The sequence below is a fragment of the Spirosoma flavum genome (assembly GCF_042686045.1).
In the GTDB taxonomy this organism is placed as follows: Bacteria; Bacteroidota; Bacteroidia; order Cytophagales; family Spirosomataceae; genus Spirosoma; species Spirosoma flavum.
On record NZ_JBHUOM010000022.1, the window covers coordinates 1 to 46,062 of the forward strand.

Annotated in this window: 34 protein-coding genes; 11 read left to right on the forward strand and 23 right to left on the reverse strand. The window is 45.9% G+C overall.

Features of this window, described 5'->3' with window-relative positions; genetic code table 11:
* The first annotated feature begins 143 nt into the window (after window positions 1-143).
* Window positions 144-572, forward strand: coding sequence for a hypothetical protein (locus ACFS25_RS20300; protein WP_381504674.1), 429 nt, complete (start codon window positions 144-146; stop codon window positions 570-572).
* Between the two features lie 143 nt (window positions 573-715).
* Here the strand turns inward: ACFS25_RS20300 and ACFS25_RS20305 are convergent, their stop codons facing one another.
* The 9 genes from ACFS25_RS20305 to ACFS25_RS20345 form a co-directional block, all read right to left on the reverse strand.
* Window positions 716-1,357 (reverse strand): hypothetical protein, encoded by a 642-nt coding sequence (locus ACFS25_RS20305; protein WP_381504676.1) that lies wholly within the window; start codon window positions 1,355-1,357, stop codon window positions 716-718.
* A 240-nt stretch (window positions 1,358-1,597) separates the two neighbouring features.
* On the reverse strand, window positions 1,598-2,170 hold the full coding sequence (locus ACFS25_RS20310; protein WP_381504678.1) for a uracil-DNA glycosylase family protein: 573 nt from the start codon (window positions 2,168-2,170) through the stop codon (window positions 1,598-1,600).
* Between the two features lie 239 nt (window positions 2,171-2,409).
* On the reverse strand, window positions 2,410-4,446 hold the full coding sequence (gene brxL / locus ACFS25_RS20315) for a BREX system Lon protease-like protein BrxL (RefSeq protein WP_381504680.1): 2,037 nt from the start codon (window positions 4,444-4,446) through the stop codon (window positions 2,410-2,412).
* 20 nt (window positions 4,447-4,466) lie between these two features.
* A complete protein-coding gene (pglZ, locus tag ACFS25_RS20320; RefSeq protein ID WP_381504682.1) occupies window positions 4,467-6,953 on the reverse strand; it encodes a BREX-1 system phosphatase PglZ type A in 2,487 nt (828 codons plus the stop codon).
* A gap of 27 nt (window positions 6,954-6,980) precedes the next feature.
* On the reverse strand, window positions 6,981-7,715 hold the full coding sequence (locus ACFS25_RS20325; protein WP_381504684.1) for a hypothetical protein: 735 nt from the start codon (window positions 7,713-7,715) through the stop codon (window positions 6,981-6,983).
* Window positions 7,702-8,385 (reverse strand): hypothetical protein, encoded by a 684-nt coding sequence (locus ACFS25_RS20330; RefSeq protein WP_381504686.1) that lies wholly within the window; start codon window positions 8,383-8,385, stop codon window positions 7,702-7,704. Before ACFS25_RS20330 ends, ACFS25_RS20325 begins: the two co-directional genes overlap by 14 nt.
* A 260-nt stretch (window positions 8,386-8,645) precedes the next feature.
* Window positions 8,646-8,936 carry a hypothetical protein gene (locus ACFS25_RS20335; RefSeq protein ID WP_381504687.1) on the reverse strand — a complete coding sequence of 97 codons (291 nt, stop codon included), beginning with the start codon at window positions 8,934-8,936 and terminating at the stop codon, window positions 8,646-8,648.
* A gap of 20 nt (window positions 8,937-8,956) precedes the next feature.
* Entirely contained in the window at window positions 8,957-9,724 is a 768-nt protein-coding gene (locus tag ACFS25_RS20340; RefSeq protein ID WP_381504689.1) for a hypothetical protein, read from the reverse strand.
* The gene (locus tag ACFS25_RS20345; RefSeq protein WP_381504691.1) at window positions 9,724-11,907 is read right to left on the reverse strand and encodes a hypothetical protein; all 2,184 of its coding nucleotides are present in this window, start codon (window positions 11,905-11,907) and stop codon (window positions 9,724-9,726) included. Before ACFS25_RS20345 ends, ACFS25_RS20340 begins: the two co-directional genes overlap by 1 nt.
* Before the next feature lie 116 nt (window positions 11,908-12,023).
* Here ACFS25_RS20345 and ACFS25_RS20350 point away from each other — a divergent pair, with 116 nt between their 5' ends.
* On the forward strand, window positions 12,024-12,179 hold the full coding sequence (locus tag ACFS25_RS20350) for a hypothetical protein (RefSeq protein ID WP_381504693.1): 156 nt from the start codon (window positions 12,024-12,026) through the stop codon (window positions 12,177-12,179).
* On the opposite strand, the gene pglX is transcribed toward ACFS25_RS20350, so the two are convergent.
* The 7 genes from pglX to ACFS25_RS20385 all read right to left on the reverse strand — a co-directional run bounded on the left by pglX (window position 12,144) and on the right by ACFS25_RS20385 (window position 25,949).
* On the reverse strand, window positions 12,144-15,701 hold the full coding sequence (gene pglX, locus ACFS25_RS20355; protein WP_381504695.1) for a BREX-1 system adenine-specific DNA-methyltransferase PglX: 3,558 nt from the start codon (window positions 15,699-15,701) through the stop codon (window positions 12,144-12,146). The two genes, ACFS25_RS20350 and pglX, sit on opposite strands and share 36 nt — an antisense overlap.
* A gap of 170 nt (window positions 15,702-15,871) precedes the next feature.
* On the reverse strand, window positions 15,872-19,507 hold the full coding sequence (gene brxC, locus ACFS25_RS20360; protein WP_381504697.1) for a BREX system P-loop protein BrxC: 3,636 nt from the start codon (window positions 19,505-19,507) through the stop codon (window positions 15,872-15,874).
* Between the two features lie 2 nt (window positions 19,508-19,509).
* Window positions 19,510-20,097, reverse strand: coding sequence for a DUF1788 domain-containing protein (locus tag ACFS25_RS20365; RefSeq protein WP_381504699.1), 588 nt, complete (start codon window positions 20,095-20,097; stop codon window positions 19,510-19,512).
* A complete protein-coding gene (locus tag ACFS25_RS20370; protein ID WP_381504702.1) occupies window positions 20,094-20,687 on the reverse strand; it encodes a DUF1819 family protein in 594 nt (197 codons plus the stop codon). The genes ACFS25_RS20365 and ACFS25_RS20370 overlap by 4 nt, the downstream gene beginning before the upstream one ends.
* Window positions 20,688-20,788: 101 nt before the next feature.
* Window positions 20,789-21,451 (reverse strand): hypothetical protein, encoded by a 663-nt coding sequence (locus ACFS25_RS20375; protein ID WP_381504704.1) that lies wholly within the window; start codon window positions 21,449-21,451, stop codon window positions 20,789-20,791.
* 273 nt (window positions 21,452-21,724) lie between these two features.
* Window positions 21,725-24,604: a hypothetical protein gene (locus ACFS25_RS20380; protein ID WP_381504705.1), complete on the reverse strand. Its 2,880-nt coding sequence runs from the start codon at window positions 24,602-24,604 to the stop codon at window positions 21,725-21,727.
* 115 nt (window positions 24,605-24,719) lie between these two features.
* Window positions 24,720-25,949 (reverse strand): DUF2130 domain-containing protein, encoded by a 1,230-nt coding sequence (locus ACFS25_RS20385; protein ID WP_381504707.1) that lies wholly within the window; start codon window positions 25,947-25,949, stop codon window positions 24,720-24,722.
* A gap of 211 nt (window positions 25,950-26,160) precedes the next feature.
* Between ACFS25_RS20385 and ACFS25_RS20390 the strand changes: the two genes are divergently transcribed.
* The 3 genes from ACFS25_RS20390 to ACFS25_RS20400 all read left to right on the forward strand — a co-directional run bounded on the left by ACFS25_RS20390 (window position 26,161) and on the right by ACFS25_RS20400 (window position 29,710).
* Complete coding sequence (locus ACFS25_RS20390) at window positions 26,161-27,615, forward strand: sigma 54-interacting transcriptional regulator (protein ID WP_381504709.1); 1,455 nt, start codon at window positions 26,161-26,163, stop codon at window positions 27,613-27,615.
* A 400-nt stretch (window positions 27,616-28,015) separates the two neighbouring features.
* Window positions 28,016-28,330 carry a hypothetical protein gene (locus ACFS25_RS20395; RefSeq protein ID WP_381504711.1) on the forward strand — a complete coding sequence of 105 codons (315 nt, stop codon included), beginning with the start codon at window positions 28,016-28,018 and terminating at the stop codon, window positions 28,328-28,330.
* A gap of 414 nt (window positions 28,331-28,744) precedes the next feature.
* Window positions 28,745-29,710, forward strand: a complete 966-nt coding sequence (locus tag ACFS25_RS20400) for a DUF932 domain-containing protein (protein WP_381504713.1) — start codon at window positions 28,745-28,747, stop codon at window positions 29,708-29,710.
* A gap of 252 nt (window positions 29,711-29,962) precedes the next feature.
* Here ACFS25_RS20400 and ACFS25_RS20405 read toward each other — a convergent pair whose 3' ends face one another.
* The 5 genes from ACFS25_RS20405 to ACFS25_RS20425 form a co-directional block, all read right to left on the reverse strand.
* Window positions 29,963-31,684: a hypothetical protein gene (locus tag ACFS25_RS20405; RefSeq protein WP_381504714.1), complete on the reverse strand. Its 1,722-nt coding sequence runs from the start codon at window positions 31,682-31,684 to the stop codon at window positions 29,963-29,965.
* Window positions 31,653-32,372 carry a hypothetical protein gene (locus ACFS25_RS20410; RefSeq protein WP_381504716.1) on the reverse strand — a complete coding sequence of 240 codons (720 nt, stop codon included), beginning with the start codon at window positions 32,370-32,372 and terminating at the stop codon, window positions 31,653-31,655. The genes ACFS25_RS20405 and ACFS25_RS20410 overlap by 32 nt, the downstream gene beginning before the upstream one ends.
* The gene (locus ACFS25_RS20415) at window positions 32,369-33,415 is read right to left on the reverse strand and encodes a hypothetical protein (protein WP_381504718.1); all 1,047 of its coding nucleotides are present in this window, start codon (window positions 33,413-33,415) and stop codon (window positions 32,369-32,371) included. Before ACFS25_RS20415 ends, ACFS25_RS20410 begins: the two co-directional genes overlap by 4 nt.
* Window positions 33,357-34,667, reverse strand: a complete 1,311-nt coding sequence (locus ACFS25_RS20420; protein ID WP_381504720.1) for a reverse transcriptase domain-containing protein — start codon at window positions 34,665-34,667, stop codon at window positions 33,357-33,359. Before ACFS25_RS20420 ends, ACFS25_RS20415 begins: the two co-directional genes overlap by 59 nt.
* A 261-nt stretch (window positions 34,668-34,928) precedes the next feature.
* Entirely contained in the window at window positions 34,929-36,281 is a 1,353-nt protein-coding gene (locus ACFS25_RS20425) for an ATP-dependent DNA helicase (protein WP_381504721.1), read from the reverse strand.
* 84 nt (window positions 36,282-36,365) lie between these two features.
* Here ACFS25_RS20425 and ACFS25_RS20430 point away from each other — a divergent pair, with 84 nt between their 5' ends.
* Window positions 36,366-37,358 (forward strand): helix-turn-helix transcriptional regulator, encoded by a 993-nt coding sequence (locus ACFS25_RS20430; protein ID WP_381504723.1) that lies wholly within the window; start codon window positions 36,366-36,368, stop codon window positions 37,356-37,358.
* A 480-nt stretch (window positions 37,359-37,838) separates the two neighbouring features.
* On the opposite strand, the gene ACFS25_RS20435 is transcribed toward ACFS25_RS20430, so the two are convergent.
* Window positions 37,839-38,720: a hypothetical protein gene (locus tag ACFS25_RS20435; RefSeq protein WP_381504725.1), complete on the reverse strand. Its 882-nt coding sequence runs from the start codon at window positions 38,718-38,720 to the stop codon at window positions 37,839-37,841.
* 552 nt (window positions 38,721-39,272) lie between these two features.
* On the opposite strand from ACFS25_RS20435, the gene ACFS25_RS20440 reads away from it, so the two are divergent.
* The 4 genes from ACFS25_RS20440 to ACFS25_RS20455 all read left to right on the forward strand — a co-directional run bounded on the left by ACFS25_RS20440 (window position 39,273) and on the right by ACFS25_RS20455 (window position 42,040).
* Complete coding sequence (locus tag ACFS25_RS20440) at window positions 39,273-39,692, forward strand: hypothetical protein (protein WP_381504728.1); 420 nt, start codon at window positions 39,273-39,275, stop codon at window positions 39,690-39,692.
* Complete coding sequence (locus tag ACFS25_RS20445; protein WP_381504729.1) at window positions 39,689-40,606, forward strand: IS3 family transposase; 918 nt, start codon at window positions 39,689-39,691, stop codon at window positions 40,604-40,606. Before ACFS25_RS20440 ends, ACFS25_RS20445 begins: the two co-directional genes overlap by 4 nt.
* A 518-nt stretch (window positions 40,607-41,124) precedes the next feature.
* Complete coding sequence (locus ACFS25_RS20450; protein WP_381504730.1) at window positions 41,125-41,799, forward strand: AAA family ATPase; 675 nt, start codon at window positions 41,125-41,127, stop codon at window positions 41,797-41,799.
* Window positions 41,756-42,040 carry a hypothetical protein gene (locus ACFS25_RS20455; RefSeq protein WP_381504731.1) on the forward strand — a complete coding sequence of 95 codons (285 nt, stop codon included), beginning with the start codon at window positions 41,756-41,758 and terminating at the stop codon, window positions 42,038-42,040. The genes ACFS25_RS20450 and ACFS25_RS20455 overlap by 44 nt, the downstream gene beginning before the upstream one ends.
* A gap of 402 nt (window positions 42,041-42,442) precedes the next feature.
* Here the strand turns inward: ACFS25_RS20455 and ACFS25_RS20460 are convergent, their stop codons facing one another.
* Window positions 42,443-43,525: a replication initiation protein gene (locus ACFS25_RS20460; protein ID WP_381504732.1), complete on the reverse strand. Its 1,083-nt coding sequence runs from the start codon at window positions 43,523-43,525 to the stop codon at window positions 42,443-42,445.
* 670 nt (window positions 43,526-44,195) lie between these two features.
* On the opposite strand from ACFS25_RS20460, the gene ACFS25_RS20465 reads away from it, so the two are divergent.
* Window positions 44,196-45,008: a hypothetical protein gene (locus ACFS25_RS20465; RefSeq protein WP_381504734.1), complete on the forward strand. Its 813-nt coding sequence runs from the start codon at window positions 44,196-44,198 to the stop codon at window positions 45,006-45,008.
* Window positions 45,009-46,062: the final 1,054 nt, after the last annotated feature.

Here is a 46,062-nt window from a genome sequence, read left to right on the forward strand (position 1 = left end):
TTTGTAAGTTGCCATTTGCACCAAAGAACAAATCTTTACAAGCCTACTCACTGATCAATAAGGTGTTTCATATTTTTGTCCGTAAATAATTATCATCAACACAGTTCAGCCATTACCAGACAATTCATATAATAAGATAAAACATGAGAGAGCCAAAATACTATAGCTTGGACGACATACTTGATTTTGGAGAAGATTATAAAGGAAGACGCATCAAAGATATTCTTTCTGAAAACAGAAACCGCATAGACTTTTATTTTAAAGAGGTGGACTGGTTTCTAATGGCTGATGATCTTTTGATTGCCTTTGCAGGAAATTTTTCTGATGTGATGATTCCAGAGAAAGGTTCTTTAACAGGAAAAGCTATGAAATATAAAGATTACTTACCGATATTTAATGAAGAGAAACTCAAGAGATTTTATGAAAAATATCCGGATTTCTTGAAAAATAAAAAAGGTCTTTGGCGTCCAGGAGATAGAAATACTTTCAGTAGAAATTATCTAAGCCAGCTTAATAAAGATGCTTTTTCAGACGGTGATGGTACAGAAGAATGGTCCTTTTCTGAAGAATAAATTACGTTTATTGTGCATAAAATAGAAAATGTATTTTTATTTAAACAATAAGCTATAAAATACACAAGGATTTTATTTAAAGTATATAGAGCCTGACGATTTATGGTAAGGCTTTATATAGGTTTTGGTTGAATTTTTTTATATCAATGTGCTGTACTTATTGTATGCATGTATAGAAAATTACCGTTCTTATCTCTAACCGGAGTTTCAGGATTGTTTTTATGTAAATCTTCATGGCAATCTTTGCATAAAACAGTAAACGAGTTATTAGGTTGGTTCCATATTTGAGTATTTTGTATATAATATTCATGGTGAACATTGATACCTTTTATATAATGCCATGTGATATCTTTGTTTCCAAAATCCTTTAAACTCTTGAAATATGAGTCTTGAAACTCTGGGTTATTTAATGAAGCTTCCTTATCTACATTTTGATTAAATACAAATACAGCAAAGATTTCAAATGAGTCATTATCATTTTTTTTGTAACATAGCATACCCTTTTTTGAGTACTCTCTACTTAATCTTTTAGGAATATTACTAATGGCATTATAAACTGATGATACAGCAGAAATAGGTATCTTATCTTGATCGCCGACAAGTAAAGTGGCATAACTGTAACTTGGTCGAGGTGTTGAACGCATGGAGAAAGGCTTTACGAGTGGAAATACCTGAATATACCTCTGATTTGAGCAGTCTCTACAAATCCATTCACGTTCTTGTAATATCTCTAGCCTTTTCTTTTTCCATTCTGGTGACTCAAGCTGTTGCTGGTAAGAAGCCATATTCATAGTTGTTATTAATTAGCCGTTTATAAAAGTTATATTCTTTACGTTCGTTTTGAAGAGCACTTAACTTTGTATACCCTTAGTTATGTTCATTGACCGTTAAATGAACTCATTTTAGGTAGTTAATAATCTTGTATCATATTTGTTTTATGAAATGATTCATGAGAAGTAAATATTTTTATGAAAAAGGTTTTTAGGAGCATTTCTCCTTGTTGCCAGATGTAAAAAATTAAACTATCAACGTTTTTTTATTTTTTGATTCCAGTCAGCAACCATATAGTCAAATTTTTTATTTCCTACAGGAACCTTCGCAACCATACTTGGAGAGACCAATTGAACGATACTGGCTTTGTTGTCAATTCGTTGGACTTCAGCTTTCCATTCTTTAAGACTTGGCCCTTTACCCCAGGTAGAATATACTTTGACGTCTTTGTTAGCATTGATGATGCTAAGAATCCTGTCCGTATTGTAATCTCTAATAACTGATTTATTAATTATTTTACTGTCGTTATAGCCCTTCCCTAAAATTTTGTCGACTCTTTCTTCAGGAGCCCTGACGGTGTGGATTAAGTCCATACAAGCAATGCCCGTTTTTTCAAGCAGTCGTTTGAGCTGATCAATATCAGATACGTTAAATTGTTCAATGAACAGCTTGCTTAAGATTTTCCAGGTTTGATTACTTTTTCGTCCATAGTAATAGTTGACTGGCTTGCCACCCATTGGGTTAAACGTACCTAAAAAAAGGTACTTCACCTTCCAGGTCGGTTCGTAAAAATCTCTTTGTTGGAACTGATGATGAATTGTTCTCATGATTTTTATTTAGGTCAATATGACTTAGTTACTTGTGCATATGTTCATCCAGGAAGTTAAATGCCTAGATCGACTAGGCATGTCTATCTTTTCAACTGTTTACTAGATTGGTCAAGTGCCGTCGCTATTCGAAATGGCTAAAGTTTCCCGATAAATACGCTGACAAAATCGAAGTGTAGTCAGCAAACTTCAAACAGGGCGTTGGCTCAATTCAGCAATCACTTCCGGTTGAGAGTACATCACACTTTATTGATTTGCAAATAACTGATCTCACAAGCTCGGCATAAACGCTTTTCCGGCACAAATTCCGCAATATCATAGCGACCGCTTGTCTTTTGATAAATATCCAGACCCCGTCCCAAAATGATCTTCCAGCCATTGTTAAGCGAAATCGAACGGTCATGAAGGGTAGCATTGAATTCGAACTTAAAGTCAATGCCAAGTGGTACTAATGAATCCGCTAATTCAAGCAGTGATTTACGGGATTCCTCCACATAGTCCGGAGTATTGTTTGTCACCAGATAAAACGTTATTTCCCCGTCAGCTTCTTTAGTTTGGGTAACCGTTCGAATGAATTCCAGCAAATTGCGAAATTGGTGTGGGTGACGAATAAACGGGTCGCAGAGAATGATCTCGGTAGCCCCCCGCAGGTACTCACCAAACAGGCTATCGAATGAGACCCCGGATTGATTATCGCGAATAACAAACTGACCAGGTAAATGACTTGTCTTCAATGAGTGATTGTTTCTCTCAGATACGTCAGTCAGCGGTTTATCATCCGGACTAGCCTCTTGCGGCATAGCCGTAGCGGGCGGTGTAGTCTGTGGAAGCGTTTCCAGCGTATCAACTGTTATAACTAGACCGGTTGAGCGCACTTGATAACTGAAGTCAACGGTTTCAAAGGTCTCATCTAGTTTTACTAATTGTTCTTTGACCCGTTTTCGGCATTCAATCGCGAACTCCATTAACTCCTGTGCTTCCGCTTCCGTGCATTGCCCGTTCGGGTAGATGACCTTCATTAACCCGGAAAAGGTCTTACTGATGCCATCCTTATCCCGCGTAGTGATACTGTTCGATAAATCGAAGTAGGGTTTATAGGTATGGGTAAAGTCTTCTCTACGAAGTTCTTTCAGTACCTCCGCTAAATAATCGACATTAAAGCCGTAATCAGCCGTAAACATTTCGTTTCGGAGTTTATTCACTTCCCAGCCAGGCAGGTAGGCGTGCATCCGATCCAGGAACGCCGGGTCGTAGTAATCGCGTGGCAGGGCTTCAAACAAATCACTGTGCTTCAACATGTACGGGACCGAGTGATCCGTATTGCCCACAAACACCATGGAGGCCGCAGCGCCATAGACATCCGTGCCCCGCGAAAATGATTTATTGGCCATGTAGTTCTTCAATATGTCAACCAGTCCTTTATCGGTCCGCTTATCACGACCGGCAAATTCATCGTAGGTGACCACATCCCAATACCCGACCAGACCAATATCACCGGAACTATTGTTGACAAACAGCTTCGCTTTACTCACCTCACCGCCTGAAATGAGAATGCCGTGGGGCGACATTTCCGAGTAGATATGCGATTTGCCGGTTCCTTTGGGCCCTAATTCAACCAGGTTGTAATTGTTCTCCGCAAACGGAATGAGCCGGGCTAGCTGAATCAACTTGGAGCGGAATGAAAATTCATCGGGATTCAATCCCACGGATTGCATCAGCACATCCACCCATTCGTCTTTGGTAAAGGCAGCCCGAGCTTCTTTATAGCCCTCCAGATCGGCATTGGCAATCTGGATGGGCTTCAGGCTTTCAATGACCCAGGGCGTCGCGTTGGGCTCATCGGTAGCGGCTATATACGCCATCGTAACGATGCACCAAACCCCACTCGATAGCAATTTTTTATGCTGCCGGATGAGCTCGTCGCCAATGGGAACGCGGCTCAGGCCCAGATTAATAAACTGCGCTTCGTAGACGTCCCGCTTATCGTTCAGGTGAACCGAGACTTTATCAATGATCCGGTGACTGCCCCGCTCCCGAATTTGCGACTTGATGTACTGGGCTTCATCGCGGTGCACAAAATGCCGGGCAATAATGTCCCTTACGGTCTGTACCCCATTTGTAATGGTATCTTCATCGTCCGTAGCGCAATACTGCCCCAGCAGATACTCCAGTACATAGGTGGGCACAATGGCATTGCCCTTTACCAGTTTGGTCAGGTCTTTCCGAACAATCTTACCCGAAAAATGATGGGTTAACTTCTGGTCTAATGCTTTCATTAATAGGGGGAAGCGTGGCCTTAAAAATTGTCAAAATCATTAGTGAAGGCAATCGTCAGCAGGTAACTGATGGTCTTATAGACCTTCCATTTGCTAGTCGTCTCAATTGGTTCTTCAAGCCGTAGCTGGATGGTCTGGTTATTATAGAGACTACCGGCCTTCTGACTTAACTGAAACCGATGCTTACTCTCCCGCAGCCGTTCGGATGTCTCAATAGAATCGAACCGATACGTGAACAAATCAGATAGCGGGGTGCCATCTTCAGCCGTAAACGACGCCCGGATCTGGCGCGGCTGGATACGGTCGTTGACGGCTTCCTGCTGCCAGAATGAAATAGCGACAATATTGGTCGTGATACGCTCCGAAGAACGGATCACATCAATATCGACCAACTGAAGGGTATTCGCTTTTTTCTTGGTGAATTTCAATAAGGGCACGACCACCTCCTGCAACGAAGCTCCTCCGTGCACGTAGCGGCTCCCCGATCCACTTAGCCGTAAGCGTTGCCCCCCCTTCGGTAACAGGACGTTTACATCGCCTGCCAGGCCGATTTGCCGACCCTCGAACCGATGAAAGCCCTCGCCCCCGGTTAAGGCCTGACCCAGGACATACCGACGCGCTTGTTTCCACACCTGGCCCGACACGGGTGCCGCTAAAAAGTCCGTATCATCCACGGGTTGTTGTTGATAGAGAAACCCATGGTCGGCCGTAACCCAGATGTGAACGCCGTTCATGTTGGCTACCTTGCGGATGATTTCCTGAAGAGTATCCAGTACCAGCTCCGATTCATCCATAACCTGTTGTTCAGTGGCCAGGGTGTCGCCAATGCGGTCAATGCTGTTGTGGTAGATGTAAATGATGGCGTACGGTTTTACCCAATCCCGTCCCTCTTTATTGGCATTAAGGGCCAGAAAATCCTCCGCCTTAATCGCCACTCCTTTCTGTTGAGCCAGTACGCCCGAGCGGTTGTCGGTACCCTGTGTGGGCAGACCATCAGCCAGCACGCTATCGGTTCCGGGCTGAATAGTAAGCTGCGTTTGGGGCAAAAGAGCCGCCATACCTAACTGGGTGTACGAGGGCAGGCCCGTTACCAGGTACGATTGATCTGTGGTGTAGCGGTTTTCGCTTTGCATCCGGTCGGCCAGTTCCCGCCCCCACTCGTAGCGCAACCCATCGGAAATGATCACGAATGTTCTGCCTTTACTGAGCTGGGGCTCGGCATGATACCGAAAGAAGTACCGCTGCGTATGAAGTGGACTAAATGTCCACTCAGGAGCCTGGTCAATAACGCGCTGCCATTGACTGCTCAGGGGCAGTAGCCATTGATTGGTATAAACGGCGTTGATCTGGGTCATGACCTCATCCAGAACCTCATGCTGCTCTGTTTTTCGATAGGCATATAGCAGCCGCCGATAATGGCTATCCACCCGGTACAATCGCTCGGTATACCGCTGGGGTCCCTCCGTCAGCGAGTCAAAGGGTTCGTTGGCCCAGGCAGCGACCAGCGACCGAATCCAGACGGCATTCAGGAGCACATCGTAAAAATGACGATAGTCTTTGTACCAGTATTTGTTTTCGCGTTGCTTTTGAATGGCTTCTACCCGATCGATTGTCGCCAGTTCCGTGGCCACTGCCTGAGCCAGTTCAGCGATAATCCGCTTTTCGACCCCCTCAAACAAATCGTCGTCCAGCAAGGCATCCAGCGTGGTGCGGGGCAGGAGGTTGGGCAGGTTTAGATCGACACTAACCCGCCGGGAAAGCTGCCGGAAGCTCTCCTGGTAACGCATGTTAACGCGCCAGCGATTGATCAGTACCCGGGCATCCGCCCGCAGGGACGTCGATAAAAAGGGAGAATTCGTCTCAAACAGCGCGAGTATAAACTCATAGATAGCGGGGGTGGCGGAGGTATAGCCAAACCGCTGGGCTACCTGCTGCCAAAAGGTATCGGCCAGCCCATACCGGTTCAGTTCTGTTCCCAACCGGTCCTCCGTACCGGTTGCTACGGCATGAGCATAGACCAACAGCATTTCACTCAGACTTAAACTATCCTGGCCAAAGACGACCGCCAGCATACGGTTGCGAAGGCCGGCTTGCGTCTCGCCGGGCGGGATACCCAGCCTGGCCAGCTTTTCCCGTCGGCGGCTGTTCTTGAAAAACTCGATGTGGGTGCTGACAAACTCGTGGTAGTGATCGTCCAGCCCCAATTCCTGCATAAACTGCGCCTGTAGATCCGTGCGAAATACATACCCGGCCAGTTGAACATCCAGCAGCCAATTTTGCTCATGGGGCGGCTGAGCGTACGGAAAGTATAGGAGAAAGGGCGTGGTCGGCTGCTGGCAATGAAGCCGGTATTTAACACTAAACTCGTTGTTATTCAGAGTTACTTTTTCAATGCCTAGTAAATCAAGATTATCGACCTGCTCGGTCATTTCCCGGGTTTCATCGTACCAGAAAATGACTCGGTAGGTATCGAACAATTTCAGTAGGGATGCTTTCAGTTTGTCCAATTCGTAAATGGGTTTGGCCAGATGACTTTACTCGATGGCACAAAATTGAGTTAATAACCCGATAATCCGATGAGCGCGGGCCGTTGCAAATCGGGACGGCAGGTGTGCGTATATACCTTCTGTGATGTCCGGTCGGGCTAAAAGCCGGGCGAAGGTCTCCCGAAGATAGGTTTGTACCCAGGTTGATCCCTCACTTAGCTGAGTTGCTAGGTTCGGGGCATTGTCTAACACAAAAACAATATCTTCAAAATCACTGCTGAGCCGTAAATCGCGCCCGCCCCGTCCCGCCAGGGCTTCCAGTTTAGCCGCCAGAAAATAGGGTAGTGAAAAGATGCGAATGGTTGTTTGCTCGTCCAGTGCGTAGTCAATGGCCCGCTCGTAGCCTTCAATATACCATCGGTTGCTGAATCCTAAAATTTCAGGTTTCGTCGGCATTACATCAACCACGACGTGTTCTATGACATCGATGAGCATGCCCGGCATTCGGTAGCGGCAGATGACCCCGGACATGATATCATTTTGAAACCCTAAGGCCCGTAGTCGTTCATCTAACTGGCTGTAGTTTGTATAGGATGCCAGTTCAATAATAACATCCACATCGTCTGTCGGTCGAATGTCCAGTGTGGCGTTTTCATCGACATAGAGCGAAACCGTAGCCCCGCCAACATACACCACCTGCTCATTCAACGGCCCCAGCTGGTTAGCCACTGCTTTCAACCGGAGACGGTTGAGGGCGTCCGGGTGGTACTCAGGCGACAGCATGGTGTAATAGATGCTCGGAGAGCTTTTGAGTGGCGAGTTGTACCTCACGGACTCGGCCCACGCGTAGCATTTCTACCAATGCCACTAGTTCATACAGCTGTGAATCGATCAGGCAGGCCTGGGGAACGGTAGCATATAAGGGCTCAATTTCATGACCCATGACCGTCCCTTCCGGATCTGCCCAGACATAGGCCATCTGGCTCACGAACTTACCCGCAAGCGTGGGGGCTGAATGGGCAGTCGGTATACCCCGTACCAGCCCGCCGGGCTGTACGGGAAAAACGTAGCGTAAGCCATACCGTAAAAAGTCCAGCAGGTTCTGGCGCATCGGATGTTGTTTAGTAGTATCCAGTAAGCCAGCCACTTGTGAACGGTGCAGCGATTCGCTGACTTCTGAATTACTAATGAATAATGTCTGCGCTAACTCTTTCTGCAACCACGCGGTCTCGTCAAGCGCAATGATCTTGAGCAGCACGATCACATCAATTGGACGCATTCCGTTGTGTTTACGCATGGCATTTCTTGATTTGCAATTTGCGATTTGCAATTTGCGAATTGCAAAAATAAATAATTTATCTAACAATGAACATTCGAAAGCCAGTACTTTCATGCTCGTCAGCGATTGATTAATGCCCTGCGGATCGAGTTGCTCAACCTGTTCGGCCATCACCCGGACTTCATCGTACTAGAGAATGACCCGATGCTTTGTGAACAGGTTGAGCAGTGGTGAGCTGCGTGGATGTTGAGAATTGAGCTGTAGTACTAGTTGGTGCTGGTTTCGACCTATCTGGTTTAGCATTAGCAGAGGTCGATACTGGGCTGGTTTCATGCGTTGGCTTTGTTATAGGAGCCGGATCAGGCACTCATAACAAAAGCAATAAACATGGCGATTTGATTACATTAGATCGCAGTGGAAGAGCCATCTGCTCATTAAACTGGATGATGGCCTTTAGGGCATCCTTTGTCAGAACACCGAGTTATGGTATCTCCAGGAACTGTATCAGATTCACAAGTTATAGTATCACAGTCAGGCCTGATAAACGCTCTAAAAGCAGCTTTACTTGTTGCTACATCTGGATTGTGTTCATGCTTTGACAGAAGTAAGCCATTAAATTTTAGACCAGAATCGCGTAAATCAGGGTTGCTGACAATAATTCGGTTTATATGCTGTATAATCGAAGGCATTTCTTCGTGTAAGGCATCTCTTGTTTTTTTGTTCATGGCTTTTGTATTTAGGAGGATTACTTGATATAAATTCTTGTTGTTGTTGAGGTAGTAATTCCCGTAGTAGCAGTACTGTTATTTGGCGTCGCAATTGTCGTGCTTGCTACTACAGTCGCATACCCCTTCTGCGCGTTGGCACCTGGTGTGTATCGAATAATTGCCTGCCCATTAGCATCCGTTTTTGCCGTTGAGTTGTTATTCAGAAAATCGCCAATTGTCGTACTGGATGGTGATGTACTTTCCGGTTGTCTAACGCTAAACTCCACGGGATGTCCAATACTCGGTTTGCCTCCATTCTCTGTTCGCAGGCTTGCAGTTAATGTTGTTTTATTTACGTACGGAGACGTAACTGCGAATGAGTCAACAGTTACCACAATCTCGCTGGGGTAAGCCCTTTTAAAAGTAACCTTTCGGCTATCAGGAGCTTCTACGGTAAGAATCTTTGCCGTTACTTCGGCTGTTGTAGCAATCAAACTTTTCAATTGGGCAGCTGCTGTAAAGTCTTCCATCGCTGGCACGGCAATTGAATCTCCCTTTCCTCCTACAAAAAAGCCTGAACTTGTTTTAAAAATAACTGTACGCCTTCCGGGTGATGCTTTATCTGAAATACGCACTTTTACTTCAGCCGCATCGACACCATCGGCGACTTTATCATACACATCAGCGGAAATAAAACTTATTTTATCGGTCGAGGAAGGTGGCGTGTCATAATCATCTGGATTGAAACACCCGAAAGCGAGTAAACTGCCTAAAGCAATACCTGCTAGTCTGCGTATATAATTCATTACTTAAAGAGTTTTGCAATGCCGCCAAAAAGATCCTGTAACTCAAAGTCAATCGATAAACCTACGAAGGGTGAGAACCGGGCAGGCTTGTTGGCCGATAATGGATTGGGGTCAACCGCTTTAAACCAAACCAAACCGGTTGTGGCTCGTAGATAATTGCCCATGCGGAACCCAAGACCCGTGATGAGACTGTACTTATCAAAAAAATCTTGTCGCTGATTGTCAATCTTCAGGCTCGTTAACGTAACCCCCGACATGAACGATAGCCGATGCCACAGCGATTTGTGATGAATTAATCGGAAGGGGATGTTTTTATCAATGGGACGGAATCCAAACTGAAAACCCAGGTAAGGCGTGAAGTCCTGAATGGCATAGGTATTATTCCCTTTGAAAAGGGCTACGAAACCAAAATCTGGTGAAATTTGAAATTTGGCCTCGCTTAAAAAATTGAATACAGACGTTGACCCCTTTGCTATTGGCTCGGCAGTTAATAGACCAAAATCAATTGTAAACCTGTTCTGTAGTGTGGCGCGGGCATCAATCTGGCTACCTAGCGCATCTTTTGCCGCAGCTAGCTGACTGCGAATGGCTTGTAAACACGCTAGTAAACTCCTGATCCTTGCGGCCTCAGCACGATGATAGGCCTCTTCTTTACGGGCAAATTCCATTAAATCATCAAGCAGGCCGATACTGGTACTCAGGTTATCCGATCGGACCTGAAATTCTTCGAGCCTAGCAGGGTCAGCCGATGGGTCTTTTAAGCTGTTCAATCCCAATAAACTGTTACTGAGTATGATGGCATCTTTGTCGAAGAGGAGTGAAATGGTTCGCATTAGATCATCTTTCTGCGTCAAGTCCTTAATGCCCTTTTCTACACATGGGCACAAACTGGCTTGTGTTAGCAAAAAGCCTAAAGTAGCCTGAGTAGTGTCTAAGCAGGAGGCTGTTAAAGAAGTGGGCAGTTGGGTAATGGTAATGGAAGTAGATTTAATTGTGGAAAGTAGGGCAAGTGGATTGTATTTGTCCAGCTCGATAAACACATCCGTGCTAGTTTGTAAATCCGGAGTAAACTTATAGGCAAAAGCTGGATCGGCTAGCAATTCAAGCTTTCCTAAATTAATAAGAAAATTTTCAGGAGCGTTTCTTTTCTTACTCCCTACCGTATTGAAAATCTTCGCAAATATGTTTTTTGGAGTATCATAGGTAGCCAATAGCTGGAGGCAATATTTTCCTTCCTTAAAAGGCTCTATTTCATTTCCATCTGTATCTTTTCTGGGTAAATTAATTAAGAATATTTGTGGGATTTTTTTGCCTGTAAATGACGAGCCATTGGAATTAGTACCAGCACTATTTAAATCAAGCAATGGCTTCCCTTCTGGCACAAAAAGTAATTTATAGTAATCAGGTTTTTTAGTGCCGATAGGCAGCAAAGTGCCCAAGTCGAAATTAAGTTTAAACTGGGTAATTCGTCGTTCGTAATCAGGAATGGTACCCCGGGTAATTATTACAGGATTACGTGTTTTTGCCTTTGCTATTGAAAGGGCATTATCTCGTTTAGCCTGATCTATTAAATTTTTAGCGGCAGCAGTTTGGCCTGCAACAGAATCCCGTTTGCTTTCAATGATTGCACTACTAATTTTTAATACCTCATCATACGCTTTATCATCACGACCAATTAATGTGATTTTATACTCACGGCCGGGATCTAAGGGCGTAATATGAAGATAAAGGTCTACCTTCTTTCCTTTAATTACTTTTTTAGTTATTTTAATTGGCCGAACAAAAGGTACCTCATTCAGGCTAGCTACCGTGATCGATTTTTTTTGAGTTTTTCTGTCTTTTTGATCCGGGTAGATACTTCGTAAAAGAATATTACGGTCACGCACTTTAAAGTTATTTTGGCCCTGTTTTCCAAGCGGAGTTAAGGCAAAACGTTCGACACTGGAGGTGGCGGGCAGAGTTACTACCAGAAAAAAACACCGGTCAAATGGTAAGGGTTGATCAGGTACAAATACGATGGTGTCTAACTTGACCGATGGCCCTGTAGGACAAAAAACTTCAAATGATTCCTGACCTTTGGCTGTTGGCACAAAAACCACTAAGCAGATACAGATGAGTAGTACTTGTAGAGAATGATGTATGTTTTTTTGGCCAATAGCAGGAAAACATAAAGAAACGTTCATGGCAGCCGGAAAGGTGATCGAGTGATGTGCCAAAACTAGACAGCCACCCGATCATAAATACCGGGAAAATTCCCCTATTTACGCATTAAAAACACTGAAACAATCGCTCTTTGTCCATGCTGACGATCTGCCTGCGGGTTTCTCTATGGGTATCGTGGGTGGAAACCCGCGAAGCCGTCAGGCTAAATCAGGATGACGTTGTTAGGCTGACGGCTTCGCGGGATAAAGGACCACATTCACTCGTCCTCACTCCCACCGGCCTTGCCAGTTAACCCTTTAGCGGGGGCCAGGGCGGCACCGAAGCGGTTGTAGTTCACCAGTACGCCGTCATCCAGATCCATCGTGATGGGCTCTGTGGCGAGGGGATAGATGATGTCGCGCTCGTATTGGGCCAGCTCGACCAGAACGCGCTCCAGTCGGTCGGCTTCTTTCTGGGCGCGGGTTTTCTCCCCGGCTGTGGCGGTGGCGCTCAGGCTGGTCGAAAGCTGCTGCTGACGCTGGTTGCGCAGTTTCTCCTGATACTCGCGCAGATAGCCGTTGAGCAGCCGCGCTACGGTATCCGGGGCGTATCGGTGCAGGTAGATAAGCGCGCGGAATGATCCCTTTGGCGACTGAAACAGCCAGTAAATGGGCCGACGCCGGTACCGTCGGATGTGATCGTCGTAGAAGTATTTGGTGAACCACTTGCGTAGGTCTATACCGAGGCTGTCTTCAACAAAAGCCAGATTCTGATTGTAATCTCCGTCCCCGAAGCTGGCTCGCAGAAAGGCTTTGAACCGCGCGACGATGTCGTCCGAAAACCAGTCTTCATCCAATACGGGAATAATGTTATCGGCATCGGGACGAAAGGAGTCGGGGGCATGGGGCGCGAGACCGGGAGTAGCGTCCGCAATGAGTTGTTCGTAATCAGCCAGGGTTTGGCCCTGACTGGCCAGAATAAGTCCGGTTTTATCTAGACTGTAGCGACCGAACATGCAGCCGACGGCATAGGACACAAACTGTGCCATGAGTTCTTTGCGGTCGAAGGTCAGCTTGCCTACACTGTCTGGTTTAGCCTCCTGCCCCAAAATGGTAATATCGGTCGGGTCGACCTCAGGTGTTAGCTCGTCCTGTAAGCCGTAAAGGTCAATGAAAATGCGGTTGAGTGCCTCTTCATTCTGATGAAGCTGCATAAACCGGCCCTGCCAGTGGACTTCGTAGGCTTGTACGGCATTGGCTAGTAAACCGTCTGTGCGGTGGCGCAACAACTCACTTGTCTCAAAATCCCACGACGTCTCGCGAGCATCCCAATCACATTTGGCTATCTGAATATTATTCCTAGAGAACTCGTCTATTTTACTAGTATTTTCATCCCTTCTTTCAAAATCAAATGGCAAAGCTCTTATATTCCCTATTTGATAAGACATTGTTGGATTAAGAGCGTATAAAAAAGTAGATGCGACTTTAGAATTTAAAAAAGTAAAGACTTTATTGAAAATATTTTGAGATGGAAATGCTGATGTTCCCTTCACATCATACATGAATCCATGTGGTAGGTATCTGCAAGAAAAGTCATTTGTGCTAACATCCGACCATGTTATCCCAGAACTAAAATAAGGATTACTCTCCTTAAGTACAAAATCTGTGTTTCCCTTTAAATAAGGGTATTTATTATTAACTAAATCTCTTAATACAGCACCTTTATCTTTATAGTGAATCACAGTAGAAATATTGCCATACCATTTTTTATAGCCTCCACCTTTCATATAAGGAAACCACTCAAAAGAAGAATTGAAAGCATCTTGCTTGCTAATAAAGCCAAATCCCACGCGATTAAATGAAATTTCAAACCAAAACCTTAGAAATAATTCGTTGTTAGTAGTGAACATGCCAACACTGGGCTTCATAACGTCTCCAACTTTCTGTCCCGAAAAAAGCCTTACGGCTTCTTTAGAGAGCCAGTAAGCTATAGGCTCACCCGGAATCTTTTTGAAGTTGTTCTGCTGGATATAGTGAGTTAGAACAGTGTTTGTTATACCAGCGGCTTTTTCAAAAGTGTTCTTAAAATCAACTAACCGCACATAGTGTCCAGCGGGAGGTTCGTTGTATGTCTGGTTCTGAAGTGTAAAAGCTACATTCTGTACCACTTCACCCCCAATTTCAGGAAACGTACGTGGCCCAAGGTGAAGTAGTGTATCGATTAATATACCGTCTATCAATTTTTTGCGCAGCCCCTCATAACTGCTCAAAAACATCCAGCTATGCTGGTTAATCATACCCACATAGCCATTTTCCTGACATTGACTCAAGGCACTTTCCATGAAACAGGCCATCAAATCGGCCTTGGAATCAGGGTATCGGCTCTTCACAAAAGTTGAGAGTGAACCATTCATTGCACCGCCACCCATATACGGCGGGTTTGCTGCTACGCAGGTATGCTTTTGGGCGAGTAGTGCGAGGTGTTGCAGGGATAGAACGAGATCTTCGGCCAGTGGTTTACGGAACAGGTCGGTGCTTTGGCGGGCGTAGGTCGTTAGGACGTCGGCGGCAGTTTGCAGACTGTCAAGGGGTGTTTCTGGCCGGATGAGTGCCCCGAGGTTGTCGGCCTGGGTCATGGACGTCAGGTCGCGCACGAGGGTATCCAGAAACTGGCAACCCACTTCATTGAGCAGGCTGCGCCAGTCGGCTTCGTTGGTATGGGTCAGTTTGTGCAGAGACACCACGCGGGGCAGCGTACCCCGTTTTAGAAAACGGCGGTCATACTGCCGGGCTTTCATGCTCAAGGCAAAGGCGGCCAACTGAGCCGCCCGCTCGTCGATGTCGAAGCCCGTGAGGTTGTGCTGTAGAATCAGGGCCGGAATCTCAGTGCGGCTGTAGCCTTCTTCTTCGTAGATATGCACCAGCAACTCAAAGCCATAGACCAGAATATGGCCGCTGCCCGCTGCCGGGTCCAGCAGGCTAATGTCCTGCGGGCGGGCAATGGGCAGGAACGCATCGGTTGTTTCAGACGGGCTTTCAAGGTAATACGGCATTTTCTCCCGCAGACTGGAGCTTGGATGATTGCGCAACCAGAGTTTACCCACGGTGTTCTGCACCATGTATTCCACCACCCAACGGGGCGTAAAGAGCTGGGTAGCCGCCGGGATGTCCTCGGCTTTCACCTTGCTTTTGGCCGCAAACACGGCGTCTTTACGCTCGCTGATGTAAAACTGATACAGCCAGCCAATGACTTCCACATGCTGGCAATCCTCAATTGTCATCCCCTCCCGTATATCGCCCAGCACCGATTGGGGCGACAGCAGATCATCGGGCATGAGCAGCTCGGTATAGTCAGCCAGCGGCTCAAACAGAAATGGCAGGGCACTGTTGAGGGCGTTGCAGGTGGCAATCAGCAGCAGTTGATAGACTTCGTTTTGCGGGTCGCGGCTGGGGAGTCGGCCATCGAGCAAATCCATTACGCGCCGGGTGTCTACCGGCAGGCTTTCGTCAATCTGACCGTTTTTGGCTTCATCCAGCAGTTGGGGTGTCGTAAACCCATCGGAGGGCGAGACAGCCCGAATACCCGTAGGCTGGTAGTCGTTGGCATCCAGAAAGCGCAGGGCCACAAAGCGGTTGAACCAAGTATAGGCCACCCGTTCGATGAGATCATTTTTAGGGGTACGGGTGAGCTCATCCCGGAGCTGGCGCAGCGCGTCGGCCTGTTCGCGCAGGGCGGGCGAGTCGCTACCGAGCACGTAACTGAGTTTGGCCGTTACTTGGGTAATTAGTTTCCGGCGGGCGGCTGTCGCAAATTTCTTAAGGGCGTTGGTGTTCATGAATAGTGTCGCCGGACTAAAGTCCGGCGCAAGAGATGGGTTGGTAGGATGTCTGTAATTTGCAGCGGACTTTAGTCCGGCGAAGACGATTGTTATTTGACGAGTAGGTAATGACAGATGTACAACGGACGGGGCCGCCCGCGCGGTGGTAATCCGTTGGGCATCTGTTATTACAACGAAATCCGCTTATTCTCCCGAATCAGGGCTTTATACGATTCTCGCATAGCTTCGACGTAGGCATCGACATCAGCATCGGTTTTTAGTTCGTGTTTGTCGTAGTCGACGGTCACACTCTGGCGGCTCACGTAGGTAACAACGGGCTCCTGTGCGGGCAACGGGTACACAACCGGTGCGCGTTCGGGCGTGGGGGCACTTCCAGTCGGTGAGGAAACAGGCCGGGGTTCAGTCTGGGGTGATGATGGCGCAGTGGTTGCCCCATTCATACCCGCCCCATTGCCCGAATTCACGCTTTCAGCTTTTGCGTGGGCCAGCCGCACAATCACGTTGAGCTGTTTTGTGTACAACTCCTGCTGAGCTAGCTGTGCCAGTGAGCTAATCGTGCCAATGTACCGTTGACTGGCAATTTCGTCGAGCATCGCATTCAGTGGCTTGAGTACCACCCGTTGCTGATCGGGCAGCAATCCGGCAAAATCGTCGTGCTGCTCAAGTCGGGCAATGCACTGCTGCACCACTTCCGACGCCTGTTGTCGGCGCTTACCTAGTTCAGTTTTTACTTTCTCGATTACGGCGTCCATGTTCGTTTTGGCTTCCTGCATCAGGTTGCCGCTAAACGGTTTAGGACTGTCGAAAAGGATACGGAGTCGATCCAGTTCAGCACTGTCTACGTAGCCGAAGTTAGACTGATCGCCCTTGATAAAATCGTGAAGTCGGTCAAAAATGCCTTTCTGCGGCCCATTCCAGAACGTTCGGATAGGCGCAATGAGGTCTTCTTTGGCATCGAGCAAGTCATTAGCAAACTTGACGGATGAATTCACCAGATACGCGTACTCATTTTGGGATAGTTTGCTCAATTGCTCGCTCAGCGGTGTTAGCGAATTCAGAAACGCGTATTGACTGGCATTGGCTAGCAGTGCGTCGAGTTCATTTTTTAAGGCAATCGCCCGTTTCTGAAAGGCCACCGCCAGTTCCTTGGCTTCGGCCGATGGGGCGGGTTCGTCGAACAGTTCGGTATACAACTCGCGCAGTTTTTTAACCTTCGCTGGGTCAAAGTCCTCCTGGGGTTCGAGCAGGGTTTTGTCAAAAAGGCGATTGTTCGTCATTGCCTCTTTCATGCCGGCATCGCCCTGAAGATTGGCATCCAGCCTCCCTTCCACTTTCCCCCGTTTATATAGCCTGGCCACCAGCGTAAGCGTAGCCGCCGGATACCAGCCATAGGGTTTACTGCCATAATAGATCAGCAGATCGGTTAGGGTAGTCCGTTCGGCGGCTTTTTTGCGCCGGTTCAGCGTCGCCAGCACATCCCGTTCGGCTTCGCCCAGGGTCGCGTCATCGTTTTTGAACAGATCATCGACCCGGCGGCTAAGTGTCGTTTTAATCGTTTCTTCCGAATAGCCCGTGTCGCCCAGCATCACCAGGTTGGGGTAGGCCATGCGAATCAGTTCCTGCGCGGCTGCATTGATGCGGTTCCGCCCTTCACCCGACACGCCCAAATCCAAAACTGAGCCGTTGAGCCAGATTTTACTGTCGGCCAGCAGTCGGTTGAGTTTTTGCTGCAAGGCCCGGCGTCGCTCACTATTTTGTCCCCCTTTCTCCCCGATAATGCGCCGGGTTGAATCAGTTGCCGCTGAGGAATTATTCTGCCGAACATATTTATCCGTTTTCAGGTAGGCCTGTACATCAGGAACGAGTTGGGCATCGGGAGCCAGTTTACAAAACAGCTGCGTACTGACGCCCATGGAATGCGCCCCAATGAGGGCTTCATTGTCGTAATTCTCGAAGCTGGGCGTTAGCATTGTAATGGCCAGCTCACGTTCGCGGCCATTGGTGGTCACCCCGTCAATCTTCTGGGTGAAGTCGTAATCCTGCTTGTTAAGCTGGTAGCGAATCTTCGTATCCCGGATAATTTCGCTAAACAGCAGTTCGCTCAGGAGCCGGTTCGACTCACCGGGTTCAAGACTAACGGACTTGATTTCATTCTCCACGTCCTTTTCTTCATCGGTCAGGAATTCGTAGGTATCGGCGTTTCGCTGAATGTAGGTCTGGGCTTCGAGCAGGTTAAGCGCTTCCAGAACGGCCATCTCGTGTACTTTGAGATTAGCCGACAGATCATCCGTCATCAGAATGGCCATATTGCGCAAGCTGGCTTTAAACTCCTTTACGTATTTGACCATAAACAGGGCGCGAAGCACCCGCTGGGCCAGTGGATTGTCGAGTTGTTTGGTGGCCAGGGTAATCGATGCCTGCGTTTCGCCCCGGATGGTCGAGCTAATTCCGTCGAACAGGCGGTCGAAGGTCACAAACGGACCCATCTGCTCATCAGCCATATGCTGCACGACCAGTTGAAATACGCCCAGCATGGAGCGCTCCCCTACCGAGGCATGTTTGCCCTGAAAGGCGTTATGCGTCGAAAGCCCCCGAATACTCCCCTGAAATAAATCGAACTGATAGGGTAGAAACGGGTATTTGGCCACAAAATCGGCTTCGTCGCGATAGCCTTTGTAAGAGAAGCTATCCACAAACTGAAAGACGGTTTGCAGATTGTGTCGATCCGTTTCATATCGTTTCTGCAACAGGGCAACGGCCTCCGCCTTTTTATCGAGCAGCCGTTTCTGGATCACTTCATCGACATTGGCCGAGGTCAGGTTCAGTTTGGTGGCAAAACGGGCCTGAATGCGCGAGAAGTCATTTTCCTGCCGGGCATTCATGTCCCCGATGATACGGGCCATATCTTCCTGCGCCGTGACCAACACCCACGACTGCCCTTTGGTACGGGTCGCCAGCGTTTCGGCAATGGTTTGCAGATTGAGCATCAGCTTGCTATTGTCGGCGATATACTGCCCGATCTCATCCACAAAGAAGTTGAGCCGAAAGCCTTTGGGTTGCGTAGCAATGTAGTCCTGTACCCGTTGGCAGAAATCATCGACCGACAGTTTATGATCGCGGTAATACACGTCCAGCACCGTGCGGTTATCGTCCGGCTTATTACCCCGTACGGTAGCCAGTGCCTGAGCAATGGTATCCTCCTCCAGACCATAGTCCATGCGGATGTCTTTCCAGGGCCGACCCGTCAGATTTAGGATAGCCTCCTGAAACGGCATGTATTGACCTTGCCGGTCCAGCGCCCGCTCAAAATCGGCTACGTGGCCCTGCGCCCCGTAATACCCGGCAAAGTCGTTGAATACTTTGTAGAATACCGATAGAATGGCATCGGGCTGCTGCTTATTGATCACATCGGCCTTCTGGTCAATATTGAACAAAATAGAGCAGGAGGGAATACGCGTAGCGCTCAGGATATCGCCCCGCAGCAGGGCATTGTCCTGCGCTTTCTCAGCGAAGACCTGCCCAATGGGTCGTCCATCGTAGGTTTTATTTTCGAGAACGTACGACAGAATTTTGAGCAAATGCGATTTGCCGCTGCCGAAAAAGCCCGAGATCCAGACCCCATTGGCGACCACCCCGGGAGAAGTATCTTTGTAGGCGGCAAAAAAAATTTCCAGTTTTTTTGACAGTTCCTGCGTGATCACATACTCGTCGACTTCCTGAGCAATGTGGCCGGTATCGTCGGCTTTGATAACAGTTTCAATCGGGCGGCCAATGGGCCGGGTAAAGCTATCGGTAAGGAGCATGGTTATGGATGAAGATTGGCAAGGTTAAAGGCGCGGTAGTAATTGTCGTCGTGCAGCAGGCCGAAAAGTTCGAGGGAACGGCCATTATACTGCCCTGGAAAAAAGATAACCAGGGGGGGCGTGGTAATGACGCGCTGCAGATTATTGAGTACCGTATGCGACCGGATAAAGGGAAACACCTGGCTCACACCCGTCAGAAAGACAACCTGGTGGGGTATTTGTGCCAGTTTGGCTTCGATGGCAGGTATCAGTCGCCCCTCAATACTGAGTGACGACTGGACAACCCGAAGTAGTTTATCTTTGGGCATTGTCGGCTCTCGATCTATAATGCGCGTCAGGCGATCCTCTTCGCCTAAAATGCCGATGCATATGTCGTACAAATTGATCTCGACTACGGAAACTCCCTGCTGCCCTAATCGACTGATGAGTTGCTGGGTTGCCCGTTCTACATCGGCTTGCTGGCTGGGCTCATAGGCATGGATAAAAAAGCCAATCTCACCACCCAACGCTTCTTTACGCAGAAACCCCTTTGACCGAATGATGGTAAACAGGTGCTCAAACTGGTCGGTAAGGGATGAAGTACCCGTCATAAATCACGATCGTTGAATAAAAGAAGTGGTAAATCGGCGGGTCGAGTCTGCCGGAGCAGTCCAGTGAGGGAGTCTAAAACCACCGGCCGGGTAATGGTTCGTTGCTGGGTTGACATAATATAGCCCGCCCCTTCCAGTAGTTGAAAAAGCACTTGCCGGATTTTGGCTTTTGATGAATCAGACAGCCGGTCCAGCTCGTCGTGCAGTGCCGCCTGCTGATCAAAATAACGGCGATAATCCGTTTCGGTAATATCGAATTCAAACCGCTGGTAATTAACCCGAACAACGTCCAATACGAACTGACGAACAAAGGCATAAGTCCGGCAAATGGCAATCAGGAGCAGGTGTCGCTGAGAGACGGTATCGGTTTGCAGTAAATAAGTCAGTTCCTCCGGGCTTAGCTGTTTCAGCCGATGAATTAATTCCCGACTTTCGCGGGTAATGGTAGCGGCCCGTCCCAGTTGAAGTGTATCATTCGAGAGAGCCATTGTTCGAACCACTTGCCAGTCAGCGTATTCCTGGTACATTTCGGCCAACCGAACACTTTCGGTCAGCCGAAACGCGGCTGCTGTAAAGGAAAGACGATACATGAAAATAAATTACAGTTTGATCATTCAAACCACAATAGTAGCCAAGTTCATGGGTCTTTACAACGACAGAGCTTCCGTTAATTTAACGCAGAGCCAGATTATCACCGATTGCCTTCGCCACCCGGCGGTTTAAGCAGCTTTACTTCATCTGGCGCATCGGTTAGGTCGATATATGGCCCACCGGTCAATGTATACTCTGAATACACAATTGGAAAGTAACCCCGTTCGGCCAGACCGAGCATATATTGGAACCAACCCGCGTAGGGAAAGTCCAGCCCACGTCCCTGCTCAACCAGTTCCGGAAACCGAATCATGAACTTAGAAGCCAGTTGGCGGGCGTTATCGGTCGCTGCATCGGTCCAATCAAAATACTGGTCTTTCATCCCCGAAACGTATAACACACTTCCCTCGTTTGATGTCATTATCGCACCATGATCCCGTTGCATCTTATCAACTGTTGTTATGTACAAACGCAAACCAATACCTCTATCCTGCGTATGAAAGCGTAATCGTTGGAAACCGGCCTTATGCAACTCCGCCAACATTGCCAGCACCCGAACGGCCCGACGCATATACGCCTGTTTGGGACGTTCCAGTAGTTGATTTGCCTGCTTAATCAATGAAATCCAGCCGCCCACCGATATAGCCCTGGGTACGGACTCAAATAAGCGTTCATACTGAGCCCCCGTTTTATTATTAACAATAATCTGACGAGAATCGTCTGTTTCGACTACTTTCCAGCCGCTATGTTCATACTGCTTCATGAAGACAAACTTATGAGTACTTGTTACGCCAGTTTTTTGATGAGGCTTTCAGGGCTGGACAATTAGCTGGTCTTGTAAATTTAAACGGGTGTTAGTTAATGAATTATTGCTACTCGTCGAAATAGGATTGTTTCCCATCCATAGTCCAATCGTTACTTAGTCTTACCTGTGATGATTGTCTATCCTTCTTACAGAAGAATCATGACTGGGGAATAAAAAAATCTTCAGCCATTATGTACAGGTTTATTCTACATTTAGCAATGATGCTTTTCGTTAAGCTACCAATTCTCTGGAAGTTGCGAAGCTCCGTAATTGACTAAAATAGGCATGAACCGAGTAGAGCATTTGTACAAGGCAGGCGATTACCCGTTCGCTTCGCTCGGCAGATGACCAGCTTCGAGCCGTGTGAGCGGCCGAATCACGGGTACGTTTGGCCATCGAAAAAGCATCCCGCAGTCGCTGACTGTGTCCGAATTGTACCCTATTGAGCAGATATCTTAGTTGGCCTAATCCTTTCGTTTGACCGCTTTGGTAGGCCTGATACTGCGCCGGGGCTGTCAGGTATAGAATTTTCAGCAGGTAAGGCTCTATCGAGGTCGCTATTTCACGCACGAGTGAGTGTTCAAAGTGTTCATCAGCCATGCCAGAGAAAAACTTCCAGATAAAAGCGGGCAACAAATCCAGTGCCTCCAGGTCGGCTTCGTCTGTTGTCAGTATCGCCACATTGAAAAAGACGTCCAGCGTTTCGTCCAGCGAATGCACCAGCATGCCACTCAGGCGCGGTGTCAATTTCTCGATGAGTTGGTTTTTCAGATCCGGCCAATGCTCGGTGGGTTCAAATGAAACGTCAGACGACTTGGGCATCGCCAGCAAGGTTACCGATTTCTGGCCACCGATCGACTCACTTTTCTCGAATAGGTGCGGGTTAGCCGAAACAATCTTGTAGAAAACTGATTTCTGGCCTTTTAAAAAAGAAAATTCTTTCTGGAGTTTTTGAATGATAACAGGCAGGGGTAACGTTTGCGTTTTCGTATTCAGCAGAAGGTCTGTAAGACTTATTAGTACCTGATCTTGCTGTAACGTCTTGTAAAAGTCCGTGTAATTCGTTTTCAGCCGGACAAGTGATATATTATTTTCCTTAAACAACTCGAGCATCGGGTTTCGAAAAAGGGTGCTGTTTACCGTTGAGCGTTTGTATCCAGCGGCCAGCAACTGCCTGAACACGACCCGCTGGGGCATTGTCTGATCAGGACTTTTTGAGAGCAAATCAATTAACTCAGCCCGGCCTTGCCCTTTAGGATTGCGTACCGGACTAGTCGCAACCTGTTCTGCATAGCGAGGGCCCCAGTTCTTAAGAATGTAGTTACCACGTGCCAAGCGAATCAGTTCGCCCTTGCCAATAAGGTAAGAGATGGTCGCACTGGTACTTTTCACATTATGGAAATCCTCCGCGTCTATAGCCGTCAGGTGTGCGTTCACATACTGTTCAATTTCAGTAAGTGAAGCCGCTTCTCCCTTATTTTCAATCGCCATCTTCACCAACTCTACCCTTGATTGGGCGTTCACAGCAGGCTGGATTTCCTTCGAGACCCATTCGTAGATACCTAACTTTCCGTGTGATCGAACCCGACCATTTCCAGCAAGCATCAGGCTACGAATACTTGGTTCTTCGAAGTTATCGTTCAACTGGTAAAGGACCGTCCGGTTTTGCATTTCGGCAATAACCTCTGATAAAGAGCGCCGACCCCCAATTTCAAACAAAATCCGTTCCGCACGAGCGGATATTGACGTCAGGAACGGATAGCGGATCTGATAGCGTACCTCAGCATCGGCAGCGACCGTCTCTATTTCAGGTAACTGGGCCAGGGCCGTATCCACAAAGTGATGGGGGATCTTCCCTGGTTTAAGGGCATGCTGGCCTTTGTAGCTTTTCAGGCTTTTGTTGACCCGGATGATTATATCAGTCCGATTAAGCGGTACGACCTCGTCTTTAAGTACATCCAGTAGCAGATTAGCCGTAACCATAAATGATTTATGATCAACCTCTGGACTCAGGCTGTAAAAGTCTGCTTCGGTAAAGTTGGTTTCAACCTTTCCACACCGGTTGATTCCGTACATGTCAAATAGTAAATCGATAACCCGACCCGACAAATCGTCCAGTGGGATCTGTTCATCCCCAAAAAAACGAAGCAGTTGCGTTTCCGTAACCACGTAGTTAAATTGGCTCTTCAGCTGTTCAAACAGCGTGTTTAGTTGTTGTTTCAACGCAGGCGTCAGAAAACATTTCGGAACCAGCTCACTGCTGGTTTTTTGCACCAGATCGGCAAAGCCATTTACCAACTCTTTTTTCAATTGGCGAACGCGTTCCTTGTGCAGTTGCAGTAACACGCCAACTTCCTCCATTGTATACAAACGATTCCCTGGCTTGTCGATGAAAAAGTACTCCAGGATACAGGCATAGTGGCGGTCAGTTTTACTTTCTGCGGTATGTAAAATCTGTTTAACATCGTCAACAACTCGTTTGAAATTGTCAATAACATTGTCCGTTTCGCTGTAAGCAAGGGGCAAATAGATATCCTTCTCTTTTTCAATGGCTTTCAGGTAAGGAGCTGGGTTTTGGGATAGGTTTTCGAAAAAAGCAGTCAGTTCCTGAATCACTTTTTGACCAACGCTGTGTGTCTTTCGCCGAAAAGCCGTAATAGATCCAAATTGCTGGTGGAAATCGCCGACGGTTTGCAGTTTGGCATCCCGGAACAGCTTATTGAAGAGTATATTAGACAGTAAACCCTGCCGATGAAGTAGTTCCAGGGAAAGCGATGCGATTTCAGGGGGCCAGACGGCCAGTGATTCCTCCGGAGAGTTGTCTGGATCTTTATCAGGCACTGTGAGCAGTACGTCATTGCCTTCAAGACTCATCAAAAATGCAACCAAGTCACTGGCCACTCGCTTCCCAGTACCTTTATTGCGGTCAACAAAGTCCTGAACAGAGCCATACTGCTGGCACAACTCATCAATACTCAGGAGTCCAGCCTGCTTAACTAGCTTTCTGTAAAGAAAGTAAGTCAGGCGATCTTGGTCCAGCAATTGGTCAAAAGCTAACTGCCTAATGGGTTGATCTATTGTGTCAAATGGGGAGTTCTCGGAGATGATCATCGACTAACGAGTAGCAAGGGTGTGGTTAAAGAAGCTGCATTTTAAGGGGTGGCTTGCTAAAAACTAATAAAATTGATTTTAAGGTTAGCCAGACGTTTGCCTTTCAGCTAAAACGTCATTGTTCTGAATCCAGCAACGACAATTCCTCTCCGTCGAGCAGTTCGTAGTCATCGAACTCCGCCAAGGTTAGGCCCGCGATGCCATTGATAGAGCCGACGATTCCCGTCAGGCCATACAGAATCGTGTCCAGCTGTTTTTCCCGGGTTTTAAAAATCGTGAGCGCCCGTTTTTTCTCGGCATCAAGGCCCTTTCGCATCATCCCAAACACTTCCCGGATGCTTACCAGCTGAGCCTTGAATTCTGGTCCGGTCAGGTAGTTATAGAGCAGTTTCATTTTGTCACCCTGGTTCAGCTGCACCAGTTGCACCTCTTCTACCTTGATCAGTTGCGCGCGCAGGGCCATCGATAGCCCCTTTACGTTGGTCATGGTGCAGATAAAAATATTGTCGTCGTGCCGGTGGTCCATATCGGCCACGCCTTTGGGCAGCACCGCCGTTACCAATACCCCAATCGGCGCATTGCGCTGAAGCATATCTTGCCGTAGTTTGGTCACCCAGTCTTCGCTGAACTGTTTGGCCCGTTTGCTTTCATACAGAATGGTGCCACAGCTTTTTCCGTAAAGGTTGCGTACCAAGTGGGCAACATCGGCTCCCAGTTCCCCTTTTTTGATTTCATCGACCTGGTCAAGCCGGTGCGTATCCCGAAGCAACTGTTCCAGCAGCACCTCCTGCACTTCACCCTGCACCTGCATGGAGCCCTGATTTATTTTTTGCTGCATGTCGTTTACCCGCTTAGTAAGCTGGTCGATCAGCAGTTCTTTTTCGCGGATCGCATACTGGGCCTTTTGCTGGGCTTCGTCAGCGAGTTGGGGCAGCAGTCGTCTCCGTTCGTCAGCCAGTCGTCTTTCCAGCTCGGCATCTATGCCGGCCTGGGCCTCTTCCAGTTCCCGCTGTTTCCTTCGCAGGTCGGTTTCTGTGCGAAGTAGCTCGCTGATCTTTTGAGATTTGGCCATCAGTTCATTCTCCAGACCCTGCTGCCGGGATGCTAGCTCCGTTTCCAGTTCCTTCCGAAGCTGTCGTTTAAATTCAGTAGCTCGCTCCTGTAACTTCTGATTAATGAGCGTTTCCTGTTGCGCCTTTTGCATCGTGACTGCCTGTTCGCGAAATCGCAGGTCTTTATCCTGTTGGGCATAGTGAGCGCGGTACTTGGCATCAAACTGATCAGAGAGAACGGCGTCAATATCGAATGGATGTTGGCACTGGGGGCAGGTAATGGGGTGTGACATACGCGGAAAGCAGTTTTAGGGTTAAAAATGATTACACTATCCATTGTGCAAGTCATGTGCCAAGCCTTAAACGAGCTTTCAGAGCCAATTTTTAGTTTTAAATATGTCAATTAGCAAAATATATATATCATTATTTGATACATTTAATGTATAGAAAACCTTGAGAAAGCAGTTCCAACTTACCCTTTTGTTCAAGAAATAACGTCAATACATGAAAATTTTACTATCCTGGTATGCCTACCAGCACGACTTTATCAGACAGGAGGGAGTGCGGGTCAACGAAGATGGCCCGACCATGCAATTTCATAAGTTGTTTTATGAAAAAGGAGGGTATGACAAGCACCTGTTGCTAACGACTGCCCGTGAATCGGACGGCGATCCAGCTATCGACATGCTACGAACAACCCTGCTGCGAACCTATCCCAAACGCATTATTGAACCGGTTTTTGTCGATGTTCGTGATCTGATTGATCTTCCCTCAATTAAGAGTAAGGTAGAACGTATTCTTCTGCAGAACCGGGAGGCAACTATTGATATTTTCTTTTCACCGGGAACATCGGCCATGCAGATAAGCTGGTACATATGCCATGCGTCGCTAGGCTTACGCACACGGCTTTTACAAACGCGACCGGCCCGTTTCTCGACCACCAAAAAACCGGAATTATTGGAGATTCAGGTTGAATCATCCACCATTCCCTATTCAGCGGTTATCGCCGAGCAGCAACAGCAGCGCCGATCACCATTGGTCGACTATGTGGTAACCGAAAGTTTAAAACCTGTTTTCGAACGGGCCCGTCTGGTAGCGCAGGCAGACCGGGTACCCTGTCTTATCAGTGGCGCCAGTGGAACCGGTAAAGAACGGCTAGCTCGCTACATTCACGAACAAAGCCCCCGCCACGACCGTCCTTTTGTTGCCATTAATTGTTCAGCGCTTGGTGATCAACTGCTTGAATCACGCCTGTTTGGTTACCTGAAGGGTGCTTTTACCGATGCCCGTGACGACCGAAAAGGCTATTTTGATGAAGCGGATGGGGGTACACTTTTTCTGGATGAAATCGGCGACATGTCAAGCTATATGCAGCAAGCCTTACTGAGGGTCTTGCAGGAGGGTGAGATTATACCCGTTGGATCGACCAAAGCCCGAAAGATCAATGTTAGAATTTTGGCTGCTTCGCACCGCAACCTTGAATCGCTATGTGAAGTCGGAACATTCCGGTGGGATTTATATTATCGACTTGCCGTGGTCGACATAGCGCTCATCTCGCTGCATGAACGCGGAGAGAAAGAAAAACTGGCCCTACTGGAGTTTTTTCTAAAAAAAGCAAGGAAGGACTTCGTTAAGCCCGCACTTTGTCTAAGCCATGAAGCTCAGCAAGCACTGCTGGTGTATTCCTATCCCGGTAATGTCAGAGAGTTAGAGAATTTGATTACTCACTTGGCCGTGTTTTCTGACGGTGAGATTAGGGTCACAGACTTACCGGCCCGGCTAACACGACCAACCCGATTAAAAAGTGAATCCTTTAATTGGGAAGAGGTAGAAAAGGATTTACTTGTTCGTGCTTTGGCGTATTATAAAGGTAACCAACGACGAGCCTGGCAGGCGGTGGGATATAAGTCCTTGAATACCTTCAAAAGTAGGCTAAAGGTGTATGGAATAGAGTTGTAACGGGTCAAAAAAAGAGTTACCTTTCTGTACACAGTCCCCTGACCTCGTGAGATTTTCTGGTATCCGGAGAGTTATCCCTCAATGGAGCGGAAGATGATTCGACGACATGAAAGCAAAGCCTATAAGAGTTATAAAGGTTACTGACAGAGTATGCGTATTTTTACAATATGGATCATCTACAAGAGAGTTTAAGCAACGTTAGCCCGAATCGGTTTGCTCGTCAGTGGGCCAACTCGCCGTCCAAGCCTGAAATAGTACTTATCCAAATTAAGGATAAGACTCAACAAAATGAATTAAAGCTGTCCAGTTTATAGGGGTTAAACCAGAATAGGCCTATGAAGGTGAAACCCCTTTTATTAACCTTCGTTTAGGAAGCTTTAATTTTTTAACGCTATTAAAAATGAGAACTACACTTCGTATAAAAAAAGTCTATTTAGATGAGATATTAACTTATAAGAAAACAGAAGAGTATAGAGATTTTACCCAGTATTACGTTAGCCGATTATGCGAAAAGGTAGGCGATGAAGTTACCGGTATTAAGCCTATTACAGAAGTTTGTCTAATTGCGGGTTACGCGGCTAATTCTCCCAGAGCAGTAGTGGAAGTTAAAGAGATAACAGTAGACCAGTATGTCGATGACAATGATAATTTGATTGACGATTACTATTTTACTATATTTTTAGGTAAAGTTTTAGAAACGAATTTTTTGGATTAAAGTAGCTTATTTAAACACAATATTATCAATACTTTACTGTACAGCGTCAGCCAAAAGTGGACAGACGCGGCCGGGCCGCCGGGGCTGTATTTATAAAACAACAACGAAACAGCCATCCCATTAACCAAGTGGTGTTCCGTTTTTCAAATCGGATGGCATAGGCCACCCTTCGTTTAAGCGAAGGGAATCTTAACTGATACATATATATTAAAACGCTGATAATCAGATTTTACTTATAAATCTGCCCTTTCGGATACTGTTAGCGAATTCAGTTTGTGAACTAATAAAGGTAGTTTCATAAACATTTAAAATCCGATTGCCTACGAACGATGCCTTAATCGACATCCCTAGTATAAATTTGCCAATAGTATCCTTTAGGCAGAAATACTTCTAAACCAAATCAATATTCACACAGTGACGCAATCTGAACTATTTCCGCGTACGCATACCCGTAAAACAGATCTGAATACTCTACTCTTTCCGGTCGCCTTGGAGCCAATTTATTTGGCCGGTGCCACTACGCCAGTCGATAATTTTAAGGCAATTGCCGGATTCCCCCACGATCTAGGTTACAAAACAGTTTTCTGTGTGGTAACAGACAACTATCAGTTGCTGACTAATTCAGATGCGTTAACTATAGCCGAGTCAGTATATCGACGCGTTTTTAAGACAGTCGATATGAAAGCGATGGAGGTATTCAATCTGATTTATCCAGAAACCAAGTCATTTTGCCACATTGATATCATAGACAAAAATTACGAGGTCAACCTGTGGGCAGAGGAAGTTTATCTGCCTTTTATTCGGGTTACAAATAGCTACAACCGTACACGAAAACTGATTTTCGAGTTGGGGTTCTGCCGGAAATTATGCGACAATGGGGTAATCTTTGAAAAGGAAACCATTACGTTTGCCTACACCCACACCAAGGGGCTATTGAACATCGATGCCATCGAGAAACAACTGGCGAATGACGACCGGCTTAGTCGCCTGGAAACCTCCTTTATTGCCTGGATGCAACAACTTAAAAACTATCCCGTTGCCGATAAGTACGTGCTGGCCTTGTGCGCCCGGATTATGGAAGTCCACTTTGACATCAACAATCAAGACTTAAAAAAACGCAAGAAGGAAACCGACCGAGCGGTATTGTTTCAGGATGACATCGAGCGACTGAAAAAGAAGTACTGGTCAGAAATGGGACAAACGGCCTACACTGTTTTCAACATGGCCACCGACTACGCTACGCATTCCACTAATACCCTGCATATCGATGGGCAGCAGGCACGGGTGGGCACCTGGTTAGGCGATTTTTGTAAAGCTGCAGCTGCCAAGCCTTTTTCGATGGATGACTACCTGAACGATTATCGGTACTTACTCAATTAAAGTACCTATGCTGGTGTTCGGGAAGAACTAATTTATGACAAAGAATACACGCTCGCGCTTACATAATTTGTAGAAATCTGTTCTGTACGATTCGGACGATATACCCCAAAGGTTCTTGTCAATGCTTGGGATGATTTGGCAAGTGCAAGTAGATTAATTTATCGTCGTATTTCGACAGAATGCTGCTCAAAATAGTTTGACTCAAGATTTAATGGATGAATTTCTGCACGGGAATGACTAAATTTAGTCCCATCAAGGGTTTGTTAAAAATAATTCTACTAAATTAAGTATTTCAAATAGTTCATTTAATGATACAATCCCTTGACTCCCTCCGTGTCCTGCTTTCTTATTTCTTAAATTATTTAGCCTTCCCCAGTCTTTTAATACATTATCGTCTTTTAAAAATTTATAAGCCAATAAAAACGAAATTTTCGCCAACGATTGTGGGGAAGATGCATCAGTTTTAATTTCAACACCCTTCATAAAATACTTCCAGCCGGATGAATCTTCAACAAGGGTCAATGACCATTTTAGTGACCCGCTAGAATCATCAATCACACGAATAGATCTATTATTTACGTAACATTCTTTCACTGAAATAAACCTAAAATTTTCACTCTGACCAGCATAATCCTCAAGTATCTGATAATAAGTTAAAAAGGTCAAATTTCGATATTGTTCATCAGTACTAATACTTTTCGCCAACTCAAATGCAACTTTTAAAGTAGCTTTTGCTCGACCATAAAGATTTCGAATACTCATGGTTCGTAACGATGTTTGTTCATCAATGAATTTAATACATCGTTGATGTGACTCGTCTAAAAGTCGTAAAAAACTACTCTCCAAGCATCGTTGGCTTTCTTTTTGAAAATTCTTAAAGTTTTCTTCCGAAAAACTTAAGGGAAAACCATATTCAGGCGACTCCTTAATATAATAGCCATCTGCTCCGTAGTCTAATAATGCCTTCAGATTCCATGCTTTGTTGGAGGCAGTAAACATTATAATTTGATTACCTTCATTATCCTTCTTTATGTGGCGCAAAATATCGGTACCTGAAAAAGCGTCAGGTTTTGCCATTGTTTCTTCGTCATTTCCACTCAATCGCAAGTCAATCAGAAATAAGTCTATATCTCCAGCAAGTATTGTGTCTTTTTCGTCCGGGTCAAGGTCATCCCATGTACTTATTTTTCGATTAATAACTTTGAAGTCAACATTGGGGTTTGTCGTTTTGAAAAGGACTCTTAAGGTCTCTTCCCAACCTTTATCTGCCTCATCATCAATCAACATAATCTTTTTACCCTGCGCAGTAACACGCTCCATTTTTTTAGGAAGGTCAATAAGGGTTACTAAAGGTTTTGTTAATTTATCATTATCATAATTCTTCGCAGATATGTACTTAAAATATAACTGCTTTTGAGCTTTTGTTATAAATGAGTTATTTTTCAATGCTCGTGTTCCCGCAACTTTATCGAGAATATAAGCACCCCACTGGTTTGCCAATGAGTGTCGGCCGCCACCTTCTTTAGCATCAGGTTCGGGCTGTAACTGGATAGTGTCCAGAAATTGATTCAATTCATCAACAGGCAACCCAGGCAAGTAATTGATTGACTTTTGAATAGCCTTAACGTCCGGCTGTTCTAGCGAACAACCTTCGGTAACAAGCAAGCGGCCCAAAACACTCTTCTGACGTAGTATAACTGCCAATGAATCAGACGAAACGAACACTATGGGTACTAGGCGTTTTTTATGAAGTTCGATGGTTAATCGAATATGCAAACCTATCTGAAGCGCATCGTAGCCGTTTTCTGCATCGATCAATATTATGAGACTGTCAAACGGCACAGGCCGTAGAGAAGCTAAAACAAAGTCATGCCGTTCTTCATCGTTTGTGAAGCGAGGAAGTTGAATGAATTCACAACTGAGTGAGGTTATATAAGCAGGCTTACTGCTCCCAATCATGTATGTTTTTTCCATATATTGTTAAACTTTCAACGACTGATTGAAGATTTTGAACGAACTTACCTACTGTGATTGGGTTATCTTCCAAGTCGTTAATGAATTCGTTGTATGGCGTATCATTTTTCATAAAGGCATAAAATCGCTCAAACAGCGTTAGTTCGGTTAGGAAACTCAGATCGAATAACTTATTTCGGTCATAGGCAGCTACATCATCAATTATTTGTTTCGCGTACCTACCAGCTTCAACGGCATAGAAGTTTTCGCCGTACACAATTATTCGCAACTCAATTTGGCCTGTTTTTTTGTAATGATTTAAAAATGGGTACAGACGTTCCTGATATAAAAGTGTTTTAGCGATAGCTTTTACATAGTTAGGCTCATTTTCGTAATCATAGCTTATTTCACCTGTCATCTGATTACTAAAAGCCACAAGGGGTATACTTTTTCCGTTATTGGCTATGTCTTCCTTTAAAGTATTTACATTGGTATTAGATTTACTGATGAAGTTTCCGTTTTCATCGCAATCATCGGTAGTTTCGTGAACTAAAAGACAGTCCGCTTCAGCCATGAACGATAAATTCGCATTTGCTGGTAAATGCGAAATCGCAGTTAGATAACCTTCAAAAGCTCCATTATCCACATAATCAATTTTAAATTTACTCTGTCTTATGTCGCCTTTGTTATCATCAAGTAGGTAGATCATCGATAATAAAAAATCAATGTGTGTGTAAAACCAGGCAAATCTCTTTCGTCTAAATCTTCAATTTCTACTTCAACATCATTGCTTATCATTGGTTCTCTTAAGAAGTGAACTCTTGCGGACTGACCAGCCCAGATGGTTTCAATATGCCAATCACAATATCCGAACAGGTTTTTACGAATAGTTCCAAGCTGTCCCCCCTTTTGTTGTCTGTATTTTTCAATTACTTCCTGTAGGGGCTTATTAGAATAAGAGCCATGTTGGCAAATTTTGATGATACGATGGCGATAATTATCAACAGTTTGACGGTCATATTTGATAGATACATGTGGACAATCAGGATATTGTCGAATTTCTTCAAAAATTTCTTCCAAAGCTTTTCTAAGATAATCAGCCTGTGTATAGAAATCGGCATTGTTTAAATCAATATATTCGAGTTTAAAAGGAAAGTTTAATTTTTTGTTTACCGCAGACTCTACAATTTTTTGTAAAGGAGTTGCCCATGATTTAATACGAGTAACTTCCCTAAATGACTGAATTGTTGTAGCAAAATCAGAATTATTCAAAGGGTGGCCATATTGCTCTGACCATGCTAACCATTCTGGAGTAAACCAGCCTTGTTTTATAGTCTGGCCATTAAACCACCATTTTGGCGATTTCTCAAAAGCGAAGTTGCGAATTACCTGGTATAGACTGTCAGGAATTTCATATTTTCTTGTATAATCACTAAAAACATTTTGAGCTTTAAATAAAAAGCTACGGGCATCAAATTTTTGATCTGGCAAATCAAAATCATGAGTCAAAAATTTCAGTTCATCCGGGTCGTTAAACAGTTTCATGAAATCTGCGACATCCTTTGGCTTGTGCATTTTAGAGTGTTTGGCCTTAATACTTTCTTCTTGTCCATTTTCACGATTAGATACAACTAACCCTGCGTCGAAAAGAGCAATTTTCAATGCCTTAACCTCTTCTATATTACCTCTTTGATTAGATAGAGTCCGAATGGCCTTGTCTAATCTCATCTTGAGTGCCTCCTCCTCCGTCATAATTTCCCGCTAGGGCTTCATATTTATTCATCACTTCGGTTGCCTGTGCAATATCGCCTTTTTTGCATAGGTCAATAACTCGCATGAGCATTTCTACCTGACCTTTAGCTATTGATTTAGATATGTCGTCAGGTAACGTTTTGGGATTGCCTGTTTTAGCAACTAAGCCAATGTATAGTTTCTGATACCTCTTGTACAAGTCGTCCTCTACTCCACGTACCATACGCAAATAGAGTAATTTGCCCATCAGCACGTTGGTAAGAATAGGGCGCTTTTTTACTGGAACGTTAAGATAATGCTTTGCCCAATAACAGTCCTGCGCCTTCGTTTCTCCTTGCTTGCTCCACAGGTTCAACAGTAACTTGATTTCACGCCAATATTGGCGTGATACGTTAACGCGTTCGTTTACAATCAGCCCAGTTACTTCCTGTCTGTAACCGCTCTGCTGCAGGCGCGTTTTGGTGGGATTAATTATGAACCCCTGTTCCGTTATGATCCGGTTAAGTTCACGACAAAATTCTCCATTCGAGTTGTACACATTACGGTAAGATGAAAAGGTTAAATCATCTGCATACCGTGTGTATGTTAAGCGGAATCGTTTCGCCAGGCCAGCAAGCCTTCGATCAAGTTGCTTACAAACTACGTTAGTCAAAACTGGCGACGTAGGGGCACCCTGAGGCAAAAAAGAGTGCTTGGGATCATTTATACTAGGTTCGCAGCATAAGTTTGCCATCATAAACGCCAACGGCTCCCGCTCACCAGTTAGGTTAAAGGGAGGGAGGGTTAGGCAGGCTTTCACGCGCCCGAAGCCGATACTCGGAAAGAAGTCTTTCAGGTCAAGGTTGTAGATAAACGGCTTATCAATGTGCGGGCGGGCGTTGTCCACGATACTTTTACCTGGTACAAAACCAGTGGCAGCATGATGGACGTAAGATTCGGCCATAACCTGAAAAGCTACATACAAACACCGCTGGATTGTCTTCAATGCACCAGTAGGTGCATGTAGCGTTCGCACTCCTCCTTTTTTTTTGGGTATAGTAAAGGCTTTATACCGAGCCAGAGGGAGTTTGGTGTTAGCAAAATATGTAATCGTTTGCAGCTTAATCGGCTTTTGCCTGCCTAACTCGGCCCGCTCTCCCTCTGCAAAAATTACAGATTTAATGTAATTCACCAGTAACGATAAGTCATCATTGGTTTGCATAGTATCAAACAAATCCTTGACCTGCTGTTTCTGCTCTGGTTTTAATTGCATAGGTTATAAAAAATCCTGAACTGCCCAATCCCGGTATTCTTCCTGTAAAGGTGTCACCCTATGAATACGTAGGGACAAAGAAGTATAAAAGATGTGTATTAATATTCGTAAGTTTATAAGCCTTACCTATACACATTTAGCCCTTAGCTTGCGCTTGAGCCACACGGCAAAACGCTCGTGCGAAAAATCAATACCGTTTGGGACGGGCAGTTCAGGATGTAAAAGAACGTGTAAAAATTGATATAAGAGTTGCTAACGTTGTTATGCCGAGCAAATCAACCGATTCCTTGCCCGCGTCACTCCAGTGTAGAGGAAGTTTAGGTTATAGTTGCCGTTGGGCGTCCACTTATTTAACAACACCGTGTCGAACTCACTGCCTTGGGCTTTGTGGCCGGTGATGCCGTAACCGTAGCGAAGGCGCATGGCTCCGAGGTACGGGTTCAGGTGGTTCTGCTTGTACTTGCTCTCCCGAAAGGCTTTGTCGGTGCGCATCACTTCAGAATAGAGCGTATTCTCCTGCTCCCGCATCAGTTCGGGCCTTTCGGCCTGCGTGAATTCCAGACAAACTTTGCCAGCTACGCGCTGGGATTGGCCCCGTTCATCGGTAAGTTCAACCATAACCTGCTGAAAATACAGTCCACCGAAGCGTTCGGCTCCGCTGACCAGTTCAACGACCGTGCCGAAATCGCCATTGAACGCGGTGTAGTCGGTACCAACGAAATTCTGGTGAAACACCACTACATCGCCAACCGCCAAGGTGTCGGTCCGGCCCAGCCGCTGCCGCACGGCCGTATTGAACTGAGTTAAAGACTTGTGGAAGGGCGCGATGTAGACAACCGAATCCAGCCGCTGCGGATTGAAGGCCCGCAAATATCCGTCAACAGCTCCTTTAAGGCCCCAGAAGTGTTCGCTCTCGATCTGCCAGCTACGGCCAAACCGCATGGCGTCGCGTAGCGAGGTGGCCGAGCGCAATATGCTGGAGCCTGCGGCCTGGCGTTTGACATCGGTTAATTCCACTACCCGACCGCTCAGGCCGAACTCCTCGCGAAGGTAGCTATCTGACAAGGCTGGTGGGGCTTGACCCGCTTCGTAGCCAATGGGCGGTAACTGATACACATCGCCAATAAGCAACACCTTGCTGCCCTTATTGCCGTTTTTGACATAGTGCAGAAAGTTATACAACAAGCCATGGCTCGCAATAAACTTGTCCTCGTCAGTAGCTCGATCAGAGATCATCGATGATTCGTCTACTATGTATAGCGTTGGCAGGGTATCGTCGTTCATTTTCAGGTATGTTTTCACCCGTCCGTCTTCCAGTGGTTCGATTAGGTAGATCCGGCTATGCAGGGTGCGGGCTTCGCGTTCCGTCTTACGCCCAATGATCCGGGCCGCCCGCGTAGTGGGTGCCGACAGAGAGCAGGGAATCTGTTGCTCGGTCAAGTAGTCGACGACCGCTTTAGCGATTGATGTCTTTCCCGTTCCCGCCGAACCACGCAGTATAAAGAAATCCTCATCGGATTCCATGAACTCTTCGATCTCGAACAGAAACTGAGCCTGCTCGGTAGTGGGATCAAATGGGAGAAGGTCAAAAATCGTAGCGGTAGTTGTCGTCATAGCCTGTTGCCGTTTGTTTCTGATGCAAGGTTAGGTCAGTCAACTACAGTTTTATTTACTTTGAGGAAAATTACAGTGCTATCAATGAAAAAACAGGGTGCGGTCAGCGATCTACGACTAAAACGTATTTTTGAAATCCATAAAGTACTACGAAAGACCCACCGGGGCTGGTCAGCGGAGGAACTGTGTGAGCTATGCAGGGAGGTTGACCCCAGTCTAAATCCTGAAGTGGATAAGAGAACCACGATGAATGATCTCAAATTTCTGCGGGAGGTACTACAGGCTCCTCTACCCGAACGTGCCAATAAGCATCACGGCTACTATTATTCAGAACCGTATTCTATCCTGGAGGGCTTAGACGATTCATACTTAGGTGGCCTGAATGAGGCGTTGGCATTGCTGCGGCAATTATCCAAGTCAAAAGAATTTATTGGCCTGGAAGATTTGCTGCTACGACTAGAACAGCGTATTACACTTACTTCGGCTGATCAGAATGTGGTGATTGAGTTCGACGAAGCGGAGCTGATAGGCCGTGAGCATTTGATTGGGTTGTATCAAGCCACCCAAAAGCGATCCTTCCTGAGAATCACTTACAAGACCTTCCAGGGAGAAGAGCCAATGAGCCGACACATCTTACCGCTACTGCTGAAACAATATAATAATCGTTGGGTGCTGATCGGCTGGGAGAATGGTCGACCTACTCCGCAAAATTTGCCTCTCGACCGGATTAAACGTTTTTATGAGACTGCCGAGGAGTTCGTTTACCCAAAAACGTTCAAAAGCCGAACCTATTTCCAATACCTTCTTGGTACTACTAAAACAGATGAAGAAGCAGTACCCGTAGTGCTGCATTTTAGTCCCGAACGCAGTAAGTACGTAGAAACAAAAATGATTCATCCGACGCAGGAAACAACCCGGCTCCCTGATGGCAGGTTGGAGGTTCGGCTTTTGGTGGAACTAAACCGCGAGCTGGATGCTCGAATCCTAGAGTTTGGCCGGGATGTAACGGTAATTGCCCCTTCACTGTTACGCGAGAGAATCAAAGAAAGCCTGATAGAGGCATTAAGGCAATACTAATTCGTAATCGCAACTACACAAACGTACCAGTTTCGCCTTGACTAATCCCGTTGCAAGCCGTTTTGTAAGCTACCCGTATCTTTTGCCAATGGACAAACCTATATCCCTGAACTAATTGTCTTAATGAGTGGCGGTGGCTACCTAATCGCATAAGCGGATGGCGGTGACCATTAACGCTGAGATCAATCATGCGTTCCTCTCACGCAAAATAATGATATAACGAGGATTTATGTACAATTCTGCAACACTACCCTAAGAATAAAGGGCACAAAAAATCTTTCTTGGCCATAGAGATAGATGGCTGTTTAATCCATTTTTTTAACTAAATATGGAAGTCGAATCTTGATAACGATCAGGCGGTCCAGCAGGGGACAGACAGATTTAAGGCGGAGTTTGGGCAATTCTATTGCCCAAAGGCGAGGCTTTCGCTCCGCACGATGATTTGAACGACCTGTTGTGGGCGCAGCGCACTACAACAAATCAGCTTAGAAAATGAAGCCAATAGTTGATTCTTGCCGGGAGTAAATTTCTATGCTGGCAAACAAAGTCGAATAGATCGTCAGCCGAAAGAACGGTTAAATCGTCTGAATCAGCTTGAACAACGCCATCCGTTGAGAACAGAAACACATGGTCCGCAATCCCGCGAAGTCGATCATCGAGGCCTACTTTCCCTTGCTTCACTTGCGCGATAGACGTTTTCGATGTGAGCGAGTGTTTTAGAATGAACTCGTAGCCGATAGTTGTCTGCTTACAAGAGCTTGGAATTAAGCAGTATCCCTTGATTTTTTGCAGGTAAAGCCCAACGACATCTTCGCAATCATCGGCTCCAATGAATCTAAAGAATGTCGTTTTGTTTACGCTTTCTATGGCCAGACCTGTTCCTAAAAAGTGACCGTCAGCCCCACCCGTGAAAGCCCATTTTGAAAAACTTTCCATCAAAGGGTCGTGGATCGCTTGAAAGGTTTTGGCAGGACGGAAACACGCAATGATTTTTCCAGGTACATTTTCTTCACTACCGATTTTTATCCACTCACATTTGCGTTGATTCGGTATATCCAGTTCGATGTGCAGTGGATCATTTGAGTAAAACCAGTCGCTTTTGATGCAGCCCAAATAATACTTTCCGTTTCGGTCACGCGCCCAGATATATTGCCCTGGAAAAGGATCATAAGCGAAGGGGATCGACGCGACACGAACCCCATATTCTGCCCGTGCTGCCTGTTCGTACTCGCTGGCATTTGTGACATTTGCCGACACGGGCCAGCCTATGCCAGCGACGTGATTCTCTATGCAATAATTCACCACATCATCATGGTTTTTGCCATTTTTTGGTGCGGGCCTAATGTGTAATCGCCAAAGCATTTTATTTGACCTTTCGGCGTTTTGATATCCGTTGAAAATTATTAGCAATACTCTGAGGATCAAGCAGAAATGGCAAAAATTTACGTTGCCACCAGAGAAAGGCCTTCTTCAAACGGGGCAGATTTACATGCAAAGCAACGGCTTTTATAATTAATAGCTGGCCAGACATTGATAATCAGTTTGTTATACAGAAGGTATCACAAAAGTAGACACAAAAATGGCCAATCTATTTAGTTAGATGGAGTGATTTACCTCACCAAAAAGGAATTCCTTTTTGATAAGCTGTCAATAATTGCCTGATAAACAGGCTTAACCAAGAAGTTAGTTTACGGACGAGTAAAATTGCTTCATTGGAATAAGAGCCCTGAGTAGAACAGTTTAAATTTAGAGGATCTGTGAATTCGGCAACAACCGTCCAGAAAAAGTTGTGTAGGTGTTCAAATCGTGAACGATTTAAATGAACGGGTTTATTGAACGCAAAAAGGGTCGTTTCAGCCCCTTTCCTACTACCTGACTTGTCCTGGAAAAAGTTGACCACAAACTGGTTAACTTATGGATCAACTCCGACTATCACCCATGCAACAGCATGAACTCACCATGCGTCAAATGGTGGAGCAAATTCACTTGGGCAAGCTCAACCTGGACCAAGCCGCTGTCCAGTTCAACGTCAACCGCAAGACGGTACGGCATTGGGTAGATAAGGTAGAGAAAGAAGCTGAAACAAATCGAGAAACAAGCTCTGAACTACCCAATCTGCCGCCCATTCGAAACAAAACGGCAGCCCGTCGCTCCCCATTACAGACTGAGGATCAACATGAATTACGAGCCAAGGTTTATGCGCTCGAACAAGAACTAGAAGTGGCTAAATTCAAAGCCTTGTATTATTCGACCCTGGTTAAAGTCGCTGAGCAGGAGTTAGGCGTTGATATCGAAAAAAAGTCCGTTACCAAGCCATCCGATTCATGCTCATGAATAACCCTAATCTGCACATTCGGCAGTTAGAAGGATGGCTTGGTTTTTCACGACAAGCCTACTATCAATATTGGCAACGCCAAGCGGGCCAGACCAATAACGAGCCCGACGTGATTGAACTGGTCAAGACACTGCGTCAGGATCATCCAAAAATGGGTGGGCGAAAGTTACATGACCTGCTCCAAGAGGAAATGACTAAAAAAGGCATCAAGCTGGGACGGGATGCACTTTTTGAGTTGTTGGCAGCTAATGGTCTGTTAATTAGAAGGAGGAGACGGCGAGTAACCACCACCTTCTCTAAACATCGGTTCAGAAAGTATCCCAATTTGATCAAAAAATTGGTCGTTGAAAGACCCAATCAGTTATGGGTCGCGGATATAACGTATTGGTTCACAAACTACGGATGCCTCTATATTTCCTTTGTGACCGACGCTTATTCGAAACGGATCATGGGGTATGAGGTAGCTGAGAGTTTACATGCTGTGCATTCAGTAGCGGCTCTACAGTTAGCCTTGGCACATATCAAGCCCCAGATTGGCCAGATGTTGATTCATCATTCCGACCGAGGGTTACAGTATTGCTGTGCCGACTACATTGCCTTATTAGACTCGTTTAACATTCAGATCAGTATGACCGAGACTGGTGATCCACTAGAGAACGCTATTGCTGAACGGGTCAATGGCATCATCAAGAACGAGTATTTAGGGCATCAATTGGTTTACTCTTTGGCCCAAGCCCGATCGGTACTTGAGCAAGCAGTCTTTTTATATAATTACAAACGGCCCCACTTAAGTTGTGACATGTTAGTGCCTGAGCAAGCCCACCAAAGGGAGGGGAAACTGAAGCGACGATGGAAGAACTACTATTACAAGAGAGAGTTAGAAAACCTTGTGGTCAATGAAAAACCGGACTAACTTAGACTGGTCAATATAAAAGGGGATTAATAACAAAACGGTCAACACTTTCCAGGACGGGTCAACCCAACCACCGTTCATTAAAACGTCCCATTCGTACAGGCTGGTTTGGTCATCATTGGTATTGGGGTAAACGCCACTCTTTCCAGGGTATGACAAGGATTAAACGGGGGGAAGGGCCTTTGTTGCCACGTATCTGATCAGCGTTTAACGGGAAGTCACTGGCATAACAGGCCATATCTAGACCAACGAAACAATGTTGGATTGGGCAGCACCTCGCCTGAAACTGATGCAGCCCAATAATTATTTCAAGCCGGTTGTCAAAGATCAAGACGACCCAAGTTTTTAGATTTCATACAGAAAAGTAATACTGGAAATTATACTAAATATAGTATAATTTCCAGTATTACTTTTCTACTAAATCCAGTCTGTAAAGACATGCAATAATAATACTGGTTTCAGTATTTGTTTCTTAACTGAAACCGATATTAATTGCGCTATCAAATCTCATACATGAAATGGTTATCGTTGTAGGTTCTCAGAAAGGCGGAGTTGGCAAGACAACCATTGCAACCAACCTTGCTGCTTGGCTAGTTAAGAAAGGGTCCGACGTTCTATTAGTCGATGCTGACGATCAGGGTAGCGCCGCCGATTTCACCGCATGGCGCGAGGCTAATCTTGATCAATGCGGCTACACACTAGTTCAGCTTACCGGATCGAATGTCCGCAAACAGATCGAGGCTCTCAAGCCCAAGTATGACCACATTGTTATTGACACGGGTGGGCGAGACACGACTTCGCAACGTGCGGCGATGTTCGTTTGCGACATTTATCTCTCACCGTTCGCACCACGCTCATACGATCTGTGGACAGTCACTAAAGTGGCCACTCTGGTTGATGAGATACAGGCGGGACGAGAGCCATTTGCTGCCTATTCGTTTCTAAGCCGCGCTGACATTAAGAGTGCCGATAACCGCGAAGTGTCACTGGCTTTGCAAGACTATTCGCAGCTCACGTTTTTGCCTTTTCCTATCAGCAACCGTAAAGCGTTCGCCAACTCCGCCAGCAAAGGTCTAGCTGTGTTCGAGATGGAAGAACCCGATAAAAAAGCAGTAGCCGAATTAGATGCACTTTTTAACCACATTATACATGGCAACGTCATTACCACCACCGCGCAAAAAGCAACTGTCTGAAACTGAAATTGAAGCCATTATCAATCGCGGGGGCAACGTTGCCCCTCAGTCTCCTGAACCTGATGATTCAGACAAGCCGAAGTTTTTCAACATTCGGATGACGGTTGGTATATTCGAGCGGATTGATAAACTACGAGCCAAGCGACCACGAAAGCCGGGAAGTCCGAAGTTAGGGGTTTCGACGCATGATTGGATTGTGGAGGCTGTTTTGGCAAAATTGACACAAGAGGAGGAAGGCTGACAGTCTATCAGGTCGTTAATTTGGCCCAATGACGGAGTAAAGCGTAAGAGTGGTGTAATACTTTTACCTAGGATTATAAATGGCTGTATTTAAGCTATTTATGAGCAAACTTTTGGAGCTATCCTAACAGAATAATTCAAAATGTATACTGCCTTTCTGGAAACTCAATAGATAAGCAGATTTTGTGAAATTTAATTGCGTAAACGGCATCATGAAACGTTTATAAGGGTCTGAGATGTGAAATTATTTCATTGTCTATCCGTCTCAGTCCATCGACCGTTATAATTGAATCTTGCTTACAACTACATGATTGTGAGTGAATTGACTGCTCTGTACGAAAGTATTGTACCACTTATACAGTATACCCGCATAGTGGAGAAATCGATACTATGAAGTAAGTAACTACGGTTTGATCTTCTTAACAATACTGCCCAGTATCTCTCCTATTTTCTTTGGGTCCTGATTTCGGGTGCCAGTTGACCGAGCAACTGGTTCTTTGGCATTCAGTTCTTTTGGTATCACTTTGCCAAATCCCAGCGACTGAGCGATATAGGCTGTCGGATTCTTCACTTCCCGCTTCCCGTGATGAATCTCTGTATGGAGACGAATAAACGTTTGCATTAAGGTTGAATCTTCCAGAATCTGACTTTGCTGCTTCTTCGTGAATTTATAATCATGGACTAGATTACGTGCTACAGCAGAAATTTCATGGGGCTGCATCGTTTTCGCGATAGACATATCTATGTCGATATCATCCTCAATAAGGTCTTTGGCTGATTTCACCTCGAAGCGCAACTCAACGACTGCTTTACCTTCTTTACGGGAGGGCGTAAACTCGAAATGCATACCAATCTTTTGCTGCATTTCCTGTTGCGCTACTAGCATGGCCTTGCGTTTGAAATCATAATAGTCATGATCAGGAGGGTAATTTAAAGCAGTACGCAGTTTGCTAACCTCATAGGTAAATATTTTCTGGCCCCGGCCATAAAACATCATAATGATCTCATACATCCGCTGCGCATATACAGACGATAGGGAGAGCATTAATTTCAGGTCATAGCTAGTATATCGTTTTCCAAGTTCAATAAACGAAGGTATAACTGCCGAAAGCATCATTAATTCTAGGTACCGTTTTCCATTATGTTTCAAACTTCTAACTCGTGGAAACGGAACAACGAAATCGAATTCGGGCGATTCAGGATTAGAAAAATCCTGATGCATTATTCGTTTCGTATTTAAAGAACTAGCTGCTGTAGATATTTTGTCGTGATGGTTGTCCGTTAATTCAGCATAAGGAATTAATAGGTTTATATTTTTTCCTTCTTCCCAGGACTTGGCAACATGACGCAGCTGGTTTATAGCCAGAACAACAATTTTCTTTTCCATTTCCGTAAATTCCTGCCTACTTTCGGTAATGACATTGGGCTGGTAATTATTCGGACGAAGCTCGAACGCTATTTGTAGCTGATCAGTTTGACTCTCCATGCAAAGGCTGGGTGGCTGAAAGACGAATTTACTACTAAAAACCGACTTCAAGACAGACAGGTCGGTTTTCTTTTTATTCAGCTCCCCCTAAAAGTCGGTTTTCTCACAAGTATATTTCATCTCGAGAATAGATATAGACACGGTGCGGATAAGAATATTATATATAAGGTCTTCAAAAAGTTGGCACTGAAAGCCTGCATATTAATTTTTCATGCTGCCTGTATATAAATAATACAATTATACTCTAAAAGTTTGCGATAAAAGTGAGAAAACCGACCGGAAAGATATAAAAGTCGGTTTTCTTATTTAAAACTTCCCCCTAAAAGTCGGTTTTCCTCCCCCCAAAAGTCGGTTTTTAGGGACCTAAACTTCCCCCTAAAAGTCGGTTTTCCTCCCCCCAAAAGTCGGTTTTCCTCCCCCCAAAAGTCGGTTTTCTCTTCGTAACCAACTGAAAATATGATTGTTAAAGGATACTAAATCAATCAATCAAAAGAGTTTGTTTGATAAAAGATCAAATTTTGATCACTCAGTATCTTGTTAGTATTGAAGGTAAAAGAATAGAATCAAGAAAATAAATCAGGAGAGATGATACTTTTAATAAAGTGTTTAGAAAAGAAATTGAGTTTCCCTTAAAGGGAAATATATTTGCCTATACTTTTACTATTCAATTATGGAAGAGCCCTTATCACACGCCAAGCGAAAACACTACGATCCCCAAATCTACGCTCGCTTGTTAGATGAACTAACTCAGCTCATGGAAGACGTACCCAAGCTAAGGCCCGATCGCAATGCCTGGGACATTGAGGGCGACTGGGCCGCTACCGGCACGATCTATTTTGTCGATGTGGTTCACCAACCTTTATTTGAAGCCATTCGACACTTTGACTGTCGAACCATTAAACTAGTCAACCTCGATCGACCCGCTGTACGCATTACCTTTTACCGCAAGCACCGCTATTGGCTCCTAAAAGACAAGGATTTACCCATACTCCAGAAGACCGAACAGATTCAAGCCCACATAGATGAGTTGACCGCTAAGGCCCAGCTGCTGGAAGCAAAACTCAATAACATGTTGCCCCAAAAACTAGCCGAGGCCAGAGGGCAAATCGAGCGCTACGGGCAACAGATCAAGACCTGGAATCAGATTATGACCAATCCCGGCCAGTACGAGATCGCCATCTCCAATTACAGCCGACAGCACTTCTATGTGACTATCAACTACAAGTACCGACTGCCGTCGGGTGAGTTTACCAATGAACAGGAACACTTGCTCAATACCCAGCGCGATCGGGCAGGCAACATTACCCAGGTCCGCTATAATATCGTCTTCATTGATCCCCTGGACATGCTTCGGGACCATCCCTATCAGAATCGCGAAGTCGAAGGCTATCTGAATAAGTTCCCCATTCAATCTGACCTGGGGCGACAAACCATTTATGCCCGTAGGCGACCTGAACCAACCGCCTTAAAGGCATTTGACTAAAGGAGTACGGGGCAACTGGTGGCGAATCGGTGGGGCCCGCCACGGCCTCGCCCTGGCGCATCACCCGGGCCCCTACCGGACGATTCGGAAAATCTACCCAACCTAGGCGCTCAATCGGTAAAAACCCAGCCAACGGGCTGATTGGCCAGAAAACGGCGGTCAACGCCCACAACAGGGGCTTAGACCCCCTACAGGGGTCATTCAACGCGCTACCAAGAGGAATTTCGTCAACCTAAGGTGTCATACACCCGTGTACTACACCCGGGTGTATGACACCCCCCTGTATGACACCCGGGTGTAGTACACGGGTGTCATACAGGCTTACAGGCATTTAAGGGCATATTACAGGGGGTATGACATCCGGGTACTATATCAGCGATGACCTCTTGGGTAAGCTAGGCCAGCGGCCCCACTCATCGGCCAACTACCCAGACCTAGGCCACGGACTAGCGGTGACCGAGACTAAAAGCGATCACTTGACCCGCCCTCGCGGTTGCCCAACCCTAAACGCTCATCACTTCTCAGCATGCCTGCGGGTGGTGATACGCCTAAACAAGTAGGGTCTTGACAAACCCAGGCCTGTTCTGATCCTTTTGTTCAAACAGGCCTTTTTGTCTGCTTGAACAAAAGGATCAGAACAGGCAACTACCCCTACTCGTACGCATGACTGTCTAGTAAGAGCGAACACCAGAAGGCTGTTGGCGGCTAAATTGACAAGGGCTGAGGTCGAACTTCCGAGCCAGGACGGGCCGTTTGCCGGTATACCCCATGGATTTCCTACGGCCTTGGGATTATAGCCTTTATCGGTTGGCAGACTCTCATACGCATCGCGAGTAACGACGTCGTGCCAGCACGCTGCTTTCGGAAAGGGTCGCCGATAATGCCAATAGGTTTCTTCGCTTAGGCAGGCGACGATCAGGACATCTTGGTCCCATCCTTCAACCCCTTGTTGACTGGCCATGACCCGCTCTTGATTAGGAGTAAAGTACGGATTGTATTACACTGAAATAGCTTGACACTAACCGTGTAAAGTTATGAAGGTGAGTGGGTTTAT

Bases quoted from the DNA above. Each gene is read 5' to 3' on its own strand.
- ACFS25_RS20305 (WP_381504676.1), bottom strand. From the start codon at position 1,357: ATGGCTTCTTACCAGCAACAGCTTGAGTCACCAGAATGGAAAAAGAAA.
- ACFS25_RS20340 (WP_381504689.1), bottom strand. From the start codon at position 9,724: ATGAATTATATACGCAGACTAGCAGGTATTGCTTTAGGCAGTTTACTC.
- ACFS25_RS20435 (WP_381504725.1), bottom strand. From the start codon at position 38,720: ATGCTTTGGCGATTACACATTAGGCCCGCACCAAAAAATGGCAAAAAC.
- ACFS25_RS20370 (WP_381504702.1), bottom strand. From the start codon at position 20,687: ATGTATCGTCTTTCCTTTACAGCAGCCGCGTTTCGGCTGACCGAAAGT.
- ACFS25_RS20395 (WP_381504711.1), top strand. From the start codon at position 28,016: ATGAGAACTACACTTCGTATAAAAAAAGTCTATTTAGATGAGATATTA.
- ACFS25_RS20455 (WP_381504731.1), top strand. From the start codon at position 41,756: ATGGCAACGTCATTACCACCACCGCGCAAAAAGCAACTGTCTGAAACT.
- ACFS25_RS20365 (WP_381504699.1), bottom strand. From the start codon at position 20,097: ATGACGGGTACTTCATCCCTTACCGACCAGTTTGAGCACCTGTTTACC.
- ACFS25_RS20390 (WP_381504709.1), top strand. From the start codon at position 26,161: ATGAAAATTTTACTATCCTGGTATGCCTACCAGCACGACTTTATCAGA.
- ACFS25_RS20420 (WP_381504720.1), bottom strand. From the start codon at position 34,667: ATGCAATTAAAACCAGAGCAGAAACAGCAGGTCAAGGATTTGTTTGAT.
- ACFS25_RS20460 (WP_381504732.1), bottom strand. From the start codon at position 43,525: ATGGAGAGTCAAACTGATCAGCTACAAATAGCGTTCGAGCTTCGTCCG.
- ACFS25_RS20425 (WP_381504721.1), bottom strand. From the start codon at position 36,281: ATGACGACAACTACCGCTACGATTTTTGACCTTCTCCCATTTGATCCC.
- ACFS25_RS20465 (WP_381504734.1), top strand. From the start codon at position 44,196: ATGGAAGAGCCCTTATCACACGCCAAGCGAAAACACTACGATCCCCAA.
- ACFS25_RS20310 (WP_381504678.1), bottom strand. From the start codon at position 2,170: ATGAGAACAATTCATCATCAGTTCCAACAAAGAGATTTTTACGAACCG.
- ACFS25_RS20345 (WP_381504691.1), bottom strand. From the start codon at position 11,907: ATGAACGTTTCTTTATGTTTTCCTGCTATTGGCCAAAAAAACATACAT.
- ACFS25_RS20325 (WP_381504684.1), bottom strand. From the start codon at position 7,715: ATGCTGTCGCCTGAGTACCACCCGGACGCCCTCAACCGTCTCCGGTTG.
- ACFS25_RS20380 (WP_381504705.1), bottom strand. From the start codon at position 24,604: ATGATCATCTCCGAGAACTCCCCATTTGACACAATAGATCAACCCATT.
- brxC (WP_381504697.1), bottom strand. From the start codon at position 19,507: ATGCTCCTTACCGATAGCTTTACCCGGCCCATTGGCCGCCCGATTGAA.
- ACFS25_RS20450 (WP_381504730.1), top strand. From the start codon at position 41,125: ATGGTTATCGTTGTAGGTTCTCAGAAAGGCGGAGTTGGCAAGACAACC.
- ACFS25_RS20445 (WP_381504729.1), top strand. From the start codon at position 39,689: ATGAATAACCCTAATCTGCACATTCGGCAGTTAGAAGGATGGCTTGGT.
- ACFS25_RS20440 (WP_381504728.1), top strand. From the start codon at position 39,273: ATGGATCAACTCCGACTATCACCCATGCAACAGCATGAACTCACCATG.
- ACFS25_RS20350 (WP_381504693.1), top strand. From the start codon at position 12,024: ATGCTGACGATCTGCCTGCGGGTTTCTCTATGGGTATCGTGGGTGGAA.
- ACFS25_RS20335 (WP_381504687.1), bottom strand. From the start codon at position 8,936: ATGAACAAAAAAACAAGAGATGCCTTACACGAAGAAATGCCTTCGATT.
- ACFS25_RS20430 (WP_381504723.1), top strand. From the start codon at position 36,366: ATGAAAAAACAGGGTGCGGTCAGCGATCTACGACTAAAACGTATTTTT.
- ACFS25_RS20385 (WP_381504707.1), bottom strand. From the start codon at position 25,949: ATGTCACACCCCATTACCTGCCCCCAGTGCCAACATCCATTCGATATT.
- ACFS25_RS20375 (WP_381504704.1), bottom strand. From the start codon at position 21,451: ATGAAGCAGTATGAACATAGCGGCTGGAAAGTAGTCGAAACAGACGAT.
- pglX (WP_381504695.1), bottom strand. From the start codon at position 15,701: ATGAACACCAACGCCCTTAAGAAATTTGCGACAGCCGCCCGCCGGAAA.
- brxL (WP_381504680.1), bottom strand. From the start codon at position 4,446: ATGAAAGCATTAGACCAGAAGTTAACCCATCATTTTTCGGGTAAGATT.
- ACFS25_RS20415 (WP_381504718.1), bottom strand. From the start codon at position 33,415: ATGACGGAGGAGGAGGCACTCAAGATGAGATTAGACAAGGCCATTCGG.
- ACFS25_RS20405 (WP_381504714.1), bottom strand. From the start codon at position 31,684: ATGGAAAAAACATACATGATTGGGAGCAGTAAGCCTGCTTATATAACC.
- ACFS25_RS20410 (WP_381504716.1), bottom strand. From the start codon at position 32,372: ATGATCTACCTACTTGATGATAACAAAGGCGACATAAGACAGAGTAAA.
- ACFS25_RS20300 (WP_381504674.1), top strand. From the start codon at position 144: ATGAGAGAGCCAAAATACTATAGCTTGGACGACATACTTGATTTTGGA.